The following is a 56016-nucleotide window of genomic DNA, read 5'->3' as shown; positions in this document are numbered from 1 at the left end:
CGCCGTCTTGGTCCATTCAATAAAATGGAAACGGTCTTCATTACGGCGGTCTTCAATAGCACGGTTTTTCTCAAACGCATCAGGATCGGAACCGCCGTACTCCACTGCCAATGAGTGGTCGACAATCAGCTGTGTTGGCACCACTGGATTGACTTTTGAAGGATCGCCACCTTGATCAGCAATCGCATCACGCAAGCCCGCCAAGTCGACCAGTGCGGTCTGCCCCAAAATGTCATGACAGACCACACGTGCCGGATACCAAGGGAAATCATGGTCCTGTTTGCGTTGAATAAGTTCGTTTAATGACTGCTCTAAAATGGCTGGATCACAACGGCGCACCAACTGTTCTGCAAGCACTTTTGAGGTATATGGAAGTTTGGCATATGCGCCTGGCTGAATATCTTCTACGGCTTGGCGCACGTCAAAATATTCGAGCTGGGTGCCTTGCAGTGGTTTACGGTAGTTGTTGTTCATAGCTTACCTGCCTCTTGAATCATTTTTCTTTACTACGTAATTGTTGTTGACGAGTCACAATCGTTTCGATGGCATTGTACGCTGTGAAAAAGCCATTTCCCAAATCTTATATATTTCATAAACTTACCCCAAAAAAACCCCATTTTTGAAATATTTAGTTACACAAACATTGAAATATTTGCTCTAAAGATGCTTTTTTGAGAAAAATAGTGGGAAATCAGCCTCATTCTTTAGTATTAGATATGTTTTTTAGAATAAAAAACAACCTAGAGTTGTATTTTATTATGTTACTTAAAATTTTCTCACTCACACACATTATTTAGTATTCCTAAACCTATCTTTATAAAATATCAGATCATTTTAATAAAATTATTGCCCCCTTTTTAAACATACCTTAAGACTAGGCTGTCACTCGTCGTATCGTTTGAACACCCCTCTTTTTTAGTGACTTGGCTCTCAATATAATTAAGAAGTACTAAACAATTAAAATATTGTTCAAAAAAAATATTCCAAGTACAAAAAAGATACCATCTTTTTGAAACAAGGTTATCGAGTGATTATCAGAAGCCATTACAAGAAGTTTGAAGGTGATTTCGTACAACACTGTCATATCCTGGATCATGAAGATCAAGGGATAATGGAAACTGTGCGGGTCTGTGGAGGCAAATTTCCTTGTAATTCACCTCTACCAACATCCTATCACCACTAATTAATCTCTGTTCCACAAAAGCCAGCAATTTATATTGTTGGCTTTTTTATTTGCCTCTGTTTAGTGCTTGCTGCACAATAGCTTGATTGATTTGTGAAATATAACCAGAGGCTAGTCATGTCAACGTCTACTGCTTTTACATCATTCAATTTAAATGGTGTAGATGCGCAAAAATTCCTTCAAGGTCAAGTAACTTTAAATACCGAAGCCTTAGCGGAAAACCTGACTCGCTATACAGCAATCTGTAGTTTAAAAGGCCGTATTCTGTTTGGTTTATGGCTTAAAAAAATCAATGCAGAAAGTTTTGAAATTGTGACTACTCAAGATCAGGCCGAAGAATTTTCCAAACACATTAAAAAGTTTGGTGCATTTTCGAAAATGAAACTGGAAGAAGGTAGTCAAGTTTTTCCTACGCTAAATGGCGATACTACGGATTTTTCTACCACTGAAACCGATATTGCAGCTTGGCAACTTCAAGCGATTGAAGCAGGTCAGGCCTGGATTGAAGCTGCAACTTCACAAGAATTCCAACCGCAAGAACTTCGTTTGCATCAGCGTGAAGGCGTGCATTACGACAAAGGTTGTTATTTGGGTCAGGAAATTATTGCGCGTCTTTGGTTTAAAGCCAAACCAAAACACTGGTTGCACCTGGTTCAAGGCACAGGTGAAGCCCCTGCTGTTGCAAGCAAATTGAGCAATGATGTAGAAGTGGTGAATAGCATTGCTATTGATGGTGGCTATAAAGCACTTGTGGTTGCAAAACCTGCGGCACTGGAAGAACTGAACTTAACCGTTTTAGATTTACCGGAAGCTTTAAATGGTGATGTAGCACGTCCGCAATAATATTCAAGTTTAGAAACATCATTAAAAAGCCTCCAAAATCGGAGGCTTTTTTAAATCATAAATTAAAATCGTGAAAAAGTTTGTTCATGTCTTTAATGACATACTCTTTAAAATGGAATGCACGCGCATGTTTTGCATCAATACGCGCAGTCTTTCCCTCATGTTCAAAGATATAAACACGGTCTTCTTTGCTCACCAAAAAGTTTTTGCCTAATCTCATCAACAATGCATCAAATTTGTCTTCATCCGGAATGCTTTCATCCCGATTAATCTGATCATATGCCCGTTTAATACCTTTGATGAACATTCATCTACTCACAATTTTATTCAGCCGAGATTTAAACAAACATTAACGAAAAAGCAAAGTGAAGTTGCTTTCTCGATGCCTTTTTATGTCATGAAATTTCACTTTAACTAAAATTTTAACTCTAAAAAAAAATTCATGTTAAAACCGATAAGCACTTAAGGCTGATTTAAGCTGCTCACTATTTACTTAAGCCCTTATTATGCAAATATCAACAAAATTTTATTGCAATACACAAATCATATATTTACATTCACATAATTAAACTTATGATGTTGTATTGAGTCTTCCACATACATTCTTAAACACATAAATGGAATTATGTGCATGTTTATAAAAAGGTTTTAAAAATATGAAAAAAATTATACTTGCCAGCATCATCGCCTTATCTTCACATCTTGCAATGGCAGAAATGGCAACCAGCTCGGTTGATCCTGCATTTGCCAAAATTGAGGCATTGGTCAAAGCCAACAATATGAAGGGCGCATACCAGGAACTGGAAAAATTGGCCAAAGTAGGTAACCCTCAAGCCATTTATAACTTGGGCTACCTGACTCAAACCGGTCAAGGTACAGCCAAAGACGAGAAAAAAGCCATTAAGCTGTACGAAGAGGCTGCAAGCAAAGGTTACCCGGTTGCCAACTATATATTGGGTAAAAACTACATAGGGGGAACTTTAGGTCTTAAACAAGACACTAAAAAAGCCAAACAGTATTTAGAAAAAGCATCTGCCCAAGGGTTTGCTGATGCGACTGTCGATTTAGCCGTGTTACTTTTTGCTGAAGGCACACCTGCTTCAGATAAATTGGCATTGCAAAAATTAGATCCTTTAATTAAAAAAGATAACTATCAGGCGATTCATGCCAAAGCCTTATATGACATTAGTCTGGGTTTTAAAAATAAAAATGAAGCTCCGATTAAACAAGGTTTAAAAAGCATTCAAGACTTAGCACAAAAAGGCTATATTCCGGCCTTGATGGCCGTGGGCAATATGTTCGCGAATGGCAACATTGTTCCGCAAAACCTGCCTGAAGCGAAAAAGATTTTCTCTACCCTGGCAAAAGAAAATATACCGCAAGCCAAGGAGTCTTTAGCAGTTGTAGACAAAATGATTGCTGAACAAGCGAAAAATCCAGCAAAAGCTGCAAAGAAAAGTTAAATTTTCTCCAATAAAAAAGCCCCTAAATTAGGGGCTTTTTTATGAGCTTGATAAATATTACAGATATTAAAAAATTAAGCCCACCACACGCTAATTAAAATACTGGTCACTATAAAACCTAAAATTGTACTCATCAGTAATGGCGTTAAGGTTTTTTCATTCAATCCATAGGCCTGGCCTAACATTCCAAAAATGGTCGGCATCGGTAAGGCCGCAATAATTGTCCCGGCATAGACCATTTCCTGACTAACATCAGTTAAATAGGTTAAGCCTAAAAACATCAGTAAAGGCATGATCAAGTTACTGGAAATTACCAGATACCAGCTCTGCACATTTACATATTTTAAGGTTAGGCCGACAATGCCGCCGCCAATGGAAAATAACGCCAGTGGTGATGCAGTTTGTCCCAGCAGTAACAAGACCTGATCTAACCGTTCAGGAATATGTATCTGAAAAACAGCACAAGCAATCCCCAGCATGACCCCCATAAACAATGGATTTTTTAATAAGGTCAATAATGTACTTTTAACAATGACTGCAACATTTGCCTTTTGCCGGGTACCCAATTCTGCCAAAATCAAAACTGCGGGAATAAGCAGAACACTTTCAATAATCACCACTAAAGAGGTGTAAGTCATTGCCCGATGTCCCATCAGCAAAGATAACACTGCTGTACCAATGAGTCCGGTATTGGACATCGCAGCGCCTAAGGACAAAACCGATGACTGAGAGTAATTGTTTTTGAAATACTGCGAAACAATGAAAAATGCTGAAATATATAAAATGAAAGTCACACCGGTATAAATAAAGAAATATTCCGGATACCAGATTTCACCTAAATCTTTTGAGGCCAAAGACTGGAAGAATAAAGCAGGTAACGCGATTTTAATGACAAAAGCACCGATCGCATTGACCTGTTCTTTGGTTAAAAGTTGCAGTTTTACGGACAAATAACCTAAAGCTAACAGAAAAAAGATAGGTACAATGACCGCAAAGACCATATTAAAAATGTCCTGTAAAAATGAACGATCAACGAAATATCTGAACCTGAGTGCTCATATAAACGTTGATGGCGGTTGCAAAATTGATGAAATTAAAAGGCTTTAAACAGCTCTTTCAGCCCATGCGGCTGACAACGCAAATACTGGGGCGCAATTTCAATATTCGCACCCAATGCTGCCGCAGCATGCCAAGGCCAACGTGGTTCATAAAGCATGGCACGAGCCAGAGCAATCGCATCGGCTTGCTCTGATTTTAAAATACTTTCAGCTTGCTGGGCTTCTGTAATCATGCCCACTGCAATCACTGGAATGTGAACCACTTTCTTTACTGCTTCAGCAAAAGGCACTTGATAATTGGCACCAATTTTAATCTTTTGCTTCGCATGCAACCCCCCACTCGATACGTGTATATACACTGCACCCAACTGCTCTAAAGCTTTTGATAAACCGACAGAAGACTCAACATTCCAACTGTCTTGTCCATCCATCCAGTCGGTTGCGGAAATACGCATTCCAATTGGATAATCATGAGGTACAGCATTTTTGATCGCCTGAAAAACTTCAAGGGTTAAACGAATACGGTTTTCAAAACTGCCGCCATATTCGTCGGTACGCTTGTTCGACAGTGGCGACATAAATTGATGCAGTAAATAACCATGTGCTGCATGTACTTCAATTAAATCAAAACCTGCATCCACGGCGCGAACAGCTGCATCGGCAAAATCCTGAATCACTTTTTGAATTTCATCTTGAGTCAGTGCATGCGGTGGGTGATCAGTTGGGTTAAATGGCAGATCACTGGCAGAAACGGTTTGCCAGCCATGTGCTTCTTCCGGCTTAAATTGATCTCTTCCATTCCAGGGTTTATCGGTAGAGGCTTTACGCCCCGCATGTGCCAATTGCACAGCAAAAGGCATAGGCGAAAGTGTCTTTATTTTTTTCAGTAATGTCTTGATCTGATCACGCTGTGCATCATTCCAAAGCCCTAAATCTGCATAACTGATACGACCTTCAGACTGTACCGCTGTCGCTTCGACGATGCATAAACCTGCACCCGATAATGCGTAATTCGCCCATTGCTGTTCGTGCCAATACGTCACTTCGCCCTGTTCAGTTGCCGAATACTGACACATCGGTGCAATGATAATTTTATTGCTGAGTTTTAATTTTCCAAACTGAATCGATTCAAATAATAAAGACACACTTTCTCTCCTTAAAATGCTTTAGTGACACTTAAACCTGCGCTCCAGTTCACACCATCTGCAGGTTCAAAGAAACGACCCTTAGGTTGAGTTGAATCATTAACAATGACTGAGCCTACATAATCTTCATCAAAGAGATTATCGACTCGGGCAAAAGTACACACTTTCCAGTCTACATTTTTCCAAACATACCCGACATTGGCACTGGTTAAAGTATAGCTTGGCGCTGCATCAGAATTGATGTCATCGACATATAATTTATCAATATAGCGAACATCCAGTCCGGCATTAAAGCCCGTTTCAGGCTGCCATGCCAAAGCCACAAAAGCCTGATTTTTAGCTACACCCGGGATGTAATTTCCAGATTGAATTGCTGCTGCTTTCGGTTGAGATGGGTTTTGAGGATTTTCAATTTCAGCAACAAAAGCATCAAAAGCATCAAAAGTAGCATCAATAAAGCTATAACTTGCTTGAGCTTGTAAATCACGCCATAGGTTTTTATTCCATGAGAGTTCCACACCTTGTCTTAGCGTTTTATCGGCATTACGGAAAGTATTCCGTCCATTGTTCGATTCACCCGATACGATGTCATCTTGAGTTTCACTTTGGAAAATAGCAGCAGTAAAATTACCGAAACGATTTTGAGATTTTAAGCCCAGTTCATAGTTATCGCTGGTCGCAGGGTTTAAGTCAAAGTTAATTCCCGATGTCGCCACTGTTGGATAAGCCATTTCGGTAAAAGTCGGGGTTTCAAAACCTTTGGCATAACTTGCATAGGCATTGAGCTGATCATTGATTTTCCAAGTTAAAGCGGCTGATGGTAAAATTTTGTCATAATCCGTTTTCCCACTGTCATCGCCATTTCCAACAACAATATAATGATCTTTAGATTCATAATGCACATTGCTATAACGCAGACCAGTATCTAAGGTCCAATTGGGTAAAAAATCCCAAGATGCTTGGACATATGGATCTAAATTCCACAGCGTATTTTTTTCATCACGGCGTATATCACCTTTTAAGCCGAATTGATTATTGGCATTAAAATTTTCATAACCTTGACGGTCTTCATCCATATAGTCAAAGGCCAGCCCTGCGGTTAAACGTGTATTTGGCAGTAAATCCTTACCTGTCCAGCGCAGGTCGGTACCGTAATAATCACGGCTAAAATCAATCACCCCACCTGCATGCCTTGGGTTATTTTGAGGTGCCTGAGGAATCGATTGATATTGTGTGACTTCACGATGTCCCAGATAGGCCATCGCATTAATTTCATGCCGATCATTAATCGGTTTCGACCAAGTTAAACCGGTTTGGGTCTGATTAATCTCTTTACGCACATCATAAACATTTGCGGCATCATTGACTTGTTTAGGATTTTCTTTCCATTGCGCTCGGGTCAAACCCTGAGGATCATCGGCATTAATATCCACATGATTCACAATCCAGTTCAGTTTAGAACCATCATCCAAGTTCCACGTCAGTTTGGCATTGCTGAGAACTTTACGTGCCGCACTGTGTTCACGGTAACCATCAGTATCGAAATAAGAAGAGCTTACGACATAGCTCGGTTCACTGGCTTGATCTACCCCGCCTTGCAAGACAATATCCGCACGACCTTTGTTATTACTCCCCCCCGAGTAGGCTAACTGGATAGAATCACGCCCTTCCCCCTCTTTAGTGGTGGTTAAAATCGTACCGCCAGAAGAATTACCGTAAAGTGATGAAAATGGTCCACCCAAGACTTCAATATGATCTAGACTGCTTAAGTCAATATTCGAGGTTTGCCCCTGACCATCAGGCATGGTTGCTGGAATGCCATCAACATATAAACGTATGCCCCGTACACCAAAAGTTGAACGTGCACCAAAGCCACGCATAGAGATTTGTAAATCTTGTGCGTAATTTTCACGATTATTCAATTGTAAGCCCGGCACACCTTTTAAGGTTTCCGATAGGTTGACCCCTAGATTATTTTGATTGTTTTTTTGGTCAATTCGATACACTGAAGCCGGTGTTTGCAACCAATCTGTATCTGTACGTGTAGCTTCAATTTTTAAGGTAGGCAACAAAACAGGTTCCGTAGAACCTGTTTCAGCATATAGGTTTTGGCAGATACATGCCGTCAGGCAAAGTAAAGTCATATTGATGGGCATCACGTGATATTTACCTTGCATAGGCTGTTCTCTATTTTATATTAGAATAATACTTTAGAGCTTAAACCAAGCACCAAGGCATCGTCTACGTTATTTGTAGCGCCTGGGTTAATCACATATTGAATATTCGGACGAAGCATTAACCATTTGGTTGGGTAATAGCTGTAGTTCAATTCAACATTGTATTCAGCACTGGCATTAAATGCGGCATTATTGATACGGTCATTCACGTGTACACGGTTTACACCCAGACCTAGAATGTCATTGGGTTGAGAATCCAGTAAACCAATATATTTCACACCGATTTGTTGTGAATTATCAACTTTATTGGTGGTACGGTCATGCCAGGTGAAATTGGCAAAGCTATGCAAACCCTGTTTACCTGAACCTGTCGAAGTCAATTGCTGTTCCACAGCCAACCAACCAGCATAGGTACGATCTTCAGCTACTGTACCCTTTTCATATGCGACATCATATTGATTCTTAGCTTCATCAGCCGTGTTATACATTCCACCTACACGGTAGCTCCCCGGCAAACCATTCACAAATGATTTAGGTTGCCAGACCACTTCAACTGGAATCGTTACACCATCAGCATTGTCGGTATCCAAGTTCCAGCCATGACGTTCCAAGGCATTTTCAGGGTTGTATTCATACACACCCACTTGGGTAAATACTTCTGGAGTTACCTGATATTTCACACGACCACCCCATTGTGAAACAGGCGTGTTCATCCAGATATTACCTTGCCATTTACCCATTTGTGCTGCACAAAATGCGGTACTTTGGAAATCACATGCCATCACGTTAAAGTCCATACCCAGACCTAAATGACCAACTTTGACACTTACACCCTGCGCTTTGAAATTCTTTTCAATCGACAATTCGCTTAAACGTGTTTTTTGGTTGCCACGGCCAAAGTTCGCTTGAACATTGGCAAGTTGCGGCACCTCACCCTGTAAATCATCGACTGTGGTACTTTGCCCTTGACGTGCACTCACCGCAGCACGAATGGTTACACCTTCCCAACCGGCAAGTTTTTCCATATCGAAAGTCGAACCTAACCACAATTGGCTTGCTACAGTCGGATCATTATCATTCCCCTCATCACGTCCGCCATCAGCTAAATAGGCAGCATCAGCAGCAATATTGGCATCAAATTTCACCCCTTTCCCAGCCAGTTCGGTACGTTTACCGCTCCAGTCCCCCAATAGATATTGACCATTTGGATCAAAAGCATTTTCAGCGTGAGTGTGTGTCATGGCAACCAACAGCAAGGTCGGTAATAAAGCTAGACTAAATTTTTTCATAAGGAAAATCACAGCAAGGTTCGAGAGACTACAATTCAAATAAATTGTATATATTGTGTGAAAATTACATAATTTTCAGACATTAATCTCATCAATTTTTTTATCATATAAAAAATAAAAAGTTATATATAAAGCAAAACAAATAACAATTAGTTTAATTTAAATTAAATATATTAATATTTTTCAGTGTATTAACTAAAAATATTAAATTTAAAAAATAATTACCACCGTGGAAAATGGCATTTCAAATTATACCAATTGATATATTTCTAACCAATCCTAAAGATAGATATCTATAGGTTAAATCAGATTTTTTGCCTGTTGCCACTCAAAATAAAAACTTGCATTCACTCCCTTGCAACCCGATATTAGCTTTATCTACTCACACTAGAATCCAACATGCCCGAATTACCAGAAGTTGAAACCACCAAAACCAGTTTATTGCCTTTAATTGACCAAAAAGTGATTTCTGTTCAAGTCCGTGAATCCCGTTTACGTTGGCCTATTCCTGACGATATTGAAAAACTGAAAGGGCAAAAATTATTAAAACTCACCCGACGTTCTAAATATATTTTGGCGGAGTTTGAGCACGACAGCATGTTATGGCATTTAGGCATGTCGGGCAGTTTTCGTCTTTGTGATGCCAACACAGAATTGCGCAAGCATGATCATTTGATCATTCAGTTTGAAGATGTAGAATTGCGTTATCACGATCCGCGCCGTTTCGGCTGTATTTTATGGTTGGATTCCAACTCGCAAAGCAAGCTGATTGATACTTTAGGACCAGAACCCCTAAGTGAGGCCTTCAATGCTGAATATTTAGCAGAAAAATTTAAAAAGAAAAATGTCGGCGCCAAAGTGGCGATTATGGATAATCATATCGTGGTCGGTGTTGGAAATATCTATGCCACTGAAAGCCTGTTCAATTTAGGCATTCACCCTGCTCAGCCAGCATCAAGTTTAACCCGTGATCAAATTGAAAAGTTCGTGATTGAAGTTAAACGGATTTTAAAACAGGCGATTGATTTAGGTGGCTCTACCTTGCGTGACTATAGTAATGCGATGGGTGAAAATGGTTATTTCCAACAAACCCTGTTGGCTTATGGCCGTGCTGGCGAGATGTGCGTAAACTGCGAAACTACTTTGGAAAATTTAAAGCTTGGACAACGCGCTAGTGTATTTTGTCCACAGTGTCAGCCTTTAAAAAAAGTTAAAATAGCGACCAAGACTCCATCTAAAGAGAATAAAGCATGAAATCTGCCATCGTCCGTCATATTTTAGTCAAAGATAAAGAACTGGCTGAACAGCTGAAAAATAAAATTAAAGCCGGTGCAGATTTTGCGAAAATTGCTAAACAGCATTCCACCTGTCCATCCGGTAAAAAAGGCGGTGAACTCGGTGATATTAAAAAAGGACAGTTGGTGGGCTCGATTGATAAAGCTGTATTTACGTTGGCTGAGCGTGAATTGCACGGCCCGATCAAAAGTCAGTTTGGCTGGCATTTATTGGAAATTAAATTTCGGATGGATTAGTAATCTTTGTTGCTCCTTCCTCCTTTTAGGAGGTGAGGAATATATTCCGCAAGGGGATGGATATAATTTAAATAAATTCATATAGATTACATTTAACCTCTCCCTAGCCCTCACTTGCGCTGCGTTTTAAAGCAGTACTTTAAAACTTGCTCAGGAGAGGGAATAAATAAGGCATAAAAAACGGCACCTCAAGATGCCGTTTTTTATTTACTTGAAATTACAGTTGTGGACGTTTTTTCAATTCATCACGAATTTCACGTAATAATGCAACATCTTCAGGAGTCGCTGCTGGAACTGCTTCTTCAGTTTTACGGATACGGTTCAATACTTTAACCATTAAGAACACAACCCATGCTAAAATCAGGAAGTTTAAGAGTACGGTTAAAAAGTTACCGTAAGTCAGTACGTTTACACCCGCCTTAGTTAAGGCATCTAAAGATTGTAAATTATCGGGATTCTTTCCTAATACAAAGAATTTCTGTGTGAAATCCACGCCACCACCGGTGATCACAGTGATTAAAGGCATAATAATGTCTTTAACCAATGAATCAATGATTTTACCAAAAGCACCACCAATGATGACACCAATTGCTAAATCCATCATATTGCCTTTAATGGCAAATTCTTTAAATTCTTGAACAATACTCATATCTTTTCTCCAGTTTATCTTTAAAGCATTCTTTATTAATATATTTTGAGAACTGTCTGATCCGGTAATGCATTTATAACAGCTCATAATTCCCTTTAATTTACTCGGAATTATGTATGTTGAATATATTGGATTGCTAATTGTAAACAAAAAAAATGCTATCAACGAATTGATAGCATTTTTTCAATCATTTAAATCAGTTCAAACTGATTAAATCATTATTTACCAGAACGGTTACGTTTACGTTCGTTCTCAGTCAAGTAACGCTTACGGATACGAATTGACTTAGGAGTTACTTCAACTAATTCATCATCTTCAATGAATTCAAGTGCTTGTTCAAGCGTGTATTCTACAGCAGGAACTAGAGTTAACGCTTCATCAGTACCAGATGCACGTACGTTTGTTAACTGTTTCGCTTTAGTTGGGTTAACTGTCATGTCGTCAGAACGTGAGTTAATACCAATGATCATACCTTCGTAAACTTCTAACTGAGGTTTAGCGAATAGACGACCACGGTCTTGCAGTGTGAACAACGCATAGCCAAGGCAAGTACCTTGAACCATAGAAATCAACACACCGTTTTGACGTTTCGCAACAGTACCTTGTTTCATTGGACCGTAATGCGAGAAGCTAGACGTCATGATACCCGTACCAGAAGTCATCGTTAAGAATTCTGAACGGAAACCAATCAAACCGCGTGAAGGAACAGTTGCTTCAATACGGATACGGCCTTTACCGTCAACTTCCATATTGGTCATTTCGCCTTTACGGTGACCCATTTGTTCCATCACAGCACCTTGATGCTGTTCTTCAACGTCAAATGTTACGTTTTCATACGGTTCTTGTTTTACACCGTCAACTTCTTTCAAGATTACTTGAGGACGAGATACACCCATCTCGAAGCCTTCACGACGCATGTTTTCAATAAGAACTGAAAGGTGAAGTTCACCACGACCAGAAACTTTGAAACGGTCTGGAGAATCAGTATCTTCAACACGTAAAGCTACGTTGTGAATCAATTCACGGTCTAAACGTTCACGAATGTTACGTGAAGTTACGAATTTACCTTCTTTACCAGCAAACGGTGAGTTGTTTACCTGGAATGTCATCGTTACTGTAGGTTCGTCTACAGACAATGGCGGTAAAGCTTCAACAGCTTTTGGATCACAAATGGTGTCAGAAATGTTAAGTGCATCGATACCTGTTACACAAACGATGTCACCAGCATTTGCTTCTTCAACATCAACGCGATCTAGACCATGGTAACCCATGATTTTTAAGATACGACCATTACGTGTTTTACCGTCTTTGTCGATCACAGTAACAGGCGTGTTTAATTTCACAGAACCACGTTGAATACGACCAACACCGATAACACCTACGAAGCTGTTATAGTCAAGTGAAGACACTTGCATTTGGAATGGACCGTCAACGTCAACTGCTGGTGGTTCAACGATGTCTACGATTGTTTGGAACAATGGAGTCATGTCGTCAGCAAGTTCTTCTGGAGAAGGACCAGCAACACCACGAAGACCAGATGCATAAACAATTGGGAAGTCTAACTGTTCGTCAGTACCACCAAGGTTGTCGAACAAGTCGAATACTTGGTCAATTACCCAATCAGGACGCGCGCTTGGCTTGTCAACTTTATTGATAATCACGATTGGTTTCAAACCACGTGCGAACGCTTTTTGCGTTACGAAACGAGTTTGTGGCATTGGACCTTCTTGTGAATCGACAAGAAGCAATACACAGTCAACCATCGACATTACCCGTTCAACTTCACCACCGAAGTCGGCGTGTCCCGGGGTGTCCACGATGTTAATGCGGTATTCAGTGTTTGTACGAGCATCAGTCCATTTAATTGCAGTGTTTTTTGCAAGAATGGTAATACCACGTTCAGACTCGATAGCGCCCGAATCCATGACACGTTCGATCTCGCCCGCGCGATCGCCAAGAGCACCTGATTGCTGTAAAAGTTTGTCTACAAGAGTCGTTTTACCATGATCGACGTGCGCAATAATGGCAATGTTACGGAGAGTTTTAATATCTGACATGTATAATTCGATACGTATTAAATTTGAGGGCAAATTATACAGAAAAATACAAAGTTTTAGTAGTGACAGTTCATTCACAGTTACAAGTTTTTTTGACAAATCACGCTTTTTTTCATTTGTAATGTCCTGTAACTCGATTAGAATAACGGCAAATTGCTGCTGTACCTTCTTACATGTCTGATTTAAATAACTCTCCCGAGCAACAAGAGCGCCTTGATTTGGTCTATGGATTGAACGATCGTCCTCAACCCTTCATCGCTTTTTTAGCTGCACTGCAACATTTACTTGCAATTATTGTCCCGATTGTCACACCTGGTTTGCTGATTTGTTTAGCCCTCGGTGTTTCAAAACAAGACACCAATATGATTCTTTCAATGTCATTGGTGATCTCGGGTATTGCCACCTTTCTACAATGTAAAAAAGTCGGTCCTTTTGGTGCAGGCTTGCTGATTGTTCAAGGCACCAGCTTCAACTTTATTGGTCCAATTATTGGTATTGGTTCAGCAATGGTCGCTGCGGGCACCCCTGTTGAAGCGGTAATGGCCTCTATTTTTGGGGTGGTGATTGCAGGTTCATTTATTGAAATGGGTGTTTCACGCATTTTACCATGGGTGAAAATGCTGATTACTCCACTGGTTACAGGTATTGTTGTACTGCTTATTGGTTTGACCTTAATTAAAGAAGGTCTGATTAGTATGGGTGGTGGTTATCAGGCCATGGGCGATAAAACCTTTGCCAATGCCGATAACCTGATCATGTCATGTACCGTACTGGCGATCATTATTATTTTGAATCGTGTACGTATTACCTGGGTAAAAAGCTCGGCGATTCTGATTGCTTTAATTATTGGCTATACGCTTGCCGGTTTTATGGGGCATCTGGATTTCTCGGGCTTGAAAGATGCACCGATTGTTCAGATTCCAACCCCAATGCACTTTGGTTTAAGTTTCTCTTGGAGCTTATTTATTCCAATGGCCTTTATTTACCTGGTGACTTCTTTAGAAGCGATTGGTGATATCACCGCAACTTCTAAAATTTCAAACCAACCGGTAGACGGTCCGAAATGGATGGAACGTATTAAAGGTGGTGTACTTGTAAATGGTGCGAATTCATTCTTAGCGGGTATTTTTAACACTTTCCCAAGTTCTGTATTTGCACAAAATAACGGTGTGATTCAACTGACTGGTGTAGCCAGCCGTTATGTGGGTATCTGGATTGCCGCATTATTGGTGATTCTTGGCTTGCTTCCTGCTGTTGCCGGCGTCATTCAAGCAGTTCCTCAAGCCGTTCTGGGTGGTGCTGTTATGGTGATGTTCGGTGCTGTTGCAGCTTCGGGCATTAACATCCTTTCAGGGGTGCAATTAGACCGTCGTGCATTATTGATTATTGCAATCTCGCTTGCACTGGGTTTAGGTGTTGCACAAGTGCCACAAATTCTTGAACACCTCCCTGAATTATTCCGCAACATCTTCAGTTCTGGTGTTGCGACTGGTGGTATTGCAGCATTGTTATTAAATATTATTCTTCCTGAATCGAAGAAATAATTTCATTTCAGCATCAATTCTGCCCAGCATTGTCTGGGCAGAATTTTTCAATGGCGAGATAAAAAATGGATCCAAGAAGTGAAGTTGTCATTCGACAGCATGAATATCTTTCTGGACGTGTGTTGCTTGTTAATGCACCGACGGATGACTTACTTTCCAATTTAGAGAAAGACATCACTCCATGTTTGTGGACATGGAATTATAATGAATTTCAATATTTTCAGTCGCAACAAGCCCATGTACATTTTGGTGTCGACCTTCCTGAAGGCAGCTTTGATCAAGCAATCATTTTTGTGCCTAAATCAAAAGAATTATTAAATTACATCTTACATAATGTCGTAAGCTGTTTAGGTCTAGGTGCTTCAATCTTCCTGGTGGGTGAAAAGAAAGCCGGTGTCGAACGTGCAGCCAAGCAATTACAGCCTTATGGCAAAGCACTCAAACTCGACAGTGCACGTCATTGCCAAATGTGGCAAGTCACCATTGACTCTACCGTGACTGCAAAAGCTTTGGCAGATTGGGCGCAGCAATATACCGTAGCGACACCTAACGGTGATTTAACCATTTGTGCACTTCCGGGTGTATTTAGTCAAAATCGTTTAGATGTGGGTACAGCCGTATTCTTGCCTTTTTTATCACAAGTGACTTCAGGTAAAATTGCCGACTTTGGCTGTGGTGCCGGGGTAATCAGTGCTTATCTCGCCAAACTGAATCCGAAAAATCGAATTTTTGCGATGGATGTTGATGCATTTGCTTTGGCTTCTACCCGAATGACCTTTGAAAAAAATAGTCTTTCGCCAGAGCAACTTGAAATTACCGCAGTGACGGGTATTGAAGATGCGCCGCTATTTTTACATGCCATCGTCAGCAATCCGCCTTTCCATCAGGGCATCCATACCGATTACAACGCCAGTGAAAGCTTATGTAAAACTTCACGACGTCATTTAAAATCGGGCGGTGAATTGTGGATTGTGGCAAACCGCTTTCTGAATTATCCATTATTAATTGAGCAGAATTTTGGTCAGTGTACGACTAAAGCAGACCAACAAGGCTTTAAAGTGTTGTTCGCCAACACGAAAAAAAATGTTAAGGAACAATGATGAGCGAAACAGATCAACCTCACCTACAGCGTAAGCTTGGTGCTCGCCATCTGAATATGATCGCCATTGGTGGTTCCATCGGTACAGGTTTATTCTTGGCTTCTGGTGCAACCATTGCCAATGCAGGTCCCGGTGGCGCATTGCTGGCTTATGCTCTTATTGGTTTAATGATTTATTTCTTAATGACGAGTTTGGGCGAACTTGCCACACATAACCCCACTTCAGGTGCATTTTTCACCTATGGGACTAAATATGTGGAAGGTGGTTTTGGATTCGCCTTAGGCTGGAATTATTGGTACAACTGGGCCATTACCGTGGCTTTTGAACTGGTTGCCGTACAGTTTATTATGAAGTTCTGGTTCCCCGATATTCCAGGTTTCTACTGGAGTGCCATTTTCCTGACCATTATTTTTGCTATTAATGCCCTGACCGTCAAAGGCTTTGGTGAAACTGAATTTTTATTCTCTCTTGTCAAAGTAGTTGCGATTATTGTCTTTATCATTATTGGTATTACCATGATTGCGAAAATCATGCTGACCCCGAATATGGTGACCTTTGCCAACTGGACCAAAGGTGATGCACCTTTCGTGGGCGGCTTACAAGCGATGATTGGCGTTGCGATGATTGCCGGATTCTCGTTTCAGGGAACTGAGATGGTTGGGGTTGCCGCAGGTGAATCCAAAGATCCGAAGAAAACCATTCCAGTTGCCATTAAGCAAATTTTCTGGCGTATTTTATTGTTCTATGTGGTGTGTATTTTTATCATCGGTACATTAGTTGCCTATGATGATCCTCGTCTTTTACAAGCTGCTGCAAGCGACAACATTACCCTTTCACCATTTACATTGTTGTATGAAAAAGCAGGTTTTGCTTTTGCTGCAAGTTTAATGAATGCGGTGATCCTGACGGCTATTTTGTCTGCAGGTAACTCAGGCATGTATTCATCCACCCGTATGCTATTTGATATGGCACGTCAGGGACGCGCACCAAAATGGTTTGCAAAACTTGACTCGCGTGGCGTACCGATGAATGCGCTTTACGCCACCACTGCAATTGCCGCACTTTGCTTTTTAACCACATTTATTGGCGAACAAGAAGTTTTTAACTGGTTACTGAATATGTCAGGAATGTGTGGCTTTATTGTTTGGTTAGGTATTGCCATTTCACACTATCGTTTCCGTAAAGGCTATTTAGCACAAGGCTATAAACTCGAAGATTTAGCTTATACAGCCAAATTCTTCCCCTTTGCACCATGGTTTGCTTTTATCCTTTGCTCGATCATTATTCTAGGTCAGAACTATGAAGCACTGATTGGTGGAAAAATTGATTGGTTAGGTTTACTTTCAACCTATATCAGTATTCCGTTATTTCTTGCGATCTGGTTAGGGTATAAATGGAAATATAAAACCAAACTTATTCCATATAAAGAAATGGATGTTCAACCTATGAACGTAGAACGTGATTAAGCTTCAATTCTATTTAAATAAAAAAACAGCCTTCGGGCTGTTTTTTTTATTCCTATAATAATGAATCTTCTGCAAAAAATTGTTTTAAAGCAAAACTAACTTCATTTTTATGGGTGGTACATAAACCATGCGGCGCCCCTTTAATTTGCTCTTCCACTCCATGCTTTAAAAGCTTTACCGCCTGCTGACTACAAATTTCGGGTGGTACAATTTCATCTGCGGTTCCATAAAGCACCAAAGTCGGCACAGTGAGCTGTTTTAAATCTTCACGTAAATCTGTTTCGGAAAAAGCCTCTATACAATCATAATGTGCTTTGATTGAACCTTGCATAGCAATACGCCAAAAATTTTGCACCACACCTTCAGAGTTTTTGTTGAGCAATTTGTCGTAACCATAAAATTTTTTAGCAAAATCCAGATAAAAATCAGCTCTGTTATCCAATAAATTTGCGCGCATTTCATCAAATACTTCTGGATCAACTCCGTCTGGATAATCATCTCGCTTAATCATTAACGGAGTCACAGCCGCAATCAACGCAAGTTTAGTAACCTTCTGCTGTCCATATTTTGCAGTATAACGTGTGACTACCGCCCCACCCGTGGAATGCCCGACCAATGCAAAACTATCCAAATTTAAATGTTCAACCAATTGATGTAAATCTTCTGCATATTGATCAATGCTATGACCAGCCCAAGGTTGACTGGACCTTCCATGTCCACGCCGATCAAATGCAATAACTCGATAGCCATGCTCCGCTAAAAATAACATTTGGTCTTCAAAAGCATCACTCGATAAAGGCCATCCATGTGAAAAGACAACTACAGCACCACTACCCCAATCTTTATAATAAATTGAGGTACCATCTTTGGTCGTTAACATCTGGCTCATTGTTTTACCCTCTTTTTATTGTGTAGGGTGTTTATTAGAACAAGATAAAAATGAAACAGTGTATTAAACAAGTTATGCTTATGTAGCGAACATAAAAAAGCAGCCCTAAGGCTGCTTTTTTAGATTAGATCAATAATTAATTATTGAGCTTGAGTTGGTTCTGCAACAACTGTACGGCTACCAGAAATTGTCGCGAATACACGACGGTTCATAGCACGGCCTTCTTTAGTGTTGTTGTCAGCAATCGGTTGATCCCAAGCGAAACCTTGAGTAGACAAACGAGCTGGATCTACATTGTATTCATTTACAAGTGAAGATTTAACAGAGTTAGCACGAGCTAAAGATAAACGTTCGTTCAATGCACGTGGACCAGTGTTATCTGTGTGACCTTCGATGCGAGCAGTAGCGTTTGGATATTCAACTAACTTCTCAGCAACTTTAGCAATTTCTGGTTTGTATTGATCTTTGATGTTTGATTTGTTTGTATCAAAGAACACACGAAGTTCCATGTTAAGGTCTTCAGTCAACTCTTGTGGAGCTGGTTGAACTGGAGCTACAGGTTCAACTGGAGCAACTTCAACTACAGGAGCAGCTGGTTTCAAGTGACCACCAAGAACGACATTAAGACCAGCTAAAGCTGTGTAGTTCCAGAAATCTTCATCGATGTTGTAAGTAGCACGAGCTTCAGTACGTAGAGATAAAGCATCATTTAAGCGCCAGAAAGCACCAAGACCAGCATTACCTAAAGTACCTTCTTCAGACTCACCATCCGCAATTGAACCTGTAGCTTTATATTTGTAATGACCAGCACCTAAAAGTACATATGGCTTGATTTTGCTATCGTAATTTTTAGTGATCAAATCAGAAGTAGCATAGAAGTTACCATTGATTTGAGTTTGTTTATACTCTGCACCTGCAGGTACACCAAGGCCTTCTACATCACCTTTCACTTGGTTATATTCAGCTTCAAAACCTAACCAAGGCGTTAATTCAACACCAAGCGCAGCACCAACGAATAAATCGTCTTGTAGCTCACCATCAGCAGAGTCCATCAAGTGGTCTTTAGCGCCATTGTTGTGTTGAGTATCTTGCCATGTATAACCGACCATTAATGGAGTAACAGTTACGCCAGCGTTTGCAGCAGCTAAAGGTGCAGCAACGAGCATTGCTAAAGCAATACGACTCATTTTCATGGATTTATCCTCCAGAGATAACAATTGTTGTTCAAGTTCAAGCTTAAAGTTTTTGACCACCCTGAGATAGGCTTTTTTATACCCCAGTTTTATTCTAAAGCTAGTCACTTTGAATCATACAAACACTTTATTTTTTTTCCAAGTGCTTGATAACTTTAATCAAGTAAATTATTGACAAAATTACTTACAATTTCCGTTGTAATTCGGTAATTTTTTACTCAATTTATTCTTGTGAATAGCTTATTGTCACTTGCAAATTATTTTAACAGCTTTCTTAAAAGTTGAGTAATAAATATTAATTTTAAAAAAACTATTAAAAAACAAAATATTAATAACACAAAAAACTAAAAAAAATACATTACAAGGTTAATTTAATGATTTCCAAACAAAAAACGGGTTTTACACTCATTGAGCTCATTGTTACGCTTGCTATTTTAGCGATTATTGCTTCCATAGCCTTACCTTATTTTCATGAAACAAGGGCTAAACAAGAAATCAAAAAAATTACCCATACACTGGTTTCAAGTATTCAATTGGCAAAATCACATGCTGCTATACACCACACCAATGTTGTTATTTGTCCCAGTCCAAATAAAGTAAATTGCCAGGCAAGCCATTGGAATTCAGGTTTTATTGTCTTTTTAGATACAAATAAAAACAGGCAGGCAGATACTGATGAAAAAATTATCTCTACAGAAGCAACTGAGCTGAAATATGGAAATTTAGATTGGAGAGGTACTTTGAGTATTCCCAGCTTAACTTTTCAAGCTGAAAATGGGCTTCCGAATGGATCAAATGGCAGTTTCTATTATTGCTCTATTTACCAACAACCTCATTATAAGATTGTTCTTAGTCGTATGGGACATACCCGTATTGAGAATCCACTTAGCTGCTAAAAACTTATCAGTCTAAAGGTGGAGAACAAACAGACTTTATTCCTGTTGATTTTTCAATATACTGCTTATGTTTGGAAAATAATCCACTAAAAAGTAAATCTCGGAGAGAAAAAAATGACAGACATCGTAATTGTAAATGGCGCACGTACAGCTATGGGCGGTTTTCAAGGTAGCTTAGCGGATGTAACAGCACCTGAACTTGGTGCAACTTCAATTAAAGAAGCCATTGCTCGTGCAGGATTACAACCAACCGATGTCGAAGAAGTCATTATGGGCTGCGTACTCCCTGCCGGTTTAAAGCAAGGACCTGCACGTCAGGCAATGCGTCAAGCAGGTCTGCCTGATTCAACTGGCGCAGTCACCATCAACAAACTTTGTGGTTCAGGCATGAAAGCCGTGATGCAAGCTGCCGATATGATTAAAGCAGGTTCTGCTGAAATTGTGGTTGCAGGCGGTATGGAATCAATGAGCAATGCACCTTATATATTGACCAAAGCACGTGCAGGTTACCGCATGGGCCATGGTGATGTGAAAGATCACATGTTTCTAGATGGCCTTGAAGATGCTGAAACAGGCCGCCTCATGGGTTCTTTTGCACAAGATATGGCAAATACACGTGGCTATACACGTGAACAAATGGATGACTTTGCCATTCGTTCATTAAAACGTGCACAAACTGCCGTCAATGAAGGTTACTTTGCTGATGAAATCGTACCTGTGACGGTGAAAACGCGTAAAGGCGATGTGGTCGTTGATAAAGATGAACAACCATTCAATGCAAATATCGAAAAGATTCCAACACTTCGTCCTGCTTTTGCGAAAGACGGTACGATTACTGCCGCTAATGCCAGCTCTATTTCTGATGGTGCATCTGCACTTGTACTTACTTCAGCAGATAATGCAACCACAAAAGGTTTAAAACCTTTGGCGAAAATTGTGGCTTATGCATCAAATTCACAACATCCTTCTGAATTTACTATTGCACCTGTTGGCGCAATCCAAAAAGTGTTAAACAAAACCGGTTGGAATGCACAAGATGTTGACCTTTGGGAAATCAATGAAGCATTTGCCATGGTGACCATGTGCCCTATGGATGATTTCAAACTAGATCCAGAAAAAGTGAATATTAATGGCGGTGCTTGTGCACTCGGTCATCCAGTAGGTTCAACAGGCTCACGTATTATCCTGACATTAATCCATGCCCTTAAGCGTACGGGTGGTAAAAAAGGGATTGCTGTACTGTGTATCGGTGGTGGTGAAGCGACTGCTGTGGCGATTGAATTACTTTAATTTACTGTTTTAACTTTCTCTCCCTAAATGATATTTAAAGCAATGCTTTAAATTGAAATGCAAGAGAGAGGCTTTTGCAATCCTCCCCTAGCCCCTCCTTTTTCAAGGAGGGGCATAAAAAATCCCTCAAAAGAGGGATTTTTTATGCTTACATTTTTATAAGCTTTCTTCACGTAAAAATTAAATAAAGCTGGTTAGATTAAATGAAGTAGAAAAAAAGGAGTTCTCTCATGCAACTCAATCACTACCTCAATTTCCAAGGTGAAACTGAAGCTGCCTTTAACTTTTATAAATCAGTTTTTGGAGGCGAGTTTTCAAATCTGACCCGTTATGGTGAAATGCCACCTGCAGAAGGCATCACGCTATCTGAAACAGATAAAAATCTAATTCTTCATGTTTCGCTACCCATCAATGAATATACAGAACTGATGGCATCCGATACCAATGATCAATTCTGCGCACAAACCAATACGGTTTTTACTAAAGGTAATAATCACTATATTTCAATTAATCTCAACGCCAATGAACAAGCGGAAGCACAACGTTTATTTGAGACTTTATCTGTGAATGGACAAATTGAAATGCCCTTAGAAAAAACCTTTTGGGGCGCACTATATGGGGCTTTTACCGATCAGTTTGGAATTAAATGGATGATCAATTGTCAACTAGAAGCAATGTAATATTTTCTTTACAGACAAAAAAAGCCGGAATCAATCCAGCTTTTTTACAGCAACTTAATTAAGATTAAGCACCTGTTTGATAACTTGCCTGAGCAACCGCAGTAGAGGCTTGATACGGATGTTTAAAATCATTTAAACCCGCAGCCGCTTCCTGAATATCTTTACCCTCTTTAATCACGAAAGTATCGAAGCCTGAACGTTTTAAATAGTTCAAGACATCTTTAAAGATATCACCTGTCGCACGAAGCTCGCCTTGATAACCTTGACGGCGTAACAATGCTGCAAATGAATAACCGCGACCATCATTAAAACCTGCAAACTCAATAAAGATTGCATCAAGCTGATCTAGCGGGAATTCATTGACTTCAGGAGAAGCATCAACAGTAATATATAAAGCTTTTTTACCTTGTACATTTTCCAATCGATCAAGCTGCTCTACAGTCAGAACAACATCACCTTGCGGTAAAATACCATCTTCACCCATCAATTGATAAGTGTTGTCTGCAATTGTGCCATCTTTAGAGAGCACTGGTAGTGCGGTATTAAGCATATGCACGCTCCTTGAATGGTTGAATGCCAACACGACGGTAGGTTTCGATAAACTCTTCACCTTCAGTACGCAAATCAAGATAAGTATTTAAAATTTCTTCAACAACGTCAGGTACACGATCTGCCGCAAATGATGGTCCCAAGATGTCACCAATTGAAGCATCATGATCGGCATTACCACCTAAAGTAATTTGGTAGAATTCAGTGCCTTTTTTATCGACACCTAAAATACCAATATTACCGACATGGTGATGACCACAAGCATTCATACAACCTGAAATGTTCAAGTCCATGTGACCCAAGTTGTACACAGTATCCAGATCATCAAAACGGCGAGAGATCGCTTCAGAAATTGGAATCGATTTCGCATTCGCAAGCGAGCAGAAATCACCGCCTGGGCAGCAAATAATGTCGGTCAAGAAACCGATATGCGCACGTGCAAGGTTGTTTTGTTCAAGAATTTGCCACAATTCAAACAAGTCTTTTTGAGGAACATCGACCAGTGAAATATTTTGTTCGTGGGTGGTACGAAGTTCACCGAAAGTATATTTGTCTGCCAAATCAGCAATCAAGTTCATTTCTTCAACGGTCATATCACCTGGTGCAATACCGGCACGTTTAAGCGAAATCGTTACAATACGATAGCCTTTCACTTTATGTGCATTGGTGTTGATGTTGAACCATTGCTTGAATTTTGGATGTGCAGCAAACTGTTCAGCGAAGTCTTGATCTGCATAATCTTGATAATCAAATGGCGTAAATTCTTCATCCAGTTTTTTCAAGATTTCAGGCTGAATTTTCAAGGTCTGAATAGTATGGGCAAATTCAGCTTCAACTTTTTCAGCAAATACTGCAGGCGTTAAAGCTTTTACTAAAATTTTAATCCGTGCTTTATATTTGTTGTCACGGCGACCGTGCAAGTTATAGACACGAAGGACTGCTTCAAGATAAGCAATTAAATCTTCACGTGGTAAGAATTCACGGATAAAGCTGCCAATCACTGGGGTACGACCTAAGCCGCCACCGACTTTAATTTTATAGCCGATCTCGCCTGCTTCATTTTTCACGATATACACACCGATATCATGGAATGAAACCGCTGCACGGTCTGTTTCAGCCAATGCAGACACCGCAATTTTAAATTTACGCGGCAAGAAAGCAAATTCAGGATGGAACGTTGACCATTGACGAATCAATTCACAGGTCGGACGCGGGTCAGCAATTTCACCTGCAACCACACCTGCATATTGGTCAGTTGTGGTATTACGAATGCAGTTACCCGATGTTTGAATGGCATGCATTTGAACTGTTGCCAGTTCTGCCAACATGTCAGGCACATTTTCTAGTGCAGGCCAGTTAAACTGAATGTTTTGACGTGTTGATACATGTGCATAACCACGGTCATATTCTTTTGCCAAATCCGAAATTTTACGAAGTTGGTTAGAATTCATCAGACCATAAGGCACTGCAATACGTAACATTGGCGCATAGCGTTGAACGTATAAACCATTTTGCAGACGTAGCGGACGGTATTCATCTTCCGTCAATTTACCCGCTAAATAACGTTCCGTTTGGTCACGGAACTGTGCAACACGTTCATTGATCAGTTGCTGATCGAAATCAGTATATAAATACATGGCGTACAGCTAGTAGGTTCATTATAACGGCTGACAGCATAACGAGATTTAAACTATCAACAAAATGCGTTTTTTACATATTTAATAGCGGTTTTATTGATAAGCATGTCGAGATTTCACGGATATAGCGAGTTACAGCAAAATCATGCGGCTTTTAATCAGATTTGATGTTGTTTTCATTTGTTTATCACTATTTTTCATATAAAGAATAAATGTGAAAATCTAAGTGAATAAACTCCTCTACTTTTTATATTTAAAAATGATTAAATTTACCCAATACAAAAGCCTGACGAATCAGGCTTTTTTAATTTTAAGGATTATTTCTTTTGCTCTGGTAAAGCATACGCTACTAAATAGTCACCCATTTTAGTACCGAATGAACCATGACCACCGGCCATAATCACAACATACTGTTTACCATTGGCTTCATAAGTCATCGGTGTTGCTTGACCACCCGCAGGTAGACGACCTTCCCACAACAAATCACCGTTTGTTACGTTATAAGCACGTAGATAGTTATCTTGCGTACCCCCCACAAATATCACGTTACCCGCTGTAGAAATTGAACCACCTAGACCAGGAACACCAATTTTAACTGCTGGTAATTGGAACAATTTAGGTAAGCTGTCACGGATTGTACCGATACGTTTTTTCCAAACTACTTCATGCGTATTGAGATCAACACCCACTACAAAGCCCCAACTCGGTTGTTTACAAGGTAAACCAAATGGTGACAAGAAGGCTTTGATTTCTACACCGTAAGGCACACCGTACATCGGTTGAACACCCGCTTCAGTACCTGCACCTTTAGCCGTTTGTTTACGGTTTGGATCTTCAGGGATCAGTCTAGACACAAATGGCAAACCGATTGGGTTCATTACTGCAACCTGACGGTCCTGGTTAACAGACATACCGCCCCATTCAAACACGCCCAAGTTGCCGGGGAAGACCAAAGTACCGTTTTCAGAAGGTGGCGTATAAATGCCATCATAGTTCAATGATTTAAAGTAAACACGACACATCAATAGGTCAAACATGGTTGCGCCCCACATTTGCTTATCCGTCAATTTTTCTTTTGGTGCAAGGTCAAAATCAGAGAACGGTTGAGTTTTAGAGTAGAACTCGCCCTTGGTTTGTGGACCACGTTTGACTGTTTGAGGTACTGGTTTTTCCGTGATTGGAACAATCGCTTCACCGGTACGACGATCTAACACAAACGCATTCCCTGTTTTAGTCAACACATAGATTGCAGGCACAATATTGCCCGATTTATCCTTGATGTCAGCTAAAGAAGGTTGTGACGGTACATCCATATCCCACAAATCATGATGGGTGGTTTGGAAGTTCCAGACCAATTTACCTGTGGATGCATTCAATGCAAGCATGGAGTTTGCATAACGCTCATCAAGTTCAGTACGGTGACCACCGAAGATATCCGGAGTACCTACACCAGTTGGCACATATACGATGTTTAATTTTTCATCATAAGCCAGTGGTGCCCAAGCATTTGGCGAGTTGTGAACAAATTTTTGACCTGGAGCAGGCATCAGATTTGGATCTGCTGCACCAGTGTCAAATACCCAAAGTAGTTTACCTGTATTTACATCATAGCCACGGATCACACCTGAAGGTTCTTCAGTAGAGTAGTTATCTGTGGTAGAACCACCAATAATGATGGTCGTACCAGTAATGACTGGAGGTGATGTTGGGATGTAACCGCCGGAATACGGGAATGGCATGTCTTTTTGCAGATCAACTTCACCATTTTTACCGAAGTCAGTACAACGTTGACCATTGTCCGCATTGATTGCAACTAGCCGACCATCATTCACAGGCAAGATTACTTTACGAGGGCAAAGTTCAGAACTAGAACGTTTGCTTTCTAAACTTTTTGCAAACTGTACAGTATTACCCGCATCATAATAAGAAACACCACGACAGGTTAAATGCTGAAACGTATTGTCTGCTTTTAACTTAGGATCGAAGCTCCATTTTTCCTTACCCATCGCCGGATCAAGCGCGATAAGCCGTTGATGTGTGGTACACATAAACATGTTATTGCCGACTTTGATTGGCGTTACTTGGTTTGTGGTTTCGCCTGAGTCATTCTCAGTTTTCATTTCGCCAGTACGGAACGTCCAGGCGACTTGTAAATCTTTAACGTTGGCGCTGTTAATCCGGTTTAAAGGAGAATAACGTACACCCGCTTGAGTACGACCATAAGCAGGCCAATCTTCAGCTGCTACACCAGTAATGGCTTGCGCCTGTTTAGGCTGCGCAGTTTTAATTTCACCATTAATTTCTTGCGGGTCGTTAAAAATTGCATAGATCATGACCACAATGGCAATGATCAAAGTACCAGACAATGCAATTTTAGCTGTTTTCGCCTCACTGATTCCGCGAGAAACCGCAGGAATCAATAACCATAAACCCAGTAAACCCAAGATATCGAAACGTGGTGCAAGTGCCCAGAAGTCAGTACCTGCTTCCCAAACACCCCAGATGATAGTACCCAGCATTAATATGGCATACACAAAAAATGCTTTAGAATCCAATTTCTTTAGAAGAACCGCTGTTGCCAACAACAATAAACCGGCAACGATGTAATAAATTGAACCGCCTAGTACCGCTAGCCAGATACCGCCTATCAGCAGGATCAACGCAAATATCGCCAAAATAATGACGCTAAATGTACGCATTCCTGTTCCTGTAGATGGATTATTCATATCAACCACCTTAATCTTTGATTTTCAGTAGGGTTAATCAAAAGGATTCGTCATAACCCTTCTGATTAACCGTATGTACATCAGCTACAAAAACGAGTCTCTCTAAAAAAAATGAGAGGTAATCACCGCTGACTACCTCTCTACGTTTTAAGTCTCTAAATAAACCTTAAAATGCTGTCTGGAACTTGAGACCACCCACCCAAGCATTTTCGCCGTTCTTATACGCACCGACATGGCGAGTATATTGAACATTTGGACGGATCGTTAACCAATTGGTTACATGTAAACCATAGTAAAGCTCTGCATCATATTCTTCGCTACGGCCATCATTCAGATCATCATTCATGTTGATGCGCGCAACACCGAAAGCAATTTCATCTTTAGGGCGTGAATCCATCGCGCCTTTATAAACCAGCCCGATGTTTTGCATATCACTCACATTGTTGGTTTCTGAATCATGAACAGTCGCATTGATAAAACCAGATAAACCACGAGATACATCAGCTTGATGCACAGTCAATTGTTGCTTCGCAACAATCCAGCCGCCTTGATGATGATCTTTTTGATCTTGATTGCTAATCACTGCAGCATCAGCTGTGCTGTAGTAATAACCGGCACGGTATTCACCCGGCAGTTTTTGTTCACCCAGTTTCGGTGTCCAAACCACTTCTGCAGGAATAATCGCACCTTTAGAACCATCAGTGCTGAGATTAAAGCCTTTGCCGCGTTCTAAATTTTCCGGGTTGTATTCGTACACGCCCACCTGTGCATAAAGCTCTGGAATGACGTTATATTTCACACGTGCAGCCCACTGGCTTACAGGCCAGTCGTACCACTGATCACCGACCCAGTTACCCACTTGTGAACCACAAAGTACCAGGTTCTGGAAATCACAGTAAAAACTATTGAAGTCTTCACCTTCACCAAAACGACCGACTTTCACATCTAATTTTTGCTCTAAGAATTTTTTCTTGATCCAAAAATCAGTTAAACGCCATGTTTGACTACGCCCCCAGACTTCTTGCGTAGAGCTTAAATGACCATTTTCTACACTTGTAGATTGACCATTTAAAGCATCTGAAGTATTAGACAGTGAACGGCCATTACGCTCGGTAATATTAATTTGGGCTTCAGTATCTTTCCAACCTGCAATCTTTTCTAAGTCTAAATACGTACCAATTTCAAACTGGTCTGCGTATTCAGTTCCGTGACTTGAGGCATATTTTGCATCGAGCAAAGTTGCCATTTCACCGGTATAACCGAAACTAAAATCATAACCTTGTTTTTGCAATGCAGTACGCTGACCATTCCAGTCACCGAGCATCCACGGGCTTTCTGCAGCAAATGCATCACTCGCATTTGCTACAGAAAAACCAGATAAGAAAGCAGCGAATGCAACTAAAACTGCCTTTACTTGAGGAGATAAGTGCATATAAGGAACCATAATTATATTTATAAATATTCCGCTTATTTTTCGTTCACTTGGCCAATTTTTTCTGCACAATTGACCGCACATCCCGTTCTTTTTTAAACCCTCAATAAGGAATAGAAAAAATCACCATTTCCCTTCTCCGAGTCGCTGTCCAGCGAAATTATAGACATTTTTTGATCGGGAGAACTTGATTGGACAGCTTAACTGTTGTTGTGTCTGTTCTGAATTTGTATCCAGAGGCACCTCGACTGTCCATTGTCTTTGTTGGGCAAGTTCCGAATCAAGTGCTTCATCCAAATACAGTACAGGTTCAACGCAAACGTCCTGTTCTGCGAAAATCACCTGCCACTCAACAAAAGCCTTGGATTTTATTTTATCTTGAATGGCTTGCTTGACCAATTGCCGATCTGACTCATCAAAAGAAGCGCCTTTTTCCAAAAGCACAGGAAGCTCTAAAATGGTGGCTAAGCCAGACATAAATTGAGGCTCCAGACTTCCCACAGATAAATAACGACCGTCTAAGGTCTGGTAATAATCATAGAAAGTTCCGCCATTTAAATGTTCTTTTTCAGCATATTGTCTGGTTTTTCCAGCCAGTACTGCTGCTGCTGCCATATTATTTAATGTCACCACACAATCGGTCATCGAAATATCAATATATTGCCCTTTTCCACTACGTTGACGCTCAATCACCGCAGATAGAATTCCAATCACTGCATGTAAAGAACCACCCGCTACATCTGCAATTTGAATGCCCATCGGGGGTGGACCACTGTCTTGTCGACCGCTATGTCCTGCAATTCCGGAAAGTGCGAGATAATTGATGTCATGACCGGCTTTATCTTTATAAAGTCCGGTTTGTCCATAACCGGTAATGGAACAATAAATCAGTCGCGGGTTAATTTCAGCAAGGGCTTGATAGTCCAGACCCAGCCGTTGCATGACCCCGGGTCTAAACTGCTCAATCACAATGTCAAATTCAGAAATTCTCTGCTTAATGGCAGCAATATTTCCAGGATCTTTTAAATCCAGGGCTATGGATTGCTTATTTCGATTCAAATAGCTATGCGCAGTCGCTTGTCCATGTGCATAAGGTGGCAATAAACGTATTAAATCCGGACGTGTTGGCGATTCCACATGAATCACTTCTGCCCCCAAGTCAGCCAAATATAATGTGGCGAATGGTCCAGGCAAAAGCGTGGAAAAATCGATAACTTTTAATCCTTTTAAAGCAGCTTCCATGTTATTTTTACTCACTTTATGTTGGTTTTTCACTCATGTTAGAAATATAAATGCAACAAAACAATGTCATGTTCAGCCATTTACCTTGATCATTTCGGCAATTTAAGATGTAAATAAGGCAAAACACCTATTGTAAATTGCCACCCAAACATTTTTTAGTGTCATTTAGGTCAACTACAAGTGAATGTAAAATTAGGTCAACTACAAGTGAATATAAAAGATAAAGAAACTGAAGAGTTTAATATAAGTCGCGATACGATTAGTATTCACTTCGTGAATGCGGCTTTAACAGGCGTAAAACGTCTAGATATGGACGTCGAAACTTTATTGTCACATGTAGGCATTGAACCCGATTTATTACGTCAACCTAAAGCACGTATCTCTCCTGAGCAATACACCCGCTTTATTAAAATGTTGTGGATGGTGACCCAAGACGAACATATGGGCTTTGATTTACAGCCACGTCGCTTGGGCACTTTTGCCATTATGTGTCAGTTGATTATTCACGCGAAAACGCTAGGAGACGCTTTAGATCTTTCTGCACAATTCTATAAACTGTTTGGTGATGAATGGTCAGTGACTATAGAACGTGATAAACACGAAGCACGTCTGGTTCCTCATGTTCCCCAAAGCATGGACCCCGACCATTTCATTACTGAAAGTATGCTGATGATTTGGCACGGTTTGGCATCATGGTTGATTGAACGCCGTATTCCATTGGAACGCGTACATTTCGGTTATCCACGTCCTGCCCATGCCGATGAATATGACGCACTATTCTTTGCACCGGTGATGCAGTTTGATACGCCACGTACTGAAATTACCTTTGCAGCCGATTATCTGGATTTACCAATCCGTCAAACTGAAGACAATCTGGAAGAATTCTTAAAAGCGGCACCGGCTCAATTACTGGTTAAATTCAAAAACACCAACTCTTTAACTTCACGTATTCGTGATGTGCTCAAGAGCCAAATTGGTGAAGAAATGCCAACCTTGAATGATGTAGCATCTATGCTGTACTTGTCTCCGCAAACCTTGCGTCGTCGTTTGGCTGCTGAAGGTAAAAGCTATCAAGGGGTTAAAGATGCATTACGTCGTGATGCGGCCATTCACCTTTTACTCAACCCGGGTTTAACCTTAGAAGATGTGGCGCAACAAGTCGGTTTCAGTGAAACCAGTACTTTCCACCGCGCCTTCAAGAAATGGACTGGAGTAACACCGGGACTGTATCGCCAATTACACGGTTATCATTAATCTTTTAGATGGATTGCAGTTTCTCCGCCCAGACTCAGGTCTGGGCTTTTTTTATTGGCAAAAAACCTCATTTGATCTGATCCGTTCTCATCATTGCACTTCAAAAATTAATCATTAAACTCAAAAACTATAACAATTTAAAAGCCATAACAAAGGAACAGCTATGAGCGAGGCCTACATCATTGATGCCATTCGCACACCACGCGGAAAAGGAAAAAAAGATGGTTCACTGCATCAAGTGAAACCGATCACCCTACTCACCACCTTACTCAATGAACTGAAAGATCGTCACCAACTCGACACCTCAAAAGTCGATGACATTGTACTGGGCTGTGTCACCCCGATTGGTGATCAAGGTGCTGATATTGCCAAAACGGCTGCCATTGCTGCAGGTTGGGATAATGATGTGGCGGGTGTGCAGATCAACCGTTTCTGTGCCTCCGGACTTGAAGCCGTGAATATGGCGGCCATGAAAATCCGTTCGGGATGGGAAGATATCGTGGTTGCCGGTGGTGTGGAATCCATGTCGCGTGTGCCGATGGGTTCAGATGGCGGTCCGTGGGCGCTTGATCCAGAAACCAATATGGCCTGTGACTTTATTCCGCAAGGCATTGGTGCAGACCTGATTGCAACCATCGATAGTTATACGCGTTCAGATGTCGATACTTTTGCTGAAAATTCACAAAAAAAAGCTGCTGCAGCACAAGCCAATGGCTATTTCAACAAATCGATTGTGCCGGTTAAAGACAAAGCAGGCGTGACGATTTTAGCTCAAGATGAGTTTATTAAGCCTACGACTACGGTTGCAAGTTTAGCCAAACTTAATCCCAGTTTTGCCATGATGGGACAAATGGGTTTTGATGCCATCGCCCTGCAAAAATATCCTGAAGTCGGTCAAGTCAATCATATCCATCATGCAGGAAATTCATCCGGCATTGTCGATGGTGCTGCGCTAGTTTTGATTGCTTCAGAAAAAGCGGTGAAAGAACAAAGTTTAAAACCACGTGCCAAAGTTTTAGCAACGGCATTGGTTGGCTCTGATCCAACTATCATGTTGACCGGCCCTGTTCCTGCAGCGCGTAAAGCCTTGGAAAAAGCCGGTCTAACGATTGATGACATTGACCTGTTTGAAGTCAATGAAGCCTTTGCGGCAGTGGTGATGCGCTTTATTACCGAACTCAATGTTGACCCGGCTAAAGTCAATGTCAACGGTGGTGCTATTGCAATGGGACATCCACTGGGTGCAACTGGTGCGATGATTTTAGGCACCCTGCTGGATGAACTGGAACGTCAGGGCAAAAAACGCGGTTTAGCCACTTTATGTGTCGGTGGTGGTATGGGCATCGCAACGATTATTGAATTGGTATAAGGAGAACAACAATGAGCGCAATTCAATTTGAAAAAAATGCCGATGACATTGTCATACTCACACTAGATTCTCCCAACCAGTCTGCCAACACCATGAATGCAGATTTCCGTGCTGCACTGGAAGACACTGTTGCCAAGCTACAGGCAGATGCAGAAATTTCAGGGATTATTTTCCGTTCCGCGAAAAAAACCTTTTTTGCCGGGGGTGACCTGGATGAGCTAATTGAGGCAGAGCCGGATCATGCCACCGCATTCTTCAACATGGTTGAAGAGATGAAAGCCAAACTGCGCTATATCGAAACCCGTGGTATTCCTGTAGTTGCCGCACTCAATGGCACGGCGCTCGGTGGTGGCTGGGAACTGGCTTTGTGTTGTCACCATCGTATTACACTGAACGACCCAAAAGCCAAGTTCGGTTTACCTGAAGTGACTTTAGGATTATTGCCGGGCGGTGGCGGAATCGTGCGTACTGTACGGCTGCTTGGTTTGCAAAATGCATTTCCACTGTTGATGGAAGGCAAACAGTTGGGGGTAGAGAAAGCCAAGTCTTTAGGCTTGATTCACGATATTGTAGAAACAGAACAAGAACTTTTAGACAAAGCCATTGCCTGGGTCAAAGCCAATCCAATTTCGCAACAACCGTTTGATGTAAAAGGCTACAAAATTCCAGGTGGCTCGCCTTCAACGCCGGCTGTCGCTCAAATGCTTGGGATTGCGCCTGCGATGCTGCGTGACAAAACCAAAGGTTGTTACCCTGCTCCTGAAGCGATTATGGCCGCAGCTGTTGAAGGTGCACAGGTGGATGTCGATACCGCACTGACCATTGAATCACGTTACTTCACCTACCTTGCGACCGGCCAAATTTCTAAAAATATGATTGGTACATTCTGGCATGGTTTGAATGCTATTAAATCAGGTGCCAACCGTCCGAAAGACATTGCCAAATGGAAAGCCACTAAAGTCGGTATTTTAGGCGCCGGGATGATGGGTGCAGGGATTGCTTATGCCACAGCATCCAAAGGCATACAAGTTGTTCTAAAAGATGTATCTATAGAGGCGGCTGAAAAAGGCAAAGCCTACAGCCAAAAGCTGCTGGATAAAAAAGTCTCTCAAGGTCGTTTAACGGCTGAAAAACGCGATCAAGTTTTAGGACTTATTACCACTACAGCTACTGCAGAAGATTTACAAGGCTGTGACCTGATCATTGAAGCCGTGTTTGAAAATCCAGAACTGAAAGCTAAAGTCACCCAAGAAGCGGAAAGTTATTTGGTAACTGCTGGCGTGATGGCATCGAATACATCTACCCTGCCAATTACAGGACTCGCTAAAGCTTCTAAGGATGAGAGCCATTTCATTGGCCTGCATTTCTTTAGCCCGGTCGATAAAATGCAACTGGTGGAAATCATCAAAGGGAAAAATACTTCAGCTGAAACTTTGGCCAAGGCTTTTGATTTTGTACAACAGATTGGAAAAACCCCGATTGTGGTGAATGACAGTCGTGGATTCTTTACCAGTCGTGTATTTGGAACTTTTGTCCAAGAAGGTTTGCGCTTGCTTGCTGAAGGGGTTCATCCTGCCAAGATTGAAATGGCAGCGCTCAAAGCTGGTATGCCTGTTGGCCCCCTTGCCATTCAAGATGAAGTGTCTTTAACACTTTCTGAACATGTCGCGAATGAGACGCGTAAAGCCCTGCAAGCAGAAGGCAAAGACTTGCCACGTTCCGCTGCAGATGATGTGATTGAAACGATGATTCATCAATTTAACCGTAAAGGTAAAGCTGCGGGTGCAGGTTTCTATGAATATCCTGAAAGTGGTAAAAAACATTTATGGACGGGTTTAAGCCACTGGAAAAAAGAGGTTGATATTTCCGAACAGGAAATGATTGACCGTTTTCTGTTTGTTCAAGCACTGGATACTTTGCACTGCTATGAAGAAGGTGTGTTGGAGTCGGTTGTGGATGCCAATGTCGGCTCGATCTTTGGAATTGGTTTTGCCCCATGGACAGGTGGAGCCATACAGTATCTGAACCAATATGGTCTGGAAAAAGCCTTGATCCGTGCCAATACACTTGAAGCTAAATACGGCGAGCGTTTTAAAGCGCCACAATTGCTGAAAGATAAAGTGCACACTGGCGAGAAAATTTCATAACATGACTTAAGCTATAAAGCATTAACGCCCTTTTTTTATTGAAGATAAGGACGTTAATGCATTTAAGTTAAGACTTCTTTTAAATCATTAAAAATATGTACCCATCTTTTAAGCTTTCGTGCACAACCTCGATACAAACTTCGACCTCACTTAAACAAAGCTCCATCTGTTAAAATTAATTTTTAATCCCTTATTTAAATGAATGGTTTAGTCAGTTATGAGTCGGCTTTGCTTCGATTTTGTGTTATAAAGTTACACAGATTCTGATTTATTTTTATCCATTTTGGTGTTTTCTATGACTGACCATTCTTCTCCTGAAAAATCCCCTTGGGGTTGGAAAGCCCTGATTATTGCTTGTATTTTAGGTGCTTTTTTCATGGGATTTTTCTATCTTGCAATAAGCAATGAACCTGATTACATGCCGAGCCAAAAACAAAAGCAGGCACAACAAGCTGCGACGTCTGCTGCATCAGAACCGACTGCCGCTGAAATGAATATGACTGAAGCAGAACATGCTGCAATGGCAGAAGCTGAAAAATCAGCTGAGCATGGGGCTGGTCATTGATGCCAAAATTCATGAAAATAAAAAAGCCACTTTGAGTGGTTTTTTTATTTCTTCTAAACTAAAGATTTTAATAGCTAAGCACTCCTGAATAGCAATCGCATATCAATATGCGGAATAGCACAGTCCAGATATTGCTCACCTTCAACGTTAAAACCCAAAGCTGCATAAAACTGCATGGCATGCACTTGTGAAGACAACTTTAAAAATTCACGCTGTTCATGTTTAGCTTGCTGAATAATCTGTTGCATCAGTAATTTCCCAATGCCTAGACCGCGATGTGATTTCAGCACCGCCACACGCCCGACGCTATTATTTTGTAATAATCGCGCTGTCGCAATTGGCTGATCTTGATCGTAAACCACAAAATGCAATGAAACCGCATCTTCCTCATCCCATTCATCTGCAGCCGTAATCTGCTGTTCCTGAATAAACACCTGCTCACGAATCAGTTTGGCATCATTTTGCAATTCATCCCAACTGCCTGTGCGTATCGTAAATGGGGTCATCAAAAATCATCTTCCTAAACATAAAAGCAGCCTTACGACTGCTTCATACATTTTAAATTAGTTTTAAATTAGCACTTACAGCCAATATCTTGCTGATCCCACTGATTATTCAGCAACAATTCAAGCGAATGTTTCTGAATGCCATACATCTGTTTTAAAGCTTGAATCTGAGCCAATACCGCCTGATCGGGTTGTTGATAATCTTTACGTTTGGTCGCCAAAATCATTTTGTTTTTACTGGTATGTTCGAGTGCTACAAACTCAAATACTTTGGTTTCATAGCCATAAGCTTTAAGTAATAAAGCACGAATGGTATCGGTCAGCATTTCCGCCTGTTGACCTAAATGAATGCCAAATTGCAACATCGGCTTCAGCACTTCCGGACTTTTGAGCTGTGGACGCAATTCTTTATGACAACACGGCGCGCACATAATCATTTGTGCATTTAAACGAATACCTGTGTGAATGGCAAAGTCAGTCGCCACATCACAGGCATGCAAAGCGATCATCACATCCAGGTGTTCAGGTTGATAAGTGCGTACATCACCCTGAAAAAAGTCCAATTGCTTAAAATTAGATGCTGTCGCTACATTTTGGCAAAACTCTACCATTTTCGGATTCAGCTCAACACCAGTAACAAATGGCGTTTGACCCTGTTTTTCCAGATAATCGTATAAGGCAAAAGTGAGATAACCTTTACCTGAACCAAAATCGACCACACGCAAAGCATGATCTTGCTGTGTAATTTGATCTAAAGCACCCGAGAAAATTTCTACAAATTTATTAATCTGTTTCCATTTACGTGCCATGCTTGGAATAATTTGCGCTTTCGCGTCAGTAATGCCTAAGGGCTGTAAAAAATAACTGTCTTGATCGACATAGCGATGTTTGGTGCGGTCATGCCCTTGTTGAGTTTCTATATTTTGAACCTTTGATGCAGATTTTTTTTTACTCACCGTCAGCATGGCTTTTTTCTTGTTCTTTTTAAGTTGCAGCTCTTCTTCAGCCGTAAACAGATTGGCTTGTTTACAGTGTGCCAATAAATCTTGAACGAGCTGGCTGGCTTCCGCCAAAGGATAGTTTTTGGTGACATCTTGAGTCTTATAACGATACAAACAACTCAAAACCGACTGTCCTTGCAGTGAAATGACTCGCAAGGTCATTTTCTCCAGGTTTTCAAGTTCGCCTTTATACTGGCTAAGAATCATTCGATCAAAACTTTGTGTTTCAATGGCTTGCTGAAAAGCATCTAAGAATTGTTGTTCCTGAATAAAAGGAGAAGCCAATTGAGACATACAGATCACTCGAGTAAATTAAGTTATCAGTGTAAAACTTCTTACTTTAAAGGTAAAACTTCATTACTATACAAGTGTATTTTTAATTATAGAAAATAAGCGATGAATACATCTAACTTGCAGACCTATGATCCACAAGAAGAAAAAATAAATGCGATTAGTCATGCACTTGGCGCAGTTTTAGCAGCCATTGCCAGTATTTTCATGCTGATTAAAGGCAGTTATTTACCGCTAGGGCAGTTTATTGGCTTATGTGTCTATGCCCTGAGCCTGATTTTACTTTTTGCCGCTTCAAGCTTATATCACTATGCCGAATCACCACAGCGTCGCGGCTGGTACAAAAAACTGGATCACACTGCCATTTATTATCTGATTGCTGGAACCTATACGCCCTTCTTGTCTATCGCGCTTCCAACGGCAAAAGCACAATACCTGTTAATTGCGCTTTGGGTGATTGCTGGAATTGGTACACTATTCAAGTTAGTTTTCATTCATCGTTTCCAGAAAATTTCACTCATCGCCTATCTGGCTATGGGCTGGCTTGCATTACTGGTAATGGATGATATGCAACGCTTTTTAAGCGATCAAGCATTGACCTATCTTATCATTGGCGGACTGGCTTATACCATTGGTGCGTTGTTTTATGCATTAAAAAGAGTAAGATATACGCATGCTATCTGGCATGTATTTGTATTGATTGGCGCTGGATCACATTTCTTGGCGATCTGTCTTTACGTGATATAACCTTCTATTTCTACATTTTTTAGCAACCCTAAATCCGTAGACATGAGTCGGTATTTCGTATTTTTTTAAGAAATTACGCCTTTTTTAAAAAGATTACGCTTTTAAAACTAAGTTTTTTTATTTTTAGTAAGTGTAAGGTTTCTCATGGCGTCTTCAGATTCTATTGCTGCTAGTACAGAAGTAGCTACAAATTCAAAATTCCGCGTACTGACTGCGAGTCTTGTTGGTACCACAATCGAATTCTTCGATTTTTATATTTATGCCACTGCGGCAGTCATTATTTTTCCGTACTTGTTCTTCCCGGCCAGTACCGATCCAATGACAGCAACCATTCAATCGCTGGCAACTTTTGCGATTGCCTTTATTGCCCGCCCGATTGGCGCGGCACTGTTTGGGCATCTGGGTGACCGAATTGGTCGAAAAGCCACATTGGTTGCGGCCCTACTCACCATGGGTCTTTCAACCGTATGTATCGGTTTATTACCTACATATACTCAGATCGGTATTGCAGCACCCTTATTGCTTGCGCTTTGCCGTTTAGGTCAAGGTTTAGGTTTAGGTGGTGAATGGTCTGGTGCGGTTCTGCTCGCAACGGAAAATGCTCCAGAAGGCAAACGTGCCTGGTACGGTATGTTCCCGCAACTGGGTGCACCAATTGGCTTTATCCTGGCTACAGGTTCGTTCCTGACCCTCGGTGCATTCATGTCTGAAGCAGACTTTATGCAATGGGGCTGGCGCATTCCGTTTATTTCAAGTGCTTTACTGGTAATTATGGGTTTATGGATTCGTTTAAAACTCCATGAAACACCAGCGTTCCAAAAAGTATTGGACAAGCAAAAAGAAGTTAATATTCCATTTAAAGAAGTGACCACTAAACATTGGCGTATGCTGATTTTAGGCACGATTGCGGCAATCTGTACTTTCGTGGTGTTCTACCTGACTACAGTGTTTGCATTGCAATGGGGTACCAAACAGCTCGGCTATAGCCGTGAACAATTCTTACAATTACAGCTGGTTGCGACCTTGTGTTTTGCTGCCTTTATTCCACTTTCTGCCGTGTTTGCGGAGAAGTTTGGTCGTAAAACCACCTCTATTGCGGTGTGTATTGTATCTGCCATTTTCGGTCTTTTCTTTGCCGATATGCTGGAATCTGGAAGCACGCTCGTGGTGTTTTTATTCCTGTGTATTGGTTTAGCGATCATGGGTTTAACCTATGGTCCAATCGGTACGGTACTTTCTGAAATCTTCCCGACTTCAGTTCGTTATACCGGTTCAGCATTAACCTTTAACCTTGCAGGTATTTTTGGCGCCTCTTTTGCACCATTAATTGCAACCAAGCTTGCGACCACTTATGGTTTATATGCTGTAGGTTATTATTTAACTGCGGCATCTATCTTGTCACTTTGTGCATTCTTGCTCATTCGTGAAACCAAAAATGATGATGTAAACAATCAGGTTTAATTTCATCAAATAATAAAAAAACCAGCGTCATAACGCTGGTTTTTTTATATTGTTTTTTCAAATCTGTTCATCACTTAACATTTCTTGATAGAGCTCTTCAAATACCTGTCGATCGCCACCGGCATTGTAATAACTCGGAACAATGTAAGTCACCAGTTGACGGTATCTTTCTGTTCCATATAAATGATCCAGAAAAGCTTCCACATTATTTTCATCAATACCAAATGCCGTGACCAGTTGCTGAAACTTTTGATAAAACCTGCCGGCAAATGCGGGTGTATTGACTACATCACTTTCGGCTTGCTGAAAAGCCTGTTCTAAAGCAACCAAACCCGCTTCAAGCTGTGCCGATTGAATATCTGTTAAAGCAAAAAACTGCCCCACCTCGTCTGCAAAAGACATACTCTTCTCCTGTTTTGTTCTCATTGTTATAAATCAATCTTGCTTTAGAGTATGTCAAAAATTGTTCTTCAAGCTTTAAACCAGCTCAATGATATCAATCGTTGGGGGTACCCGAAAACGAAACGGTACACCGACCATTCCTGTTCCAACCGTGACAAATACATCGGCATGTTCATGCTGATATAAACCTTTTTTATGTCCCAGTATAGACACTTTTTTCATGATGTAATTGGTCAGCCAAGGCAATTCAACCTGCCCGCCATGCGTATGTCCAGACAGCATTAAAGGACGTGTTGGCAATTGTGGTACCATATCCACGGTGTCAGGATTATGCGACAAAATCACCCATGGTTTATCTTGAGGCAAGTCAGGCATATAACGCATATCAGTTTTTCCTGCCCACAAATCACCGACCCCCAACAAGCGAAATTCGTCAAATTCCACCATCTGCCCTTCAATATCAATCACGTTGTTGACTTTTAACGCATGCCGCAACAGGTTTTGAATCGGTGGTCCCGGGTACTGTTCATCATGATTGCCATTGACTGAATAAACCGGAGCATTGATGTTTTGTAAAATGGCCAGTTCATCTGTCAGTTTGTTTTCAGGTTCATAAGTCCAATCCCCTGCAACAACGACCAGATCCGGATTCTGCTGATTAATTTTATCAACAATAATTTTCAGTTGACGCTCATGGCCGGAAAATAGACCAATATGTAAATCGGCAATCAATGCCAGTTTAACCGGACGCTGTATTTTTTGTTCAGGATTCAACTGATATTGTCGGGTTTTAACCATGATATGCTGCGGTTCAATAAAGCGTGCATAAATCAGTACGCTACTCAGCAGGAAGATGAAAATAGATTCGTGAATGGAGTAATAGCCACTCCAGCCGGCATAAAGGCTAAAGAAAAATAAAGGAAACAGTAAATAAGATAAGTAAAATGCCAGTAAATGCACAAAGGCTTTAAACGGGTGAATGGTTTCCGTACGCGTTTGACTCAACCATGCTTGTGCAACACCCCAAACTCCAAGCACACAAAAAATGCTATAAAAATAAACAACGACCGAGTCTGTATCCCACATAATAATTTCTCTAACGATAACGAAGATATGACATCATTCATCTATTCTGATATTTATCTTTTCACAGCTGGCAATTATACTCAAACCCAATTTTGGTATTGTTTATAACTTATGGCGCAATCTTCCCATCCCACAACTCAACTCGATACTCGTAAATTGCGCCGCTCTTCTACCTATAAAACTGCAGTATTGTTGAGTTGTAGCCTGATTGTAGGGATTCCCGCCTGTACCACCCTGCCCAAGCAAATACCGCAACCGATTGAATATGCGTTTGATACTGAAACCAAACAAACCTCATTGGCGCAAATTATTTTACCGTTAAGAGAACAAAACCCCAATCTTACTGGTTATCATGTTTTATACGATCCGCTGGAAGCTTTAGCAGCACGTATACATCTTATTGATAAAGCAGAAAAAACTCTAGACTTACAATATTACATCTGGGACAACGATAAAATTGGCTCACTGGCTCTGCATTCCATCATTAAAGCAGCAGACCGTGGGGTAAAAGTCCGTTTGTTGATGGATGACAACAATGCCAAAAAGATGGAAGGCATTTATCTGGCACTTGATCAGCATAAAAATATTGATGTCAGACTGTATAATCCTTACCGTTTTAGACATTACCGTGCCATGGACATGGTGCTGGATTTAAAACGTATCAACCGTCGCATGCATAACAAAAGCTTTATTGCAGACAACCAGATTGCTTTAATTGGTGGTCGCAATATGAGTAATCAATATTATAACGTCAGCGACAATTATCAATTTTCTGATGTCGATGTGATGCTGGTCGGCTCTGCATCCGATGAAATTGTTCATTCTTTTGATGAATACTGGAATGATGATTATGCATTTCCAGTCAAACAGATTGTCAATCCTCGGCATTATGCATTGCGTTTTGAGAGTCTAAAACAGCAACTCGAGCAACATTCACAAAAAATTACCGTTCAGAACTATCTTGATTTAGCCACACGCTCACATGCCTTTGAAAAATGGCTGAATAGCAGCATCCAATTTGATTGGGTCAAAGCGGAAATCGTGAGTGATTCACCGAGTAAAATCAAGTCTAAAGCGAAAAAAGAGCAACACCTGAATTTTCAACTGCTGAATCGTTTAGAAAAACCGGAACAAAGCGTCGATATTATTTCAGCTTATTTCGTTCCTGAAAAAAAAGGCGAAAAGATGCTGAGTGAGCTGGCTCAAAATAATATTCAGGTGCGTGTACTCACCAACTCTTTTAAAGCCAATGATGTATTTTTAGTGCATGCTTTTTATGGCAAATATCGAAAGAATTTATTAAAGGACAATGTCGAGTTATATGAGTTTCTATCGGTTCCTGAAACTGAAAACTTAAATGCCAATACCCAGGAAATCGCTGAAAAAGCCAAAGTCAGCTTAAAAGGTTTAAGCCGTTCCAGCCTGCATGCCAAACTGATGGCGATTGATCAAAAACAGGTCTTTATTGGTTCTTTCAATTTTGATCCACGTTCTGCCTATTTGAACACGGAAATTGGCGTCTTGCTGGATAGCCCGAATTTAGCCAGAGCTGTGCACCAGACCATGGATCAGAACTTATCTAAATATGCCTATAAACTGGTTTTAGATGCCAACAATAAAATCAACTGGAAAATTAAACGTCAGGATGGCAGCACCAAAACCTATCTCAAAGAACCGAAAATGAAATGGTGGCAAAAGGCAGGAGTTAAAGTCATTTCATGGTTGCCAGTCGAAGGCTTTATGTAAGCCTTCGCTTGGTCAGGGATTCATTTTTATTGCCCGTTCACGTTGGACTTTTAAGCGCTATTTGATGTAACTGTGCTAAGCCTTCAATCATTTTGGTGTGAACGTCCTGAGTCAATGTTTCGACGGTATGCCCTTCAGGCGATATGGCCGGTAATGCCATTAAATGCGCTTTCACTTTAGGCATTTCCAAGACCTTTTTAACATGATCTGCAAAGCTTATATCATTAATAAACGGCGCCACCAGATCCAGTTGTCCATCCTGATTAACATAACAAATCAGACATATTTGTACAGGACGGTTGGCTTCTATGGCTGCAGCCAGAATACGTCCATAGATTTTTTTTATTCTTAAACCATCTGAAGTGGTCGCTTCAGGAAAAAATAACACCGGAATATCTTGTTTTAAAAATTCGGTAATTTGCTGTTTAATTTTAACCGAATCGCCAGAACCGCGTTGAATAAACAGTGTTCCACCACCCTTTGCCAGTTTACCGAGTAAAGGCCATTTTTCAATTTCCGCTTTGGCCAAAAAAAACACCCGAGCACCAGAACCCAAAACGGCGACATCCAGCCAGGAAATGTGATTACTTACCCACAGCGCCGGCTCACGTGGAATCACGCCATGTACATGAATTTCAAGATTAAAAACTTCGCATAATTGACGGCAAAAATGCTGCACATAACGCGTATTAGACGGATTATTCGGGTCTTTATATAAACGGTGCCGAAAAACCAGATAAAATCCTTGTGTAATCGCAGCTACAACCGCCAATAACTTTTTACTATATAAGAAAAACTTAGACATACTATTTAACGATGAACTTTCAGTTACAGAGGATTGAGTCATAGATTGATCACTAATTACCGGACACAGCGTTTAATCATTTATTTTCAGCCATTCTATACTGTTCATTTTGATCTTGCATTGATCATAAAAACCGAATCCTGCTTTTTTTTAATTAAATAATTAAACCCAATCAACCCACTACTTTGATCTAAAACATAAATGATACGAATCGCTCTATATCAGTTAGCAAACGGATCACTCATTAAAATAATAAACTTTATCAATAGCTTAAAATTGATCTAAGGATGATAACTTTTACATTTAGGCAAAATGTCTTTATTTATTCAGGGTTTTATTGCCTTAGTTTGGCAAGTCCGATCTATTTTTCACTATCGGTGCTTATTTTCTACTAAAATGAAGTTTTAACGTAGTTGAGATAGCATTTAGTGGAATATTTTGAGCGACATCAAGGTGGCGAACGCGCCCTATTAGTAAGTGTCTCTGTACAACTTTTAGATGACCTTGATGCAGAAGAATTTCGCTTATTAGCCCAGTCAGCGGGTGCTGAAATTGTAGAACATATGACCGCTCAACGGATCAAACCGGATCCAAAACTATTTATTGGTTCTGGAAAAGCAGAAGAAATCGCGGAGCGAGTTAAAGAATTAGAAATAGATTTGGTCATTTTTGATCATGCCTTAAGTCCTTCCCAAGAACGCAATTTAGAACGAATCATTCAATGCCGCGTGATTGATCGTACCCGGCTCATTCTGGACATTTTTGCTCAACGTGCTCGTACTCATGAAGGTAAACTTCAAGTTGAATTGGCGCAATTGGATTATCTGTCTTCACGACTGGTCGGACGCGGCATCAGTTTAGATAGTCAAAAAGGCGGGATTGGTTTACGCGGACCGGGTGAAACCCAATTGGAAACGGATCGTCGTTTACTTCGTTTACGTATTGGACAACTCAAAGACAAACTGGAAAAAGTTCGTCAAACCCGCATACAAGGTCGTTCTGCACGCCAGAAAGCTGCAATTCCAACAGTATCTCTTGTCGGTTATACCAATGCGGGGAAATCAACCTTATTTAACCTATTGGCGCGCTCTGACGTTTATGCGGCAGACCAGCTGTTTGCAACACTTGATCCAACCTTACGCCGTTTAAATTGGGATGGGATTGGGGCTTTGGTTCTGGCCGATACCGTAGGTTTTGTCCGTAACCTCGCCCATGCCTTGGTAGAATCCTTTAAAGCCACGCTTGAGGAAACGGCTGAGGCGACCTTGCTGCTGCATGTCATCGATTCCAGCAGCCCAGATATGCTGGAACAAATTGAAGCAGTAGAATCGGTTTTAAAAGAAATCGGTGTCGATGTTCCGGTACTTCGCGTTTATAACAAAATTGATCTTAGCGGTGAAGATGCCAAAATTGTGTATGCAAAACCGCATTTTCCTGATCGGGTCTATGTCTCTGCGCATGCCAATCAAGGCTTAGACTTGTTGCGCCAAGCAGTTCAAGAATGCTTGATGGGACAATTGCAAAGTTTCGAGCTGGTGCTAAAACCTGAATATGGAAAATTGCGTACTCAATTGTATGCGCTCAATGTCATTCAAACCGAAAATCATGATGAAGAAGGCAACCTGCATTTACACGTGATTATTGCGCCACAAAAGCTGGAACAATTGATTAAACAAGCACATTTGCCGATTGATGAAATTCTGGGAAAAAAAGCCATACAATTTAAAAGGCCATTAGAGGAATTTGAAATCAAAAGATAAATCGGTTAAAACGTGATAAGTATAATTTTAAAGTTTGGTAAAAATGGACTGGATAAAAACAATCGACTGGCCAGCATGGATTGGTACACTGGCATTAATCATCTGCTTTCGTGAGGGAGCAGTATGGTTAATGACACAATTCAATCATCCTGAACTGGGTAATTTGGTGGGCTTGATTAGCTTATTGATGACTCTGCTTATCTGGAGAAATGTCCACAAATTACCTGCGCGTTTAGTCGACACCAACAATAAAATCATGAAAGAAAGTGCCTTCGCTTTTTTACCGATTAGTGCCGGTTCTCTGATTATGTTGGTGCACATGGGAAAGGAAATTCCTGTTTTTCTTGTAGTGATGTGTATCAGTACTCTGATTCCATTATGGGTCTACGCAAAAATGGCCAAGCGCTGGTTATAGGGGAAATATGATGTTAGCAGTACTCTACGGTTTTATATTAACCCTGTTCGCCTATCTGATTGCCAAACCTTTAAATAAAAAGCTTCCACAAGTTCCGGTCATTGTTATCGGCATGTTTTTCATTATCGGATTGCTGTTTGTGTTTGGGATCCCTTACGAATCTTATATGACACAGGTCAATCCGCTATTTAATCATTTACTCGGCTATGTCACCGTTGCCTTGGCTATTCCGCTTGCAGCCATGCGTTATGACGACTTACCACTCAAGGCCATTGTCGGTATTTTGGTCTTTGCCAGTATTAGTGCTGTAGCTTTACCGATGGGACTTGCCTATTTACTGCATATGTCTGATGCAAGCATTATGGCATTTGCAACTCGAGCGGTAACAACTCCAATTGCCATTAATATCGCCACACTTTTACATGCACCACTCACCTTGGTAATTTTAATTGTCATTTTATCCGGTGTGATTGGCGCTGCTTTTTCTCCTTTTATCTTGCGTCATATTCACGATGAAAGAGCCTCTGGTCTGGCCTTGGGCTTGGCTGCACATGCCATTGGGACTGCACAAGCATGGCAACGAGGCAGTGTGGCAGGACGTTATGCGGCTTTTGGCATGGCAGTAAATGCCGTGTTTACAGCTATCTGGTTACCAACCTTTATACTTTATTTGCAGAAAATGTGACTGAGTGATCATTAATAAACATTTATATAGTCAAAATTTGACCTTATGATAAAAATTGTTCATAAAGTTATCCTAAGGTTTTTTTGATGAGAAATTTTAAAATTTTAGCAGCCCTACTTCTTTCTACCAGCAGTAGTGCCGTTTTTGCTGAAGACATTGCGGGAACCTGGAAAAATATTGATGATAAAACCGGTTCTTCAAAAGCTATTATTGAAATTCGTCAAGAAACTAATGGCACTTATACCGCAAAAATTATCAAAGTAACGCCTCGTCCAGGTTACACCCCCAAAGAAACCTGTATGAATTGTCCTGCTCCTTATACCAACAAGCCCATTCTAGGCATGGATATTTTGAAAGGTTTAAAACCAGCGGAAGGATCCAATTTTACTCACGGTAAGATTATTGATCCACTTAGCGGTCATATCTACAGTATGAAAGCAAAATTAAGTCCGAATGGTAAACGCTTAACTCTGCGTGGTTATGTTGGGGTTTCAGCATTGGGCCGTAGTCAAACCTGGATTAGAAACGACTAAATATGACAAAAAGTCACACTATGTGGCTTTTTTATTCACTATTATTCAAATAATTCACATTATTTTTCATTTTCATAAAGCAATAGGTTGACTGATCTTTAAACGATGATTATATCTTTATATAGATAAAAAAAATATTTTCCAACTCACAGGAATTGATATGAAGAAGAATATATTATGTGCTGCTTTTGCAAGTGTAGTTTTCAGTGGGAATGTATTGGCAAATGATATTACGGGAACCTGGAAAACGATTGACGATAAAACAGGCTCGTCAAAAGCGATTCTTGAAATGCGCCAAGAAAGTAATGGTACTTATACCGCGAAAATTATCAAAGTAACGCCACGCCCGGGTTATACCCCGAAGGAAACCTGTGTAAATTGTCCAGCACCTTATACTAATAAACCTATTTTAGGCTTGGATATTTTAACCGGGTTGAAAGCTGCCGATAATAACCACTTTGTAAATGCCAAAGTTCTTGACCCCCTCAGCGGTAAAATCTACAGTGGAAAAGCAAAATTGAGTGCCAATGGTAAACGTCTCACTCTACGTGGTTATGTGGGTGTTTCCGCACTTGGTCGCAGCCAAACATGGATTAAAAGTGACTAATTCTGACAAAAAGCCACACTATGTGGCTTTTTTATTCCGAGTGATTTAAATATTTCACATTATTTTAATTTGTTATGACGCAATATATTGACTAATTATAAAACGCTCATAATATGTTCTTATGGATAAAAAAACTACAATCCACAATCGAAGGAATTGATATGAAAAAGAATATTTTGCTTGCTACTTTCGTTGGCTTATTTTTCAGTGGAAATCTATTGGCACAAGATCTGTCGGGGACTTGGCAACAAATTGACGATAAAACAGGCTCACCTAAAGCGCTTATCGAAATTCGTAAAGAAGCCAATAACACCTATGCAGGTAAAATTGTCAAAGTGACTCCTCGTCCAGGTTATACACCTCAAAAGTCATGCAACAATTGTCCAACACCATATACCAATCAACCGATTCTGGGTATGGATGTTCTCACTGGTTTAAAACACGTGCCGGATACAAATAACTATGAAAAAGGGCGTGTCATTGATCCGCTTGCAGGCAAAATTTATGATGCTAAAGTCAAGCTAAGTGCCAATGGTAAACGCTTGACCTTACGTGGCTATGTCGGTATCTCCGCACTAGGACGCAGTCAAACTTGGCTTCGCGCAGAATAGCCAGGATTCGACTTAAATAAAAGCCACAGTGATGTGGCTTTTTTACCTTCATCAATATAATAATTTCATTTTTTGCACACTCTCCAGAATGTTGACTAATCACATAATCAGTCTAATATACCGACTCAATAAAAAGTGTTGCGTTATGGAAAGGTTTTTTATGCAAAAGAATATATTGCTTGCAACTTTGGCGAGTGTGCTTTTTAGTGGCAATGTTTTTGCTGAGGATATTTCTGGAATTTGGCAGCAGATTGATGATAAAACAGGTGCTGCTAAAGCCATTATTAAAATTAATAAAGAAACCAATAATACCTATACAGGTAAAATTGTTAAAGTTACACCCCGTCCTGGCTATACTCCTCGTGCAACATGTAATAAATGTCCCGCTCCATATACCAACGATCCAATTTTAGGCATGGAAATCATTAAGGGCTTAAAACATGTAGAAGGGACCAATAACTACGAAAAAGGTCGTGTCATCGACCCGCTTGCCGGGAAAATTTATGATGCCAAAGTTCGTTTAAATGCCAATGGCAAACGTTTGACTTTACGTGGCTATATGGGTGTATCCGCATTAGGACGTAGTCAAACCTGGATTAGACTGAACTAAATAAATACCCATATAAAAGCCACATGATGTGGCTTTTATACATTCGTCAATAAAATAATTGAATCTTTTGTAGACTCCCCAGAATATTGACTAATCACATAATCAACCTAAGATACCGACTCAATAAAAAATAATGAGTTATGGAAAGGTTTTATATGCAAAAGAATCTGTTACTTGCAACTTTAGCGAGTGTGGTTTTTAGTGGCAATGTTTTTGCTGAGGATATTTCTGGAACTTGGCAACAAATTGATGATAAATCAGGTGCAGCCAAAGCGATCATCAAAATTCATAAAGAAGCCAACAACAATTTTACCGCCAAGATTATTAAAGTGACCCCTCGACCGGGTTATTCTCCGCGAGAAACCTGTAATAACTGCCCAGCACCATATACCAACCAGCCAATTTTGGGTATGGAAATCATTAAGGGCTTAAAACATGTGGAAGGAACCAATAACTATGAAAAAGGTCGGGTGATTGATCCTTTAGCAGGCAAAATCTATGATGCCAAAATTAAAATGAATGCCACAGGTAAGCGCCTAACCTTAAGAGCCTATATGGGCGTTTCAACTTTAGGACGTAGTCAGACCTGGATTAGACTTGACTAAATAAATGACCAATAAAAAAGCCACATGATGTGGCTTTTTTATTTTGTAAATCATCCAAACACTACATCACTGGATTATCAACTTCAAATATTTCTTTATCTTCCAGGCGATAGGCAATCAACTGCTTACCCCAAACACAGCCACCATCGACATTTTGAATCTGTGGATTAATGGTTTTACCCTGTAATGCAGCCCAATGTCCAAAAATCAGTTGATGGGTTTTCGCAGCTTCCGATTCAAATTCAAACCACGGTTTAAAACCTTGTGGCATGGGATCATCGAGTGAATCTTTAAAGCTGAACTCTAGACGACCTTCGCTGTTGGTTAAACGCATACGGGTTAAATAGTTGGTAATACAACGTAAGCGTGCATTACCCTCCAGATCATCTGACCAAAGATCAGGTTCTTTGCCGTACATCTCGGCTAAGAAAGCATCGACCAAAGCAAAATCTTCATGACTGATGATCGCTTCAACTTCTTTAGCCAAGGCAAAAGTTTGTTCTGCCGACCAGATACACGGAATACCGGCATGGGTCAAAATAGTTTGATCATTCGGGAAAAGACACAATGGTTGTTTGCGTAACCAATCAATCAAGTCGTCACTATCAATCGCATCAATCACATCACGGGTATTATCTTTATCTTGTAACGCTTTTAAACCACGCGCACAGGCTAAAAGCGTCAGGTCATGATTACCCAATACCGTCGCTGCGACATCACGATCGACCAGTTTTTTAACAAAACGTAGTGTGCCAATCGAGTTTTCACCACGTGCAACCAAATCACCGGCAAACCAGATAAAATCTTGATCAGGGTCGAACTTAATTTCTTTCAATAAGGCTTTTAAGGCTTCAAAACAGCCTTGAACATCACCAATGACGTAATTGTATCGAATATCCGAGCGTGCCACTTAAGCCACCATTTGATCTGACAAAGCAACAAATTGAGCCATGGTTAAGGTTTCTGGACGTGCCATCGGATCAATACCGGCATTCTCGAAGCCATCTTCCACCAACATACCCTTCAAGCTGTTACGCAAAGTTTTACGACGTTGGGTAAACACATGTGAAACCAGACGTGCCAAAGCTTTTTCATTTTTAGCAATAATCGGTTTTACAGCATAGGGCTCTAAACGGAATACGGCAGATGTCACTTTTGGTGGCGGATTAAAAGATCCTGGCGGTACTTCAAATAAAAACGTCGGTTTACAGTAATACTGAATCATCACAGATAAACGACCATATTCTTTGGTATTTGGAGAAGCGGTAATACGATCCACAACTTCTTTTTGCAACATGAAGTGCATGTCTTTAACTTTGTCACCAAATTCCAAGAGATGGAACAAAAGCGGTGTTGAAATGTTATACGGCAAGTTACCCACTACACGTAACGGACGATCTTCATTAAACAACTCGGTAAAGTCATATTTCAATGCATCAGCTTCAATAATGGTTAAACGCTCTGGATGCGGTACACGGCCAGGCAAACCTGCAGCCAAATCACGATCCAGCTCAATCACGGTTAAGGCATCGCATTCACCAATTAAAGGTGAAGTTAATGCAGCCAGACCCGGACCAATTTCAACAATATTTTCACCTGCACGCGGATTTACAGATCGCACAATTTTGGCAATCACCCGTTGATCATGTAAGAAGTTCTGACCAAATCTTTTTCGAGCCTGATGCCCTTCCTGTTTTGGGTTTAGGGCATTAATCTGATACATAAAAACAGTTCCAACGTGAAATTAGTGACGGGCGAGATCAAGGGCTAAATCGACAGCAACGTGCAAACTTGAACTTTTGGCCAGTCCGGTGCCTGCAAGGGAGAGTGCTGTGCCATGATCTACAGAAGTACGAATAAACGGCAAGCCTAAAGTAATATTAATGGCTTCACCAAATCCTTGAGATTTTAACACAGGTAAGCCTTGATCGTGATACATCGCTAAAACGGCATCTGCATCTTTTAAATTTTCAGGGGTGAATAAGGTATCAGCGGGAAGACTCAAACTCATATTAATGCCTTGTGCTCGATAACTTTCAAGCACCGGATTAATCACTTCGATTTCTTCCATGCCTAAATAACCACCCTCACCTGCATGCGGATTTAAGCCACAAACTAAAATATGCGGCTGCTCAATCTTAAACTTGGTTTTTAAGTCATGAATCAAAATATCAATCACTTGATGCAAACGCTGTTTGGTAATGGCATCGGGAACATCACGTAAAGGCAGATGCGTAGTTGCAAGTGCCACACGCAAAGTTTTAGTCGCAAGCATCATCACTACACGTTCAACACCTGCAAATTCTTGGTAATACTCAGTATGACCACTAAAGTGAATACCCGCTTCATTGATAATTGATTTTTGTACGGGAGCCGTTGCGACACCGACACTTTTGCCTGACATCGCATAATCAGCAGAACGACGTAATTGCTCTAATACATAGGCAGAATTTTCAGCATCCAACTCACCCAATACCACATCGGTGTTTAATGGAACATGTTCAACATATAACTGACCTTGTGCTGAAGATTCTGATTGTCCTTTATATGCAATAAGTTCAACTGTTTGATTGAGAATTTCAGCACGTTTTTTTAATAAATTGATATCAGCTAAAACCACAATTGGACGTTCATCAATACGCATCGCCAGACTTAAACAAATGTCTGGACCAATACCTGCAGGTTCACCACTGGTGACATATAAGGGAAGCATATTCCATCTCTTTTACGCTGTGATCTAATCTCACCATTATATACGCCTTTGCTCCCTTACATATTTTGATCCGCAATCATTTTCAACCTGAAACTCCTTTGATGCGATGAACTTTTCATGACCTGACGAAGTTTAATTTCCCTTTGTCGAAAAATCAGAAAATTATCTATGGTTATTCTTTGCACGACGATATTTTTACTATAGAATATAGCGCTTGAAATTTGCTTTTTCATTTGTGATTCTTCACGTATTCGTTTAGAATCGCGTCTCCTTTTGTTTGGACAGATTCCATAGTCCAAACCAACTATAATAGGTAGTGGTTTAATGAAAACTCTCAGCGCTAAGCCAGCTGAAGTTCAACACGACTGGTACGTTGTTGATGCTTCTGGCAAAACTTTAGGTCGTCTTGCGACTGAAATCGCTCGTCGTTTACGCGGTAAGCATAAAACTTCTTATACTCCTCACGTTGACACTGGCGATTATATCGTTGTAATCAATGCTGAAGAAATTACTGTGACTGGTAAAAAAGCTCACGATAAGAAATACTATCGCCATACTGGTTTCCCTGGTGGTATCCGTGAGACTAACTTCGAGAAGTTAATTGCTCACAAACCTGAAGCAGTTTTAGAAAAAGCTGTTAAAGGTATGTTACCAAAAGGTCCTCTTGGTTATGCAATGATCAAAAAAATGAAAGTGTACGCTGGTACTGAGCATCCACATACAGCTCAACAGCCACAAGTTTTGGACATCTAAGGGATACAGCACATGGCTACTAACTATGGTACAGGTCGCCGTAAGACCGCAACTGCACGTGTTTTCTTATCAGCTGGTACAGGTAAACTCGTAATCAACAATCGTACTCTTGAGCAATATTTCGGTCGTGAAACTGCTCGTATGATCGTTCGTCAACCTTTAGAACTTTTAGAAGTTACTGAAAAATTTGACCTTTACATCACTGTTGCTGGTGGTGGTATTGGTGGTCAAGCTGGCGCTATCCGTCACGGTATTACTCGTGCATTGATCGCTGCTGACGAAAACTTAAAACCTGCTCTTCGTCAAGCTGGTTTCGTTACTCGTGATGCTCGTGAAGTTGAACGTAAGAAACTTGGTTTACGTAAAGCTCGTAAACGTCCTCAATTCTCTAAACGTTAATTCGTTTACCGAATCGGACATAAAAAAGCCTTGGTTTATCCAAGGCTTTTTTATGTCCTGCAAATTCATAGGCAACATTTATTTTCCTATTGTTCATGCACATCTTTACCCCACACTCCTTCATGACACCAAAAGGACTTGCTGAGATAGTAGTTAGCAACACCAATTAAAATAAACAGCATCATTAAACCCAGTTTAATTATCATATTCTATTGCTCCAATCATTTTTGCTTATAATCTACATTTCTTGTGGTTGATTCATCTTTTATGCTTCGTGCTTTTTAGGTTGAATTTTAGTATCCTATTCTATTCATTTTTGCTTTGTTTGGGATTATGTCCGTCGAAACCGCACCTGTTCAAGGAATTACACTCTATAGCCATGCAGATGACTTTCGTTCACATTGGATTCGCTATGTCCTGGCCGAGAAGCAAATTAAATATCATCTTATTATTGTGGATGAAGACGACGAAGATCTCGCCAGCTTAAATCCATACAACCAAGTACCCATGCTGATTGAAAATGAACTTAAACTGTTCAATACCAGTATTATTTCCGAATATGTAGATGATCGTTATCGTCAAAATAAATTGTATGCTGACGCCCCCATGCCGCGCTCGGAACAACGTCAATATATTTGGCGATTTGAACAAGATTGGCTAAAACTTGCAGATATCATGTTGCGTCACCCAGATAGCTTAAATGAAAAAGATAAAGCAAAAGCCCAAAAACAACTGCGCGACATACTGATCTCACTGACACCATTATTTCAGCATTTCCCCTATTTCATGTCAGAAAATTTTACAATTTTAGATTGCATGTTAGCGCCAATCTTTTTACGGTTACATTCAATGGGGATTGAACTCCCTAAACAACATTGCCGACCAATTTTATTATATTGCCAACGAATATTTACCCGTCCTGCCTTTACCAAGTCAATGACTATGCAGGAAAAAAATAAATATCGTGAAATTTTAGTGAATCAATAGAGTATCTTTCAATGTCTGATCAGGAATTAAACCTCACTCCTACCCGCCCATATCTTGCGCGTGCAATTTATGAATGGATTTGTGACAACAACCTTACCCCACATTTACTTGTTGATGCCACACAATCAAATACGATGGTGCCAGAACAATTTATTCAAGATGGACAAATTGTTTTAAATATAGCCCCTCATGCGGTACATAAATTAAATATGAGCAATGAGAGCATCACCTTCTCTGCTCGCTTTGGTGGAGTATCACGTGATATATATGTACCCTTAAATGCCGTGGTGGGCATTTATGCACGCGAAAATGGTCAAGGTTTATTCTTTGATCCAAATGAATATGAAGATATTCAAATCCCTGAAGATACTTTAAAATCAACAACACTTTCAGAAGAAACTGAACAACCTAAGAAAAAACCGAGCCTACGGTTATTAGACTAAAATAAGATGGAGTAAATTGATGGCTTTTGATTTAGTACAATATTTTGCTGAGCAGATTAACAATCAAAAGCCTCAGCTTCTCGAGCAACACTCTAGAGAAGATAGAAAAGAGCATTTGTTAGAAATAAATGCGCTTGTATTGGGTAAGTTGATTACACTTTGGCGTTCTAATGACAAAAAAGTTTATCAAGAAATTTCCTCACCCGAAGAACTCTTTATTCAAGAGGTTGCACGTCATCTCACCACTTCGTCAAAAAATCAATCTACATTAGCTAAAAATGAATTAGAGCCAGCAGTTACAGAGATATTAAGATTACAATTGACAGAGCTTAAACAGCTCAATGACATTGGTAATCTCGAAGTCCAAGGATTACGGGAATTACTTTTAGGACAAATTGAACATCTTTCAGGTCAAGCCCCTGATTGGGTTTGGTCAACAAACGATCTATTAGAGTTAAAAGGCTCTAAACCAATTGTGCAAGAAGAGATATCATTAGACTCAACGATGAAGGAGTTTAATCAAATGGTTAGTCAACAACATACTGATGCCAATGAAGATCAAGACAATTCTGCAGCGGTAGTAAATACTACAGTTCCAGGGTGGTCAAAAATTCTCGAACCTGTAGTTGCTATTATTATTCTCTGGATTTTATATTGTGCTGCAACACAAATGTTTAACTAAAATATTTAAAATTTTAGTTAAACAAGATAAAAATCGCCTAAATGGCGATTTTTTATTTACGAATAGTCCAGCACTTTAGACTTAATAAATAACATAGATAAAAATTAAAAATTTGCCATACCTATTATTTAATGCAGCAATACATATATAAAAGTCTTTCCAATTACCAAAGATTCCTTGCCCTATTTAGCCAATTTTTTTATTTAAGCTTTTATTAATTCTTTTTTGCCTAAGGCATAAAAAGCTGATTTTATTACCATGAACGTAATTTTTAACAAGGTTAAAGACTTTGTTGGCTTTTAATCGCCTTGCATCCTACTTCTTAGTACAAGAAGTTGCTAAGGATAAATATTTTCATTCTTTCAAAATCAAGATTTAATCCAAAAAATTGATCATCACTTTTTTCAAATACTTGATAAAGAAGGCTCCATATAGAGCTTTTTTAATTTCTTCCGCCCATAAAAAAATCCCCCTGCTCTATGAGTCAGGGGGATTTTAGAATTAATGAGCTGGCGATGACTTACTCTCACATGGGTAACCCCACACTACCATCAGCGCAAAGAGGTTTCACTTCTGAGTTCGGGAAGGGATCAGGTGGTTCACTCTTGCTATTGTCGCCAGCACAACTGTTTATGGATACTTGCTCGGGTCTTATTTGTGTGCCGTTGCTTTTTCCAAATCTTTACAGATTGGGCTGTTTGAGTTGCTATTGTCTAACTAACGCTTCACTAAATCAAGTTTTTTGTAGTGATTCAATCGAACCATACAACTGTTTGGGTGTTGTATAGTCAAG

The 56016-nt window shown here is 40.4% G+C and carries 53 protein-coding genes, 1 rRNA gene and 1 pseudogene; 31 read left to right on the top strand and 24 right to left on the bottom strand.

Annotated elements, in window-relative coordinates; genetic code table 11:
• Positions 1–474, bottom strand: a 474-nt coding sequence (locus HLH16_RS08095) for an aconitase family protein (protein WP_250850252.1), incomplete at its 3' end; no start/stop codon positions are given.
• Between the two features lie 520 nt (positions 475–994).
• Here HLH16_RS08095 and HLH16_RS08090 point away from each other — a divergent pair.
• Both HLH16_RS08090 and ygfZ read left to right on the top strand, forming a co-directional pair.
• Positions 995–1183: pseudogene (locus HLH16_RS08090) on the top strand (multicopper oxidase domain-containing protein); the annotation flags it as partial.
• Positions 1184–1300: 117 nt separating this feature from the next.
• Positions 1301–2026, top strand: a complete 726-nt coding sequence (gene ygfZ, locus HLH16_RS08085) for a CAF17-like 4Fe-4S cluster assembly/insertion protein YgfZ (protein WP_171528928.1) — start codon at positions 1301–1303, stop codon at positions 2024–2026.
• A gap of 55 nt (positions 2027–2081) precedes the next feature.
• Here ygfZ and HLH16_RS08080 read toward each other — a convergent pair whose 3' ends face one another.
• On the bottom strand, positions 2082–2333 hold the full coding sequence (locus HLH16_RS08080; RefSeq protein ID WP_131290079.1) for a hypothetical protein: 252 nt from the start codon (positions 2331–2333) through the stop codon (positions 2082–2084).
• Positions 2334–2682: 349 nt separating this feature from the next.
• Here HLH16_RS08080 and HLH16_RS08075 point away from each other — a divergent pair, with 349 nt between their 5' ends.
• Complete coding sequence (locus HLH16_RS08075) at positions 2683–3489, top strand: tetratricopeptide repeat protein (RefSeq protein ID WP_171528927.1); 807 nt, start codon at positions 2683–2685, stop codon at positions 3487–3489.
• A 74-nt stretch (positions 3490–3563) separates the two neighbouring features.
• Here the strand turns inward: HLH16_RS08075 and HLH16_RS08070 are convergent, their stop codons facing one another.
• From HLH16_RS08070 to HLH16_RS08055, 4 genes are all read right to left on the bottom strand, one after another.
• Positions 3564–4490, bottom strand: coding sequence for an AEC family transporter (locus HLH16_RS08070; protein WP_171528926.1), 927 nt, complete (start codon positions 4488–4490; stop codon positions 3564–3566).
• 92 nt (positions 4491–4582) lie between these two features.
• Positions 4583–5692 (bottom strand): NADH:flavin oxidoreductase/NADH oxidase, encoded by a 1110-nt coding sequence (locus HLH16_RS08065; RefSeq protein ID WP_171528925.1) that lies wholly within the window; start codon positions 5690–5692, stop codon positions 4583–4585.
• A gap of 11 nt (positions 5693–5703) precedes the next feature.
• A complete protein-coding gene (locus tag HLH16_RS08060) occupies positions 5704–7869 on the bottom strand; it encodes a TonB-dependent receptor domain-containing protein (protein ID WP_171528924.1) in 2166 nt (721 codons plus the stop codon).
• A gap of 20 nt (positions 7870–7889) precedes the next feature.
• Positions 7890–9158 carry a carbohydrate porin gene (locus HLH16_RS08055; RefSeq protein ID WP_171528923.1) on the bottom strand — a complete coding sequence of 423 codons (1269 nt, stop codon included), beginning with the start codon at positions 9156–9158 and terminating at the stop codon, positions 7890–7892.
• A gap of 399 nt (positions 9159–9557) precedes the next feature.
• Here HLH16_RS08055 and mutM point away from each other — a divergent pair, with 399 nt between their 5' ends.
• Together mutM and HLH16_RS08045 are read left to right on the top strand one after the other, a co-directional pair.
• Positions 9558–10412: a bifunctional DNA-formamidopyrimidine glycosylase/DNA-(apurinic or apyrimidinic site) lyase gene (mutM, locus tag HLH16_RS08050; protein WP_171528922.1), complete on the top strand. Its 855-nt coding sequence runs from the start codon at positions 9558–9560 to the stop codon at positions 10410–10412.
• Positions 10409–10690, top strand: a complete 282-nt coding sequence (locus HLH16_RS08045; protein WP_171528921.1) for a peptidylprolyl isomerase — start codon at positions 10409–10411, stop codon at positions 10688–10690. The genes mutM and HLH16_RS08045 overlap by 4 nt, the downstream gene beginning before the upstream one ends.
• Before the next feature lie 217 nt (positions 10691–10907).
• Here HLH16_RS08045 and mscL read toward each other — a convergent pair whose 3' ends face one another.
• Both mscL and typA read right to left on the bottom strand, forming a co-directional pair.
• The gene (mscL, locus tag HLH16_RS08040) at positions 10908–11339 is read right to left on the bottom strand and encodes a large conductance mechanosensitive channel protein MscL (protein WP_171528920.1); all 432 of its coding nucleotides are present in this window, start codon (positions 11337–11339) and stop codon (positions 10908–10910) included.
• A 218-nt stretch (positions 11340–11557) separates the two neighbouring features.
• Entirely contained in the window at positions 11558–13396 is a 1839-nt protein-coding gene (typA, locus tag HLH16_RS08035) for a translational GTPase TypA (RefSeq protein ID WP_131290103.1), read from the bottom strand.
• Between the two features lie 173 nt (positions 13397–13569).
• Between typA and HLH16_RS08030 the strand changes: the two genes are divergently transcribed.
• The 3 genes from HLH16_RS08030 (at position 13570) to HLH16_RS08020 (ending at position 17506) form a co-directional block, all read left to right on the top strand.
• On the top strand, positions 13570–14940 hold the full coding sequence (locus tag HLH16_RS08030; protein ID WP_171528919.1) for a uracil-xanthine permease family protein: 1371 nt from the start codon (positions 13570–13572) through the stop codon (positions 14938–14940).
• Between the two features lie 65 nt (positions 14941–15005).
• Positions 15006–16040, top strand: coding sequence for a methyltransferase (locus HLH16_RS08025; protein ID WP_171528918.1), 1035 nt, complete (start codon positions 15006–15008; stop codon positions 16038–16040).
• Entirely contained in the window at positions 16040–17506 is a 1467-nt protein-coding gene (locus HLH16_RS08020; protein ID WP_171528917.1) for an amino acid permease, read from the top strand. Before HLH16_RS08025 ends, HLH16_RS08020 begins: the two co-directional genes overlap by 1 nt.
• Positions 17507–17558: 52 nt before the next feature.
• Here HLH16_RS08020 and HLH16_RS08015 read toward each other — a convergent pair whose 3' ends face one another.
• Both HLH16_RS08015 and omp38 read right to left on the bottom strand, forming a co-directional pair.
• Positions 17559–18395: an alpha/beta fold hydrolase gene (locus tag HLH16_RS08015; RefSeq protein ID WP_171528916.1), complete on the bottom strand. Its 837-nt coding sequence runs from the start codon at positions 18393–18395 to the stop codon at positions 17559–17561.
• A 140-nt stretch (positions 18396–18535) separates the two neighbouring features.
• Positions 18536–19588, bottom strand: a complete 1053-nt coding sequence (omp38, locus tag HLH16_RS08010) for an outer membrane protein Omp38 (RefSeq protein ID WP_171528915.1) — start codon at positions 19586–19588, stop codon at positions 18536–18538.
• A gap of 374 nt (positions 19589–19962) precedes the next feature.
• Here omp38 and HLH16_RS08005 point away from each other — a divergent pair, with 374 nt between their 5' ends.
• The 3 genes from HLH16_RS08005 (at position 19963) to HLH16_RS07995 (ending at position 22454) form a co-directional block, all read left to right on the top strand.
• Entirely contained in the window at positions 19963–20484 is a 522-nt protein-coding gene (locus HLH16_RS08005; protein WP_171528914.1) for a GspH/FimT family pseudopilin, read from the top strand.
• A gap of 114 nt (positions 20485–20598) precedes the next feature.
• Entirely contained in the window at positions 20599–21774 is a 1176-nt protein-coding gene (locus HLH16_RS08000; protein WP_171528913.1) for a thiolase family protein, read from the top strand.
• A 230-nt stretch (positions 21775–22004) separates the two neighbouring features.
• Positions 22005–22454 carry a VOC family protein gene (locus HLH16_RS07995; RefSeq protein WP_171528912.1) on the top strand — a complete coding sequence of 150 codons (450 nt, stop codon included), beginning with the start codon at positions 22005–22007 and terminating at the stop codon, positions 22452–22454.
• A gap of 64 nt (positions 22455–22518) precedes the next feature.
• Here the strand turns inward: HLH16_RS07995 and HLH16_RS07990 are convergent, their stop codons facing one another.
• The 5 genes from HLH16_RS07990 to HLH16_RS07970 all read right to left on the bottom strand — a co-directional run bounded on the left by HLH16_RS07990 (position 22519) and on the right by HLH16_RS07970 (position 30040).
• The gene (locus tag HLH16_RS07990) at positions 22519–23004 is read right to left on the bottom strand and encodes a DUF934 domain-containing protein (RefSeq protein ID WP_171528911.1); all 486 of its coding nucleotides are present in this window, start codon (positions 23002–23004) and stop codon (positions 22519–22521) included.
• Positions 22997–24640 (bottom strand): nitrite/sulfite reductase, encoded by a 1644-nt coding sequence (locus HLH16_RS07985; RefSeq protein WP_171528910.1) that lies wholly within the window; start codon positions 24638–24640, stop codon positions 22997–22999. Before HLH16_RS07985 ends, HLH16_RS07990 begins: the two co-directional genes overlap by 8 nt.
• Positions 24641–24957: 317 nt before the next feature.
• The gene (locus HLH16_RS07980) at positions 24958–27366 is read right to left on the bottom strand and encodes a glucose/quinate/shikimate family membrane-bound PQQ-dependent dehydrogenase (RefSeq protein ID WP_171528909.1); all 2409 of its coding nucleotides are present in this window, start codon (positions 27364–27366) and stop codon (positions 24958–24960) included.
• A gap of 166 nt (positions 27367–27532) precedes the next feature.
• Positions 27533–28798 carry a carbohydrate porin gene (locus tag HLH16_RS07975; RefSeq protein ID WP_171528908.1) on the bottom strand — a complete coding sequence of 422 codons (1266 nt, stop codon included), beginning with the start codon at positions 28796–28798 and terminating at the stop codon, positions 27533–27535.
• A gap of 123 nt (positions 28799–28921) precedes the next feature.
• Entirely contained in the window at positions 28922–30040 is a 1119-nt protein-coding gene (locus HLH16_RS07970; RefSeq protein ID WP_171528907.1) for a CaiB/BaiF CoA transferase family protein, read from the bottom strand.
• A gap of 243 nt (positions 30041–30283) precedes the next feature.
• On the opposite strand from HLH16_RS07970, the gene HLH16_RS07965 reads away from it, so the two are divergent.
• From HLH16_RS07965 to HLH16_RS07950, 4 genes are all read left to right on the top strand, one after another.
• A complete protein-coding gene (locus HLH16_RS07965; RefSeq protein ID WP_131290218.1) occupies positions 30284–31294 on the top strand; it encodes an AraC family transcriptional regulator in 1011 nt (336 codons plus the stop codon).
• A gap of 163 nt (positions 31295–31457) precedes the next feature.
• Positions 31458–32663 (top strand): acetyl-CoA C-acetyltransferase, encoded by a 1206-nt coding sequence (locus HLH16_RS07960; protein WP_171528906.1) that lies wholly within the window; start codon positions 31458–31460, stop codon positions 32661–32663.
• An 11-nt stretch (positions 32664–32674) separates the two neighbouring features.
• A complete protein-coding gene (locus HLH16_RS07955; RefSeq protein WP_171528905.1) occupies positions 32675–34810 on the top strand; it encodes a 3-hydroxyacyl-CoA dehydrogenase NAD-binding domain-containing protein in 2136 nt (711 codons plus the stop codon).
• 295 nt (positions 34811–35105) lie between these two features.
• The gene (locus tag HLH16_RS07950) at positions 35106–35375 is read left to right on the top strand and encodes a hypothetical protein (RefSeq protein ID WP_171528904.1); all 270 of its coding nucleotides are present in this window, start codon (positions 35106–35108) and stop codon (positions 35373–35375) included.
• Positions 35376–35449: 74 nt separating this feature from the next.
• On the opposite strand, the gene HLH16_RS07945 is transcribed toward HLH16_RS07950, so the two are convergent.
• The gene (locus HLH16_RS07945; protein ID WP_171528929.1) at positions 35450–35881 is read right to left on the bottom strand and encodes a GNAT family N-acetyltransferase; all 432 of its coding nucleotides are present in this window, start codon (positions 35879–35881) and stop codon (positions 35450–35452) included.
• Between the two features lie 68 nt (positions 35882–35949).
• A complete protein-coding gene (locus tag HLH16_RS07940; RefSeq protein WP_171528903.1) occupies positions 35950–37176 on the bottom strand; it encodes a class I SAM-dependent methyltransferase in 1227 nt (408 codons plus the stop codon).
• A 102-nt stretch (positions 37177–37278) separates the two neighbouring features.
• On the opposite strand from HLH16_RS07940, the gene trhA reads away from it, so the two are divergent.
• Positions 37279–37920, top strand: a complete 642-nt coding sequence (gene trhA, locus HLH16_RS07935) for a PAQR family membrane homeostasis protein TrhA (protein ID WP_171528902.1) — start codon at positions 37279–37281, stop codon at positions 37918–37920.
• Between the two features lie 144 nt (positions 37921–38064).
• Positions 38065–39381 (top strand): MFS transporter, encoded by a 1317-nt coding sequence (locus tag HLH16_RS07930; RefSeq protein ID WP_171528901.1) that lies wholly within the window; start codon positions 38065–38067, stop codon positions 39379–39381.
• A gap of 57 nt (positions 39382–39438) precedes the next feature.
• On the opposite strand, the gene HLH16_RS07925 is transcribed toward HLH16_RS07930, so the two are convergent.
• Both HLH16_RS07925 and HLH16_RS07920 read right to left on the bottom strand, forming a co-directional pair.
• Entirely contained in the window at positions 39439–39783 is a 345-nt protein-coding gene (locus HLH16_RS07925; RefSeq protein ID WP_131290164.1) for a hypothetical protein, read from the bottom strand.
• A 75-nt stretch (positions 39784–39858) separates the two neighbouring features.
• Positions 39859–40869, bottom strand: coding sequence for a metallophosphoesterase (locus HLH16_RS07920; RefSeq protein WP_171528900.1), 1011 nt, complete (start codon positions 40867–40869; stop codon positions 39859–39861).
• Positions 40870–40980: 111 nt separating this feature from the next.
• On the opposite strand from HLH16_RS07920, the gene HLH16_RS07915 reads away from it, so the two are divergent.
• Positions 40981–42615, top strand: a complete 1635-nt coding sequence (locus tag HLH16_RS07915) for a phospholipase D family protein (protein ID WP_171528899.1) — start codon at positions 40981–40983, stop codon at positions 42613–42615.
• A gap of 37 nt (positions 42616–42652) precedes the next feature.
• Here the strand turns inward: HLH16_RS07915 and HLH16_RS07910 are convergent, their stop codons facing one another.
• Positions 42653–43462 (bottom strand): lysophospholipid acyltransferase family protein, encoded by an 810-nt coding sequence (locus tag HLH16_RS07910; RefSeq protein ID WP_171528898.1) that lies wholly within the window; start codon positions 43460–43462, stop codon positions 42653–42655.
• 386 nt (positions 43463–43848) lie between these two features.
• Here HLH16_RS07910 and hflX point away from each other — a divergent pair, with 386 nt between their 5' ends.
• From hflX to HLH16_RS07870, 8 genes are all read left to right on the top strand, one after another.
• Positions 43849–45180: a ribosome rescue GTPase HflX gene (hflX, locus tag HLH16_RS07905; protein ID WP_171528897.1), complete on the top strand. Its 1332-nt coding sequence runs from the start codon at positions 43849–43851 to the stop codon at positions 45178–45180.
• A gap of 43 nt (positions 45181–45223) precedes the next feature.
• A complete protein-coding gene (locus HLH16_RS07900; protein ID WP_171528896.1) occupies positions 45224–45595 on the top strand; it encodes a hypothetical protein in 372 nt (123 codons plus the stop codon).
• A gap of 10 nt (positions 45596–45605) precedes the next feature.
• Positions 45606–46280: an LrgB family protein gene (locus tag HLH16_RS07895; protein WP_171528895.1), complete on the top strand. Its 675-nt coding sequence runs from the start codon at positions 45606–45608 to the stop codon at positions 46278–46280.
• An 86-nt stretch (positions 46281–46366) separates the two neighbouring features.
• Positions 46367–46813, top strand: a complete 447-nt coding sequence (locus HLH16_RS07890; RefSeq protein WP_171528894.1) for a DUF2147 domain-containing protein — start codon at positions 46367–46369, stop codon at positions 46811–46813.
• A gap of 160 nt (positions 46814–46973) precedes the next feature.
• Complete coding sequence (locus tag HLH16_RS07885; RefSeq protein WP_131290185.1) at positions 46974–47420, top strand: DUF2147 domain-containing protein; 447 nt, start codon at positions 46974–46976, stop codon at positions 47418–47420.
• A gap of 161 nt (positions 47421–47581) precedes the next feature.
• On the top strand, positions 47582–48031 hold the full coding sequence (locus tag HLH16_RS07880) for a DUF2147 domain-containing protein (protein ID WP_171528893.1): 450 nt from the start codon (positions 47582–47584) through the stop codon (positions 48029–48031).
• Between the two features lie 160 nt (positions 48032–48191).
• Positions 48192–48641: a DUF2147 domain-containing protein gene (locus HLH16_RS07875; RefSeq protein ID WP_171528892.1), complete on the top strand. Its 450-nt coding sequence runs from the start codon at positions 48192–48194 to the stop codon at positions 48639–48641.
• Positions 48642–48796: 155 nt separating this feature from the next.
• Positions 48797–49246 carry a DUF2147 domain-containing protein gene (locus tag HLH16_RS07870; protein WP_171528891.1) on the top strand — a complete coding sequence of 150 codons (450 nt, stop codon included), beginning with the start codon at positions 48797–48799 and terminating at the stop codon, positions 49244–49246.
• A 61-nt stretch (positions 49247–49307) separates the two neighbouring features.
• Here the strand turns inward: HLH16_RS07870 and HLH16_RS07865 are convergent, their stop codons facing one another.
• From HLH16_RS07865 to pdxA, 3 genes are read right to left on the bottom strand one after another with little or no spacing between them, the layout of a single operon-like run.
• A complete protein-coding gene (locus tag HLH16_RS07865; RefSeq protein WP_171528890.1) occupies positions 49308–50156 on the bottom strand; it encodes a symmetrical bis(5'-nucleosyl)-tetraphosphatase in 849 nt (282 codons plus the stop codon).
• Positions 50157–50969, bottom strand: a complete 813-nt coding sequence (rsmA, locus tag HLH16_RS07860) for a 16S rRNA (adenine(1518)-N(6)/adenine(1519)-N(6))-dimethyltransferase RsmA (protein WP_171528889.1) — start codon at positions 50967–50969, stop codon at positions 50157–50159.
• 21 nt (positions 50970–50990) lie between these two features.
• The gene (gene pdxA / locus HLH16_RS07855) at positions 50991–51959 is read right to left on the bottom strand and encodes a 4-hydroxythreonine-4-phosphate dehydrogenase PdxA (RefSeq protein ID WP_171528888.1); all 969 of its coding nucleotides are present in this window, start codon (positions 51957–51959) and stop codon (positions 50991–50993) included.
• A 324-nt stretch (positions 51960–52283) separates the two neighbouring features.
• On the opposite strand from pdxA, the gene rplM reads away from it, so the two are divergent.
• From rplM to HLH16_RS07830, 5 genes are all read left to right on the top strand, one after another.
• Entirely contained in the window at positions 52284–52712 is a 429-nt protein-coding gene (gene rplM / locus HLH16_RS07850) for a 50S ribosomal protein L13 (RefSeq protein WP_067724808.1), read from the top strand.
• Positions 52713–52724: 12 nt separating this feature from the next.
• Positions 52725–53111, top strand: coding sequence for a 30S ribosomal protein S9 (gene rpsI / locus HLH16_RS07845; RefSeq protein ID WP_131290207.1), 387 nt, complete (start codon positions 52725–52727; stop codon positions 53109–53111).
• Positions 53112–53444: 333 nt separating this feature from the next.
• Positions 53445–54098, top strand: coding sequence for a glutathione S-transferase N-terminal domain-containing protein (locus HLH16_RS07840; RefSeq protein ID WP_067724804.1), 654 nt, complete (start codon positions 53445–53447; stop codon positions 54096–54098).
• Positions 54099–54109: 11 nt separating this feature from the next.
• The gene (locus HLH16_RS07835) at positions 54110–54541 is read left to right on the top strand and encodes a ClpXP protease specificity-enhancing factor (RefSeq protein ID WP_171528887.1); all 432 of its coding nucleotides are present in this window, start codon (positions 54110–54112) and stop codon (positions 54539–54541) included.
• Between the two features lie 19 nt (positions 54542–54560).
• A complete protein-coding gene (locus HLH16_RS07830) occupies positions 54561–55223 on the top strand; it encodes a hypothetical protein (protein ID WP_171528886.1) in 663 nt (220 codons plus the stop codon).
• A gap of 507 nt (positions 55224–55730) precedes the next feature.
• On the opposite strand, the gene rrf is transcribed toward HLH16_RS07830, so the two are convergent.
• A 5S ribosomal RNA gene (rrf, locus tag HLH16_RS07825) occupies positions 55731–55845 on the bottom strand.
• Positions 55846–56016: the final 171 nt, after the last annotated feature.

It is taken from the genome of Acinetobacter sp. ANC 5378 (genome assembly GCF_013004315.1).
Lineage (GTDB): Bacteria > Pseudomonadota > Gammaproteobacteria > Pseudomonadales > Moraxellaceae > Acinetobacter.
This window is presented reverse-complemented; position numbering and strand designations above follow the sequence as displayed.

Bases quoted from the DNA above. Each gene is read 5' to 3' on its own strand.
- ygfZ (WP_171528928.1), top strand. From the start codon at position 1,301: ATGTCAACGTCTACTGCTTTTACATCATTCAATTTAAATGGTGTAGAT.
- HLH16_RS08080 (WP_131290079.1), bottom strand. From the start codon at position 2,333: ATGTTCATCAAAGGTATTAAACGGGCATATGATCAGATTAATCGGGAT.
- HLH16_RS08075 (WP_171528927.1), top strand. From the start codon at position 2,683: ATGAAAAAAATTATACTTGCCAGCATCATCGCCTTATCTTCACATCTT.
- HLH16_RS08070 (WP_171528926.1), bottom strand. From the start codon at position 4,490: ATGGTCTTTGCGGTCATTGTACCTATCTTTTTTCTGTTAGCTTTAGGT.
- HLH16_RS08060 (WP_171528924.1), bottom strand. From the start codon at position 7,869: ATGCAAGGTAAATATCACGTGATGCCCATCAATATGACTTTACTTTGC.
- HLH16_RS08055 (WP_171528923.1), bottom strand. From the start codon at position 9,158: ATGAAAAAATTTAGTCTAGCTTTATTACCGACCTTGCTGTTGGTTGCC.
- mutM (WP_171528922.1), top strand. From the start codon at position 9,558: ATGCCCGAATTACCAGAAGTTGAAACCACCAAAACCAGTTTATTGCCT.
- HLH16_RS08045 (WP_171528921.1), top strand. From the start codon at position 10,409: ATGAAATCTGCCATCGTCCGTCATATTTTAGTCAAAGATAAAGAACTG.
- mscL (WP_171528920.1), bottom strand. From the start codon at position 11,339: ATGAGTATTGTTCAAGAATTTAAAGAATTTGCCATTAAAGGCAATATG.
- typA (WP_131290103.1), bottom strand. From the start codon at position 13,396: ATGTCAGATATTAAAACTCTCCGTAACATTGCCATTATTGCGCACGTC.
- HLH16_RS08030 (WP_171528919.1), top strand. From the start codon at position 13,570: ATGTCTGATTTAAATAACTCTCCCGAGCAACAAGAGCGCCTTGATTTG.
- HLH16_RS08025 (WP_171528918.1), top strand. From the start codon at position 15,006: ATGGATCCAAGAAGTGAAGTTGTCATTCGACAGCATGAATATCTTTCT.
- HLH16_RS08020 (WP_171528917.1), top strand. From the start codon at position 16,040: ATGAGCGAAACAGATCAACCTCACCTACAGCGTAAGCTTGGTGCTCGC.
- HLH16_RS08015 (WP_171528916.1), bottom strand. From the start codon at position 18,395: ATGAGCCAGATGTTAACGACCAAAGATGGTACCTCAATTTATTATAAA.
- omp38 (WP_171528915.1), bottom strand. From the start codon at position 19,588: ATGAAAATGAGTCGTATTGCTTTAGCAATGCTCGTTGCTGCACCTTTA.
- HLH16_RS08005 (WP_171528914.1), top strand. From the start codon at position 19,963: ATGATTTCCAAACAAAAAACGGGTTTTACACTCATTGAGCTCATTGTT.
- HLH16_RS08000 (WP_171528913.1), top strand. From the start codon at position 20,599: ATGACAGACATCGTAATTGTAAATGGCGCACGTACAGCTATGGGCGGT.
- HLH16_RS07995 (WP_171528912.1), top strand. From the start codon at position 22,005: ATGCAACTCAATCACTACCTCAATTTCCAAGGTGAAACTGAAGCTGCC.
- HLH16_RS07990 (WP_171528911.1), bottom strand. From the start codon at position 23,004: ATGCTTAATACCGCACTACCAGTGCTCTCTAAAGATGGCACAATTGCA.
- HLH16_RS07985 (WP_171528910.1), bottom strand. From the start codon at position 24,640: ATGTATTTATATACTGATTTCGATCAGCAACTGATCAATGAACGTGTT.
- HLH16_RS07980 (WP_171528909.1), bottom strand. From the start codon at position 27,366: ATGAATAATCCATCTACAGGAACAGGAATGCGTACATTTAGCGTCATT.
- HLH16_RS07975 (WP_171528908.1), bottom strand. From the start codon at position 28,798: ATGCACTTATCTCCTCAAGTAAAGGCAGTTTTAGTTGCATTCGCTGCT.
- HLH16_RS07970 (WP_171528907.1), bottom strand. From the start codon at position 30,040: ATGGAAGCTGCTTTAAAAGGATTAAAAGTTATCGATTTTTCCACGCTT.
- HLH16_RS07960 (WP_171528906.1), top strand. From the start codon at position 31,458: ATGAGCGAGGCCTACATCATTGATGCCATTCGCACACCACGCGGAAAA.
- HLH16_RS07955 (WP_171528905.1), top strand. From the start codon at position 32,675: ATGAGCGCAATTCAATTTGAAAAAAATGCCGATGACATTGTCATACTC.
- HLH16_RS07950 (WP_171528904.1), top strand. From the start codon at position 35,106: ATGACTGACCATTCTTCTCCTGAAAAATCCCCTTGGGGTTGGAAAGCC.
- HLH16_RS07945 (WP_171528929.1), bottom strand. From the start codon at position 35,881: ATGACCCCATTTACGATACGCACAGGCAGTTGGGATGAATTGCAAAAT.
- HLH16_RS07940 (WP_171528903.1), bottom strand. From the start codon at position 37,176: ATGTCTCAATTGGCTTCTCCTTTTATTCAGGAACAACAATTCTTAGAT.
- trhA (WP_171528902.1), top strand. From the start codon at position 37,279: ATGAATACATCTAACTTGCAGACCTATGATCCACAAGAAGAAAAAATA.
- HLH16_RS07930 (WP_171528901.1), top strand. From the start codon at position 38,065: ATGGCGTCTTCAGATTCTATTGCTGCTAGTACAGAAGTAGCTACAAAT.
- HLH16_RS07925 (WP_131290164.1), bottom strand. From the start codon at position 39,783: ATGTCTTTTGCAGACGAGGTGGGGCAGTTTTTTGCTTTAACAGATATT.
- HLH16_RS07920 (WP_171528900.1), bottom strand. From the start codon at position 40,869: ATGTGGGATACAGACTCGGTCGTTGTTTATTTTTATAGCATTTTTTGT.
- HLH16_RS07915 (WP_171528899.1), top strand. From the start codon at position 40,981: ATGGCGCAATCTTCCCATCCCACAACTCAACTCGATACTCGTAAATTG.
- HLH16_RS07910 (WP_171528898.1), bottom strand. From the start codon at position 43,462: ATGACTCAATCCTCTGTAACTGAAAGTTCATCGTTAAATAGTATGTCT.
- HLH16_RS07900 (WP_171528896.1), top strand. From the start codon at position 45,224: ATGGACTGGATAAAAACAATCGACTGGCCAGCATGGATTGGTACACTG.
- HLH16_RS07895 (WP_171528895.1), top strand. From the start codon at position 45,606: ATGTTAGCAGTACTCTACGGTTTTATATTAACCCTGTTCGCCTATCTG.
- HLH16_RS07890 (WP_171528894.1), top strand. From the start codon at position 46,367: ATGAGAAATTTTAAAATTTTAGCAGCCCTACTTCTTTCTACCAGCAGT.
- HLH16_RS07885 (WP_131290185.1), top strand. From the start codon at position 46,974: ATGAAGAAGAATATATTATGTGCTGCTTTTGCAAGTGTAGTTTTCAGT.
- HLH16_RS07880 (WP_171528893.1), top strand. From the start codon at position 47,582: ATGAAAAAGAATATTTTGCTTGCTACTTTCGTTGGCTTATTTTTCAGT.
- HLH16_RS07875 (WP_171528892.1), top strand. From the start codon at position 48,192: ATGCAAAAGAATATATTGCTTGCAACTTTGGCGAGTGTGCTTTTTAGT.
- HLH16_RS07870 (WP_171528891.1), top strand. From the start codon at position 48,797: ATGCAAAAGAATCTGTTACTTGCAACTTTAGCGAGTGTGGTTTTTAGT.
- rsmA (WP_171528889.1), bottom strand. From the start codon at position 50,969: ATGTATCAGATTAATGCCCTAAACCCAAAACAGGAAGGGCATCAGGCT.
- pdxA (WP_171528888.1), bottom strand. From the start codon at position 51,959: ATGCTTCCCTTATATGTCACCAGTGGTGAACCTGCAGGTATTGGTCCA.
- rplM (WP_067724808.1), top strand. From the start codon at position 52,284: ATGAAAACTCTCAGCGCTAAGCCAGCTGAAGTTCAACACGACTGGTAC.
- rpsI (WP_131290207.1), top strand. From the start codon at position 52,725: ATGGCTACTAACTATGGTACAGGTCGCCGTAAGACCGCAACTGCACGT.
- HLH16_RS07840 (WP_067724804.1), top strand. From the start codon at position 53,445: ATGTCCGTCGAAACCGCACCTGTTCAAGGAATTACACTCTATAGCCAT.
- HLH16_RS07835 (WP_171528887.1), top strand. From the start codon at position 54,110: ATGTCTGATCAGGAATTAAACCTCACTCCTACCCGCCCATATCTTGCG.
- HLH16_RS07830 (WP_171528886.1), top strand. From the start codon at position 54,561: ATGGCTTTTGATTTAGTACAATATTTTGCTGAGCAGATTAACAATCAA.